The following is a 56,649-nucleotide window of genomic DNA, read 5'->3' as shown; positions in this document are numbered from 1 at the left end:
TCCGGGTCGGGGCCGAACTCGGTGCTCGCTCAGCGAGCGGAGGTCACGGCAGGGTGAGGATCTCGGCGCCGATGTCGGTGACGACGATGGTGTGCTCGAACTGCGCGGTCCACTTGCGGTCCTTGGTGACGACCGTCCAGCCGTCGTCCCAGATCTCGTAGTCGGGCGTACCGAGGTTGATCATCGGTTCGATGGTGAACACCATGCCGGGCTCGATGATCGTGTCGATGTCGGGCCGGTCGTAGTGCAGGATCACCAGGCCGTTGTGGAAGGTCTCGCCGATGCCGTGGCCGGTGAAGTCGCGGACGACGCCGTAGCCGAAACGGTTGGCGTAGGACTCGATGACCCGCCCGATGACGTTGAGGGCCCGGCCCGGCTTGACCGCCTTGATGCCGCGCATCGTCGCCTCGCGGGTGCGATCGACGAGCAGGCGGACGTCCTCGGAGACGTCGCCGGCCAGGAAGGTGGCGTTGGTGTCGCCGTGGACGCCGTCGATGTAGGCGGTGACGTCGATGTTGACGATGTCACCGTCCTCGACGACGGTCGAGTCGGGGATGCCGTGGCAGACGACCTCGTTGAGCGAGGTGCAGCACGACTTGGTGAAGCCGCGGTAGCCGAGGGTCGACGGGTAGGCGCCGTGGTCGCACATGTACTCGTGCGCGACGCGGTCGATCTCGTCGGTGGTCACGCCCGGCGCGACAGCCTTACCGGCCTCGACGAGGGCCTGTGCGGCGATCTTCGACGCGAGTCGCATCTTCTCGATCGTCTCGGGTGTCTGCACCCACGGCTCGTTGCCTTCCTTCGCCGTGGGCTTCCACACGTACTCCGGCCGTTCGATCGATGCGGGCACCTCCCGGATGGGAGTCGGAGTGCCGGGGACGAGCGGAGCGCGGGTAGCCATGACTTCCAGATTAGCTGCCGCGCCCCGCTCCCCCGTCATCCACCGATCGAGCGGTCGTGCACCGATCAGCCCACAGCGCCCGCCTGGCGCAGCTTGAAACGCTGGACCTTGCCGCTCGGCGTCTTGGGCAGGTGCGGCACGAAGTGCACCGCGCGCGGGTAGGCGTGGGCGGCGTACTTCTGCTTCACGAGTTTCTGGAGCTCCGCCTCGAGCGCGTCGTCGCCCTCGACACCCTCCCGCAGCACCACGAACGCCTCGAGGACCTCGCCCCGCAGTTCGTCCGGCAGACCCACCACGGCGGCCTCGATCACGTCGGGGTGCATCACGAGCACCGACTCGACGTCGAACGGGCCGATGCGGTAACCGGCCATGATGATCACGTCGTCGTCGCGGGACGAGAAGAAGAAGAATCCGCTCTCGTCGACCTTGCCGGCGTCGCCGGTCAGGTACCAGCGGCCGTCCTCGCTGAACCGGTCGGCGGTCTTCTCGGGTGCGTCGACGTAGCCGGTGAACCACACGAGCGGGCTCGCATGCACGTCGATCGCGACGCGCCCGACCTCACCGGGCTCGGCGATCTCGTCGCTGTCCTCGCGCAGCACTGCGCAGCTCCAGCCCGGCAGGGGCTTGCCCATCGAACGCGCCGGGGTGTCCTCGCGCAGTTCGTCCGCCCACGCGTCGACGACGAACATGCCGTGTTCGGTCTGCCCGTACTGGTCGCGCACCACGACACCGAGGGTCTCCTGCGACCACTCGAGGACGTCCGGGGTGAGCGGCTCACCGGCCGAGGACGCACGACGCAGCCGGACCGGCGGGTGCTCGGCGGTGTCGGCCTTGAGGCTGCGGTAGACCGTCGGGGCCGCCGCGAAGTTGGTGACCCCGAAGGTGTCGAGGATCTGCCAGGTGAGCGCGGGCGAGAAGCCGGCGTGCAGCAGGAGGCTGCGCCGACCGGCCGCGAGCGGCCCGAGCAGCGCGTAGTAGAGCCCGTACGCCCATCCCGGATCGGCCGCGTTCCAGAAGACGTCGTCCTCGCGCACGTCGAGGCCGAACTCCAGGTAGGCGTGGAAGGACGCCAGCGCCTTCACCGGGACGGGGACACCCTTGGGAGTGCCGGTCGTGCCGGAGGTGAACAGCTGGACCAGACGCCCCTCGGCGCCGACGGCGACGGCCTCGCCACGCGGGTCGTCGGCCGACTGCGCGGCGACCAGTTCGCCGAAGTCGCGGCCCTCACGACCGGACGCGTCTGCGTCGCCCTCACCGGCCACGACGACCTGCCACGGCACCTCGGCGGGAAGATCCGATCCGGCGGCGAGCTTGCCGGCCTGATCCCGATCGGCCACGACCACCTTGGTGCCGCTCGCGTCGAGCCGGAAGGCGATCGCCGGCGGGGCGAAGGCGGTGAAGAGCGGCACGTGCACGGCGCCGCGACGCCAGATACCGAGAACCGCGACCACCAGGTCTGCCGACTTGCCCATGAGCGTCGCGACGTGGTCGCCGGGTTCGACACCGAGATCCGCCAGCGCCGCGGCGAAGCGGGCCGACCGTTCGCGGAGCTCACCGTAGGTGAGATCCGTCGAGCTCAGGTCGGCGTCGACGACGGTGAACGCCACCGCGTCGGCGGGATGGTCGTCGCACAGCAGTCGGGCTGCGCAGGCGTCTGCCGTGTCGTACCGCTCGAGCAGTGTCCGCACGCGGCTCGCTGTGTCGCCCATTGTGGTCCTTTCGTCCGTACCGGCCAGGGTGTTCCCGATCTGGGGAGCACACCCGTTCGACGTCTATGATTCGAGTCACACCATGTTCCCCGATACCCCCGGAAAGGGGTGGCGTTCGTGTCGTCCTCCTCGTCGGCGCTGCTGCGTCCCCGCGACGGTGATGCCCTGCGCGGTGAACTCCGCCGCACCGCGGCGCAGGCCCAGCTGCCGGTGGTCTTCGCCGGCGAGGTCCAGCAGGGATCGCTGCAACTCAGCGAATTCTTCGGCACCCGCACCAACAGCCTGGCCGGGGTCGTAGTGCCTCCGCGGGCGGGTCTCGGCGGTCGCGTCCTCGCGGAGTCGCGAGTGGTGACGGTGTCGGACTACGGTCGCTCCGCATCCATCACGCACCACTTCGACCGTCCCGTTCTGTACGAGGGATTGCGGTCCATCCTCGCCGTGCCGGTACTCGTCGAGGGCAAGGCCCGCGCGGTGTTGTACGGCGCCGCGCGCGAGTGCGCGCCCGTCGGCGATCGGGCTGTGACGGCGTTCGCGCAGGCGGCGGCTCGTCTCGCGCACGAGATCGAGGTGCGCGACGAGGTCGATCGGCGACTCGCGATGCTCGAGCGGTCGTCCGGCGACCGCGATCCCGTCGCGACTGCGCAGGTCCGCGAGGTCCACGCCGAGCTGCGGGTGCTCGCGCAGGGCACGACCGATCCGGCGCTGCAGGAGAAGCTCCGCTCGTTGTCCGACCGTCTCGCCGGGGTGCTCGACGGAACGGAACCGGAACCGACGGACGTCGTGCTGTCCCCCCGCGAGACCGACGTGCTGTCCCATGTGGCGCTGGGGTGCAGCAACGCCGAGATCGCCCAGCGCCTGTCGGTCGGCGCCGAGACGGTCAAGAGCTACCTGCGCAGCGCCATGAGCAAGCTCGACGTCCATTCCCGCCACGAGGCCGTCGTCGCCGCGCGAAAATCGGGTCTGCTGCCCTGAATCCGGTCGGCCCCCGCCGGCGGTGGACAGGGTGCGCGGAAGGGGGCCTGCGGTGGCCGAGACGACCGACTCACCCCAGCTCGTCCGCGTTCTCGGGCCGGGTCTGCTCCTGCTGTTCGTCATCGGCGACATCCTGGGCACCGGCATCTACGCCCTCACCGGGGAGGTCGCGAACGAGGTTGGTGGCGTGGTGTGGCTGCCGTTCCTCGTCGCGTTCGCCGTCGCGACGGTGACGGCGTTCAGCTATCTGGAGCTGGTCACGAAGTATCCGCGGGCGGCCGGAGCGGCGCTCTACACGCACAAGGCGTTCGGCGTGCACTTCCTGACCTTCCTGGTGGCCTTCGCCGTGATGTCCTCGGGCATCACCTCTGCAGCCACGGCTGCGCGGGCGTTCGCCGCGAACTTCGCCGAGGCCTTCGGACTCGACCTGGCCGGCACGGCCGGGATCACCGTGATCGCGCTGGTCTTCGTCCTCGTCCTGGCGGTGATCAACTTCCGCGGGGTCGCCGAGAGCGTGAAGACCAACGTGGTGCTCACGATGATCGAGTTGGGCGGCCTGCTCATCATCGTCGCGATCGGCATGTGGGCGTTGGGTTTCGGCGGCGGCGACTTCTCGCGTGTGGTCGAGATCGATCCCGGCGACCGGTCCGTCTTCTCCGCGGTGGTCGCGGGGACGGCCCTGGCTTTTTTCGCGATGGTGGGATTCGAGGACTCGGTGAACATGGCCGAGGAGTGCAAGGAGCCCACCCGGATCTTCCCCCGGATGCTGCTGCTCGGCCTGGGTCTCGCTGCGCTGGTGTACGTGCTCGTGTCGATCACCGCGATCGCGCTCGTCCCGCCCGACGAACTCGGGGCGGGCGAGACGCCCTTGCTGCGGGTGGTCGAGGTCGGCGCCCCGGCGTTCCCGGTCGGGATCTTCGCCTTCGTCACGATGTTCGCGGTGGCCAACACCGCGCTGATCAACATGCTGATGGCGAGCCGGCTGATCTACGGCATCGCCCGCGAGGACGTCCTGCCCGCCGTCCTGGGGCGGGTGCACCCGACCCGCCGCACGCCCTATGTCGCGATCGTGTTCACGACGCTGCTCGCGGTCGGTCTCGTCGTCTTCGTCGGCGGGGTGCCCGAACTCGGGGGTACGACGGCGCTGCTCCTGCTGGGGGTGTTCGCGATCGTCAACGTCGCGGCCCTGGTCCTGCGCCGGGACCACGTGGAGCACCGGCACTTCCGCGTGCCGACGATCCTTCCGGTGCTCGGGGCGACCAGTTGCCTGTTCCTCGTCCTACCGTGGGTCGACCGGCCTGCGACCCAGTACCGGACGGCCGGGGTGCTGCTCGGGATCGGCGTGGTGCTGTGGCTGGTGACGCGACTCGCGGGCCGGCGCGACGGCCGGCCCACGAGTACGACGGATCGTGAGGAGAGCTGAGGGTCCGTCAGCGGTTGCGGACCAGCGCCATCGAGCCGAGACCAAGGACGGCGGTGACGAGCATGGCGAGGGACATGGGGACCGCGGTGTCCTCACCCCAGGCGCCGACGATCGGAGCGACTACGGCCGCCAGCAGGAACTGGAGGGCGCCGAGGAGCGCCGAGCCGGTGCCGGCAGCGTGCCGGACCTGACCGAGGGCGAGGGTCGCAGCGTTGGCGAGCACCAGCCCGAGGCTCGCGACGCCGAACCACAACGCCACTATGGTCACTCCGAGGACGGGTCCCGCGAGGGCGTTGACGGTGAGCACGGCGGACCAGAAGACGAGCAGCGCCGACCCGATGCCGAGCAGCCGGTGCGGGGTCGTGCGCTGGAGCAGCTTCTGGTTCACCACATTGCCGAGGCTGATGCCCACGGCGTTGAACGCGAACAGCAGGGTGAACCAGCCGGTCGACAGGCCGTGGATCTTCTGCATGACGAACGGCGACGCGGAGATGTACGCGAAGAGCACACCGAACGCGAAGGTGTGGGCCAGCAGGTAGCCGAGATAGGTGCGGTCGCGGACGACGACGGCGATCCCGCTCGCCAGGCCGCCGAGGCCACCTGCCGAGCGACGGTCGGCCGGGAGGCTCTCGGGCAGGAAGAAGACGATCGCCGCGAGCATCACGAGGCTCAGCGCGGCCAGGAACCAGAAGACGGCGCGCCAGCCGACGGACAGGATGATGCCGCCGCCGACGAGCGGCGCCGCGATGGGCGCCACTGCGCTGACGAGCACGAGCAGGCCGAACAGCTTCGCCGCGGCCATGCCCTCGGCACGGTCGGAGACGACGGCTCGACCCACGACGATGCCGGCGGCGCCGGCGAAGCCCTGGACGAAGCGGGAGACCGCGAGCAGTTCCACGGTAGGCGCCAGGGCGCACGCGACGCTCGCGAGGGCGCACACGGCCGTGCCGATGAGCATGGACGAGCGGCGACCGAACCGGTCGGACAACGGTCCGATGATCAGGTTGCCGAGGGCCATGCCGATGAGGAAGGCCGTCAGCGTGAACTGCACCGCGGACGCGGTACTGCCGAATTCCTCGGCGATGTCGGGGAAGCCGGGCAGGTACATGTCCACGGCGAGCGGGGCCAGGGCGGCCAGCAGACCGAGCGACGCCACGGACATGCCGGACAGCGAACGGCCGCCGGATCCGTACTCGTCGGTCTTCACTCCGGTTGCGGCCTCGGAGGGTCGGTTCATCACACCTCGATCGATAAGTTCGAATTCATATATAAATTTATATATAGATTCTAGCCTACGATCGAGGCATGCCTGACGACCCGAGGATCAGCGACGCCGACGTCGACCGGCTGGCCGACAGCGTGCGCACGCTCGTGTGGAAGTTGCAGCGCGTCGGCGAACGCGAATCGGGCCTGGTCGGGATCCCCCAGTCCGAGATCGAGGTCCTGCGGGTGCTCTCCGACCATCCCGGCATCACCGTGTCCGATCTCGCGCGCATGCTCGGACTGCAGAGCAGCAACGTCAGTGCCACGGTGCGCAGCCTCGTCGCCCGCGGCCTCGTCTCCCGCACGACCAACCCGAACGACGGGCGGTCGCACCATCTGCACCGCACTCCCCTGGCCGAGCACAACGGGAATCTCATTCGGCGTATGTGGATCTCACGGATGCAGGAGGTGCTCGCAGCGATGGATCCGGTCGATGCCGCCGAACTCGTCGCGGCGGCACCGTTGCTCGAACAGCTCGCCGCCCTCGCCGAGGATCCGGCCCTGGCCTGAGCTCAGGCTCCCTCGTCGTACTCCGGCGGCAGGGCGGCGAACATGTCGCGGGTGACCGCGACCGCGTTGTCGGAGCTGCCGCCGCGCACGACGAGCGTCGCGAACGCCAGATCGCCGCGGTAGCCGACGAACCACGAGTGCGACCCGCCCTCGACCTCGGCCTCGCCGGTCTTGCCGTAGACGTCGCCCTGGTCCCGGATACGGTCGGCGGTACCGCTCGTGATCACCAAGCGCATCATCTCGCGCAGACCCTCCACCATCTCCGGCGTCACCGGCGGCGGCGAACCGTTCACAACCGTCTCGCGACCCGCGATGAGATAGGGCACCGGAGTACGGCCGGCGGCGACCGTCGCCGCGGTGAGCGCCATCCCGAACGGGCTCACGACCACCTTGCCCTGACCGAAACCGTCCTCGGTCCGTTCGACGAGATCCTCCGCGGGCGGAACCGATCCGGTGAAGGTCGGCATCCCGACCACCTCGTAGTCCACACCGATACCGAACTGCGAGGCGGCGACGGTCAGCGCGTCCGGGGCCATCTCGGAGGCGAGCTTGGCGAAGGAGGTGTTGCAGGATCGGGCGAAAGCGGTGGCGAGAGAGACCGTCCCGAGCTCGAACTCGTTGTAGTTCGGCACGCTCCGCTCGCCGATCGTGATGCGACCGGGGCACGGCACCATCGTGTTCGGGGTCGCGCGACCCTCGGCGATCGCCGCACCCGAGGTGACGATCTTGAACGTCGAGCCCGGGGGGTACTGGCCGGCCAGCGCGACCGGCCCGTCCCTGTCCGCGGCCTTGTTCTGGGCCACCGCCAGCACCGCACCCGTGGACGCCTCGATCACGACCGTCATCGCCTGCTCGGTGCGGGCATCGACGGCCGCCTGAGCCGCGAGCTGGAGGGGACGGTCGAGGCTGACCGAGAACGACGGCACCGGCTGCGGCGGCGTCTCGGTGAGCACCCCGGTGTCCACGCCGTACTGGTTCACCACGACGACGCTCCACCCGGCCGTGCCGTCGACCTCGTCGATGACGGTCTTCTTGATCTGGCCCACGAGATCAGGCGCGAAGTTGCGATCGGTCGCGACGAGGTCGGCCTGCTCGGTCACCACGACACCGTCGATCCCGGCGAGGCGTGGGGCGACGCGCTCGTAGTCGTCCTCGCGCAGTCGCATCACCGACCGCGGCCCGGACGAGGCCGTCACCGATTCCGCGATCGCCTGCGCCGTGAGCGAGGAATCGAACTCCGACAACGTCGACGCGAGCTGTCGTGCCGCACCGGCGACGTCGGTGGTCTGCGAGGCGTCGAAGGCGATGCCGTAGACCGTGCCGGGGACGAGGATGTCGCTGCCCGCGTGCTCGTTGACCCGGGCGCGCGGCGCCGGACTGCTGCGGAGCTGCATGATCTGCCGTTCGCCGAGCTGCGGGTGCAGCGCGGATTTCGCCCACCGCACGATCCAGTCGTTCCCGCTGCGCCCCATGTTGAGCTCACCGGTGTACTGCCACACCCGTTCCTTCGGCAGGTGCCACTCGTAGTTGTAGCCCACGGTCGCGGAGTCGCCGCTGATCCGGGTGGATGTCGTGGTGGCGGTGAGGGATTCGGCCTGAAGCCCGTCCAGGACTTCCTGCATCGCGACGGCCGCGTCGTCGGGGCGGTCGGTGCGGTCCGCCGCCGACGCGACGTCCTGAGCGGCGAACGAGTCGAGAAACGCCTGGGCGGCGGCCTCCGGCCCGGCCGGGCGCGGCGTGCACGCGACGGCCAGGCCGAGGAGCACGACGGCCACCGACAGCACAGCGCCGATCCGGAGTGCGCGTGCGTACGGGGATGCCGGGGTGGAACTTCGAGGTCTCATCGCCCGTCATCGTAGGCAGAGCCGACGGGAAATCAGTCGAGCAGCACCGTGGAGAACGTCGCGACCTGGCGGAAACCCGCGCGGGCGTAGGCTCCGCGGGCCGGGGCGTTGAAACTGTTGACGTAGAGGCTGGGCAGGCGACCGCTGCGAGCGACCGCGCAGGCCACGGCGGCGGTGCCGATCGTGCCGAGGCCCGAACCTCGATGCGCGGGATCGACCCAGACGCCCTGGATCTGGCCCACCGTGGACGACTGGGAGCCCACCTCCGCCTTGAACACCACCTGTCCGTCCTCGAATCGCGCCCAGGCGCGTCCCGCCGCGATGAGGCTCGCGACGCGGCGCCGGTAACCCGCACCGCCGTCGCCGGTGCGCGGGTCGATACCGACCTCCTCGATGAACATCGAGATCGCGGCCGGCAGATAGACATCGAGTTCGTCGGGCCGCACGGGACGGACCTGCGGGTCGGGTTCGACGAGCGGCTCGCGGTCGAGAACGAGGAGGGGTTGTTCGGCCCTCACCTCGCGGGGAGCGCCCCACGCCGATTCGAGCCGCTCCCACATCGGCAGCGCGTACTCGGCGCGACCGACGATGGACGAACACAGTCGCGGCCCGCGACTCGCGCGCTCGGCGAACGCCTGGATGTCGTCCGGACTGCCCAGCAGCGGAATGAGGTTCGCGCCGGAGAAGCACAGCGAGGTCTCGGGGCCGCCGCGGCTCCACATCTCGCCGCCGACGGCACGCCCGTCGAGTCCGTACTCCTCGACGCGGCCGGCCACCATGCACGCGGCCACGGGGTCGCGGGAGAGCACCCGGAGCACCGCGGCGGTGTCACGTCCGCCCAACGACCGGACACCCAGAAGCTTGAGCACTCGCTCACCACCCGTCGACAAGCCGATACGAAATCAGAGTGCCATGCCGGACGGCGGCGTGGAAACCTGAGTCCTCGAAAGTGAGAGAACGCCGTCCCGTGCGCCCCACTCGTATCAGCCGACCGACACCACGGGGCCGCCGCCCGAGGCGTTGCCTTCCATCTCGTCGGCGATGCGCATCGCTTCCTCGATGAGGGTCTCGACGATCTGCGCCTCGGGTACGGTCTTGATGACCTTGCCCTTGACGAAGATCTGGCCCTTGCCGTTTCCGGAGGCCACACCGAGGTCCGCCTCACGAGCCTCACCGGGTCCGTTGACGACGCAACCCATCACCGCGACCCGCAGCGGCACCTCCATCCCCTCGAGTCCGGCGGTGACCTCGTTGGCGAGGGAGTAGACGTCCACCTGGGCGCGCCCGCAGGACGGACAGGAGACGATCTCGAGCTTGCGGGGACGCAGGTTCAGCGACTGCAGGATCTGCGTGCCGACCTTGATCTCCTCGGCGGGCGGCGCCGACAGCGACACGCGGATGGTGTCGCCGATGCCCTCGCTGAGCAGCGCGCCGAAGGCGACGGCCGACTTGATGGTGCCCTGGAAGGCGGGGCCGGCCTCGGTCACGCCGAGATGCAGCGGGTAGTCGCACTGCGCGGCGAGCTGCCGGTAGGCCTCGACCATCACGACGGGGTCGTTGTGCTTGACGGAGATCTTGATGTCGCCGAAGCCGTGTTCCTCGAACAGGCTCGCCTCCCACAGGGCGGACTCGACGAGCGCCTCCGGCGTGGCCTTGCCGTACTTGGCGAGCAACCGGGGGTCGAGGGAGCCGGCGTTGACACCGATGCGGATGGGGATCCCGGCATCGCCGGCCGCCTTGGCGACCTCCTTGACGCGACCGTCGAATTCCTTGATGTTGCCGGGATTGACGCGCACGGCCGCGCAGCCGGCGTCGATCGCGGCGAAGATGTACCGCGGCTGGAAGTGGATGTCGGCGATCACCGGGATCTTGCTCTTCTTCGCGATGATCGGGAGCGCGTCGGCGTCCTCCTGACGCGGGCACGCCACACGCACGATGTCGCAGCCGGACGCCGTGAGCTCCGCGATCTGCTGGAGGGTGGCGTTCACGTCGTGCGTCTTCGTGGTGGTCATCGACTGCACGGACACCGGATGATCGCTGCCGACGCCGACATTTCCGACCATGAGCTGCCGGGTCTTGCGTCGGGGTGCGAGGACCGCAGGAATTTCGGGCATGCCCAATCCGACGGGGCTGGTCACAGTTCGCCTTCTTTCGTCGCTACTCGGCAAGTCTACCGGCGCAGATCAGAACAGCTTGATGGGGTTGACGATGTCTGCTGTGAGGGTGAGCACCATGTAGGCGCCACCGATGACCACCGCCACATAGGTCAGCGGCAGCAGTTTCATGTAGTCCACGGGCGGGCCGACCGGCAGTCCGCGCAGGCCGCGCAGCCAGTTGCGGGCCTTCTCGTAGATCGCGACGGCCATGTGCCCGCCGTCGAGCGGCAGCAGCGGGAGGAGGTTGAACGCACCGAGGAAGAAGTTCAGCTGTGCGAGCAACAACACGAACGACTCCCAGATACCGCGCTCGGCGAACTGGCCGCCGATGACGCTGGCGCCGACGACGCTGACCGGGGTGTCGACCGCGCGCTCTCCCCCGGTGACGGCCGTCCACAGGTCGGCGACCTTGCTCGGCAGGCTCACGAGCGCCTCGGCCGTGCGGACCGCGAGGTAACCGGTGAAGTCGAAGGTCGCGGGGATCGCCGAGAGCGGCGTGTACTCGATGATTCCCGGCTCTCCCCCGACACCGATCGCACCGACGGTGCGGGAGACGGGTTCGGCGTCGGGCGACTCGCTCTCGTAGACCCAGCGCTGGACCTGCTGGACCGTGACCGGCACGGTGAGGGTCTCCTCGCCGCGTTCGACGGTGAACGGCACGGTGCCCGACAGGGGCTGCGTGGCCCGGACGAGGTCGCCGAAGGTCTCGACGGACTGCCCGTCCACGGCGACGATCACGTCGCCCGGTTCGATGCCGGCCTGCTCGGCCGGACCGGGACCCGAGCAGTCGGCCGGGGTGTAATCGGGCGGGCCGTCCTGGGTCGGCGCGGCACAGCCGACGGTGCCGACCACCGCGCGGTTGTCGGTGTTGGGCAGCCCCGCACTGGCGGCGAGGCCGTAGATGAGCACGATGCCGAGCAGGAAGTTCATCGCGATGCCACCCGACATCACGACGAGGCGCTTCCACGTCTTCTGCTTGTACATCGCGCGCTCGACCTCGTCGGGCGCGAGTTCGTCCAGGGCCGTCATGCCGGCGATGTCGCAGAACCCGCCGGCCGGAACCGCCTTGAGACCGTATTCGGTCTCACCGCGGCGGAAGGCGAACACGCGGGGGCCGAACCCGATGTAGTAGCGCCGGACCTTCATGCCCAGCTTCTGCGCGGTCCACATGTGGCCGGCCTCGTGCAGGGCGATGGAGATGGCGATGCCGAGGGCGAACAGCACCACGCCCAGTACGAACATCATGAGTGGCCGATCCTCCTATACGAGTGTGCGCGCCCGGTCGCGGGCCCAGCCGTCGGCGGCGAGCACGTCGTCCACGGTACTGGGTTCGGCGGACCACTCGTGTGCGTCGTTCAGCACGGCCTCGACGGTCTGCACGATCCGCGGGAACGACAGCGTCCCCGCGAGGAATGCCTCGGCGGCGACCTCGTTGGCCGCGTTGTAGACGGCGGTGAGGCATCCGCCGCCCACGCCCGCCTGGCGCGCGAGCCGCACGGCCGGGAAGACGTCGTCGTCGAGGGGTTCGAACTCCCAGGTGGACGCGGTCGAGAAGTCGAGTGCCGGGGCGGCGTGCGGAACGCGGTGCGGCCAGCCGAGGGCCAGCGCGATCGGCAGCTTCATCGACGGCGGCGACGCCTGGGCCAGAGTCGACCCGTCGACGAAGGTGACCATCGAGTGCACAATCGACTGCGGGTGCACCGTCACGTCGATCCGGTCGTAGTCCACGCCGAAGAGCAGGTGGGTCTCGATGAGTTCGAGTCCCTTGTTGACGAGGGTCGCCGAGTTGAGGGTGTTCATCGGTCCCATCGACCAGGTGGGGTGGGCGCCGGCCTGTTCGGGCGTCACCGATTCGAGGCGGTCGGCGGTCCAGCCGCGGAACGGACCGCCCGAGGCGGTGAGCACGAGACGCGCCACCTCGTCGCCGGTACCGCCGCGCAGGCACTGCGCCAGCGCGGAGTGCTCCGAGTCGACCGGCACGATCTGGCCGGGCGCCGCCGCCTTCGTGACGAGCGAGCCGCCCGCGACCAGCGACTCCTTGTTCGCCAACGCGAGTCGCGCACCGGTACCGAGCGCCGCGAGCGTCGGTTCGAGGCCGAGGGAGCCGACGAGGGCGTTGAGCACGACGTCGGCCTCGACCTCGCGCACGAGCTCGGTGACAGCGGTCCGGCCGCTCCGGACCGGCAGGTCGAGACGTGCGGCGGCGGCGGGGTCGGCCACGGCGACCTCGCGGACACCCGTTGCGCGGATCTGCTCGGCGAGCAGGTCCGTCTTGCCTCCGCCCGCGGCGAGACCGACGACTTCGAAGTCGTCGGGGTTGGCGGCGATCACGTCGAGTGCCTGGGTACCGATGGAACCGGTACTGCCCAGCAGGAGCACCCGGGTGCGGGAAGAAGATCGAGTGTCGGCCACGCGAGCATTGTTCCCCACGCACCTGAACGGTTCCTGAACCGCCCGGTCTCCACCTCGCGACAGGCGCCACACGCATGCCCCGCTTCGTACGACGCGGGGTCGTATGTCACGATAAGCAGCAACAGCAGCATCTGGTGAGCAGGAGGAAACCGTGGCCGGTACCGAGTTGCAGTCCACTCGTGGTGATGTGGCGGCGGAAGTGCCGTCCGCCGAGTGGGGTTGGAGCGGGGAAGCCCCCAAGTTCTTCCGCGTGATGGCTTTGATCGTGGCGGCGTTCCTGCTGCTGATGCTGATCGGCAATCACGAAGGCCATGTCGAGAGCCTGTACCTCATCGGTTCGGCGGCTCTGCTGGTGTTCATCGTCGCGCGCGATGCGGTGCGTCGCCGCCGGTTGCGCTAGTCCATCGACGAAAGGGCCCGTCCGGAATTCTCCGGACGGGCCCTTTCGTGTCTGTCGGCTCAGCCTTCCGCGGCGAGCTGACCGCACGCTGCGGCAATCTCCTGGCCGCGGGTGTCGCGGACGGTGCACGACACGCCCTGGGCCTGCACGCGCCGCACGAACTCGCGTTCGACGTCCTTCGGGCTGGCATCCCACTCGCTGCCCGGGGTGGGGTTGAGCGGGATGAGGTTCACGTGCACGAGCGACCCGAGAGCCTTGTGAAGCTTCTTACCGAGCATGTCGGCGCGCCACGGCTGGTCGTTGACGTCGCGGATGAGGGCGTACTCGATCGAGACGCGCCGGCCGGTCTTGTCGGCGTAGTACCGCGCCGCCTCGAGGACCTCGGCGACCGACCACCGGTTGTTGACCGGGACGAGGGTGTCGCGCAGTTCGTCGTCCGGGGTGTGCAGCGACACCGCGAGGGTGACGCTGAGCCCTTCGTCGGCGAAGCGGCGGATGGCCGGTGCGAGTCCCACCGTGGAGACGGTGACCGAACGCTGCGACAGACCGAGGCCTTCGGGCGCAGGTGAGGTGATGCGCCGCACCGCCGCGACCACGCGCTTGTAGTTCGCGAGCGGCTCGCCCATGCCCATGAACACGACGTTCGACAACCGTCCCGGTCCGCCGGCGACGTCGCCGTCGCGCAGGGCAGCGGCGGCCGCGCGCACCTGGTCGACGATCTCGGCCGTGGACAGGTTGCGGTCGAGACCGCCCTGGCCGGTCGCGCAGAACGGGCATGCCATGCCGCATCCGGCCTGGCTGGAGATGCACAGCGTGGCGCGGTCGGGATAGCGCATGAGGACGCTCTCGAGCAGGGTGCCGTCGTGGGCGCGCCACAGGGTCTTGCGGGTCTCGCCTCCGTCGCACGCGATGTGCCGAACCGCGCTGAGCAGAGGCGGGAACAACGCTTCCCCCACCTTGTCGCGGACGGCGGCGGGCAGATCGGTCATCTTCGCCGGATCCGCCTCGAGCCGCCCGTAGTACTGGCGGGCGAGCTGGTCGGCGCGGAAGGCCGGAAGCCCCAGTTCGCGCACCGCATCACGACGCTGATCTGCGTCGAGGTCGGCGAGATGGCGCGGCGGAAGACCACGCTTGGGTGCATCGAAGACCAGGGGCAGGGAAGAAGCCATAATCACCTATTGTCCCATGATCCGGGACGGATGGGTCCGGGCGTTGCTGTGATACTCGCCCCCATTCCCGGGCCGGTGTCACCGGTCGGTCTCCCTCACGCCGAGTCGCCCGGGCGCGGAGGGGGAATACGGGAGCATGGACATCATGACCGGTCTCGTCGCTCCCGAAGTCGCACGCTCGTGGTTGCTCGTTCCGGGCCGCTCCCCCGATCTCTTCGACGCCGCCGTCGACTCGCCGGCGGATGCGGTGGTGCTCGACCTCGAGGACGCCGTACCCGCCGCGGCCAAACCCGCTGCTCGCGAGGGCACCGAGGCGTGGCTGCGCGAGGGTGGGAAGGCCTGGGTGCGGGTCAACGACGCCACCACGTCGTTCTGGGCCGACGATCTCGCCGCGCTCGCCGGGCTCCCGGGCCTGCAGGGCGTCATGCTCGCGAAGGCGGAGAGTGGTCACCAGGTCGAGGCCACCGCAGATCTGCTGCCGGAGGGCACGCGCATCCTCGTGTTGATCGAGTCGGCGATGGGTCTCGAGGCGGCTCCCGAGATCGCCCGTGCGGAGGGCACCTTCCGCCTGGTCTTCGGCAGCGGCGACTTCCGGCGCGACACCGGCATGAGCGACAGCCCGATGGCGATGGCGTACGCGCGGTCGAGGTTGGTCATCACGAGCCGCGCCGCGCGCCTTCCGGGACCCATCGACGGACCCACACTCAGCGACGACCCCGAGGTCCTCGAACGTGAGGCCGAGCTGACCCGCTCGATGGGGATGACCGGCAAATTGTGCATGACCGGCGAACGCGCGTCGTACGCGAACGTGGCTCTGAGCCCGAACAGCACGGACGTGGACTGGGCGGAAGGCATCATCGACAAGCTCGGTGAGGACGGGCGCAACGTCCGCGACGGCAGCGACCTGCCGAACCTCGCGAAGGCGAAGAAGATCAGCGAGCTGGCGCGGATGTTCGGTATCGGCCGGTCGCGCTGACCGCTCTCAGTTCAGTTCCAGGCCGAGGGGTCTGCGGCGCACGTGCAGCCGGTAGCGGACGGTGAGCGTCGTGCCGGGTGTCTCCCGGATCGCCCGGGTCGCGACGCGTGGTGCGAATTCGATGCCGAGCACCCGCTCGAGGGTCGCGCGGTCCGGAAACTTCCACAGCGTGTCGATGCGGCGCAGATCGAATCCTTGCGCCGCGAAGAACGCCTCGACCGCGGCCGGGTCGTAGTGCGGCAGGTCGTCGCGCATCCAGTCGCCGTAGGGATGGGCGGTGGCGTCGAGATCGACGACGGCGAGCGCGCCGCCCGGACGCAGCACACGCATCGCCTCGAGGATTCCGGCGCCGCACCCCGGGCCGAAGAAGTAGGCGGTGCGGGCGTGGACGAGATCGACCGAAGCGTCGGGAAGCGGCATGTGAGCCGCGGAGCCTTCCGTCACGGTGACCGACGGAAGACCGTCCACGCGGATGCGGGCCGCGGCGACCAGCGGCGGGTGCGGTTCGATCCCGGTCACCGTGCGTGCGTCGGCCGCGAACATCGGAAGGTGGAAACCCGAACCGCACCCGATGTCGACGACGTCGCGGCCGGTCCAGTCCGCGGCCTCCCGCAGCGCCGCGTACACGGCGCCGCGGGGATCCTGCGCGCGGTTCTCCTCCTCGTACACCTCGGGCCAGTGCCAGATGTTGGGGCTGGCGATCACACCACTCCCCGACTTCGGCGCACGAAGCTTCGACGAACGCACCATCGGGCGACTACACGAAGGCCGTGAGGATCAGCCAGGTGACGAAGGCCGATGGCAGGATCGAGTCGAGCCGGTCCATGATGCCGCCGTGGCCGGGCAGCAGGGTGCCCATGTCCTTGATGCCGAGATCCCGCTTGACCTGCGACTCGATGAGATCGCCGGCCGTCGCCGTCACCACGAGCACGGCGCCGAGCAGCAGACCGGCCCACCACGGGCCGTCGAGCAGGAAGACGACGGTGAGGACACCGACCGCGATGCAGGCCACCAACGACCCGGCGAAACCTTCCCACGACTTCTTCGGGCTGATCGCCGGGACCATCGGGTGCTTGCCGAACAGGACACCCGAGGCGTAGCCGCCGATGTCCGACGCGACACACACGAGCATCAGGCAGAACACGCGCTGGGCGCCTTGATCCTCGAGGACCATGAGGGTCGCGAACGACGCCAGCAACGGCAACCAGGCCGCGACGAAGACCGCGACCGCGGTGTCGCGCAGGTAGTTGCGCGGTTGCGCGACGAGACCGTGGTCGAACAGGCGCCACAACATCGTCACGACGACCGTGCCTGCGAACGCACCGAGCACACCCGTCGTGCCGTACGGCCACCCGAGCCAGATCATCGCCTGACCACCTGCCAGCAACGGCAGTCTGGGGACGAGCACGTCCGCCTCGCGCAGACGCTTGGTGACCTCCCAGGTCGCGATGCCGATGGCGATCGCGACGACGGCGAGCCACGCCTTCGGGGCGAACAGCAGGATCCCGATGACGAGCGCGCCCAGACCACCGCCGACCGCGAAAGCGGCCGGCAGGTCGCGTCCCGCCCGTGAGGGTTTCTTCACCGGCTCCGACGCGGGGTCGGGGGCCGGTGCCGGGTCTGCAGGGGTGGCACCGGAGTCGGCTCCGGCACCGAGTGGAAGCTGCGGGTCGGAGGACCCGTCGGCTCGACCCACTGTCAGACCTCCATCAGTTCGGCTTCCTTGTGCTTGATCAACTCGTCGATCTGACCGACGTACTTGGCGGTCGTCTTGTCGAGTTCCTTCTCGGCGCGGTTCACGTCGTCCTCGCCGGCCTCGCCGTCCTTCTGGATACGTCCGAGTTCCTCCATCGCCTTGCGGCGGACGTTGCGCACGGCGACCTTGGCGTCCTCACCCTTGGCCTTGGCCTGCTTGACGAGTTCGCGACGACGCTCCTCGGTGAGCTGCGGGACCGAGATGCGGATGATGTTGCCGTCATTGGTGGGGTTGACACCGAGATCGGAGTTGCGGATCGCGGTCTCGATCGCGTTCAGCTGCGAGGCCTCGTACGGCTTGACGATGACCATGCGCGCCTCGGGAACATTGATGCTGGCGATCTGCGTGATCGGCGTGGGAGCCCCGTAGTAGTCGACGACGATGCGGTTGAACATGCCCGGGTTCGCGCGACCGGTCCGGATGCCACCCAGATCGTCCCGGGCCACCGTGACGGCCTTCTCCATCTTCTCTTCTGCTTCGAAGAGGGCTTCATCGATCACGGCAGTTCCTCCATGTTCCGTTGTCCGTTCATGACCGTACGAGTGTTCCGATCTTCTCACCGGCGATGGCTCGGGCGATATTGCCCTTGGTCAGCAGATTGAAGACCATGATCGGCATGGCGTTGTCCATGCACAGGCTGAAGGCGGTCGCGTCGGCGACCTTGAGGCCCTGCTCGATGACCTCGCGATGGGTGATCTCCTCGAACAGCACCGCATCCGGGTTCGTGCGGGGGTCGTCGGAGTAGACGCCGTCCACGGCCTTCGCCATGAGGACGACCTCGGCGCCGATCTCGAGGGCGCGCTGCGCGGCGGTGGTGTCGGTGGAGAAGTACGGCATGCCCATGCCGGCACCGAAGATGACCACACGCCCCTTCTCGAGGTGGCGGCGCGCACGCAGCGGCAGGTAGGGCTCGGCGACCTGCCCCATCGTGATGGCGGTCTGCACGCGGGTGTCGATGCCTTCCTTCTCCAGGAAGTCCTGCAGCGCAAGGGAGTTCATGACCGTGCCGAGCATGCCCATGTAATCGGACCGCGCGCGTTCGAGACCGCGCTGCTGGAGTTCGGCGCCGCGGAAGAAGTTGCCGCCACCGATCACGACGGCGACCTCGGCGCCACCGCGCACGACCTCCGCGATCTGCTGGGCCACCGTCGTCACCACGTCCGGATCGAGTCCGACCTTGCCGCCGCCGAACATCTCGCCGCCGAGCTTGAGCAGTACCCGGCGGAATCCGGGCCGATCGTGGGCGTGGTCGGACATGACTCTCCTCTGGTTGCGCATGAATCGGCCCTTATCATCCTGCCTCATCCGCTCGAGGGAACCGAGATCGGGCGGATAGACACGCCACACCTGTCACCGCGCAGCACGCGCGAGCGCCTCCGTGCCCCGAGGCGGCGTGGCCCGACACACCTCGACCCCGCCGGTAGCAGCACCGACGGGGTCGTGGAGTGGAAGAACTAGCTGGCGCCGACCTCGAAACGCACGAAGCGGACGACGTTCGCGCCGGCCTCGTCGAGGATCGCCTTGACGGTCTTCTTCGAGTCCGTCACGGACGCCTGCTCGAGCAGGACGACGTCCTTGAAGTAGCCGTTGACGCGGCCTTCGACGATCTTCGGCAGAGCCTGCTCCGGCTTGCCCTCGGCCTTGGCGGTCTCCTCGGCGATACGACGCTCGTTGGCGACGATGTCTTCGGGAACCTCGTCACGGGTGACGTACTTGGCCTTCAGAGCGGCGATCTGCATCGCGGCAGCGCGAGCAGCCTCGGCAGCAGCGTCGCCCTCACCGGTGTACTCGACGAGCACGCCGACGGACGGCGGCAGGTCGGAAGCACGCTTGTGCAGGTAGACGGCGGTCTGACCGTCGAATGCGGCAACGCGACGCAGCTCGAGCTTCTCGCCGATCTTCGCGGACAGCTCCTGGACGAGGGCGTCGACGGTCTTGCCGTCGGCCTCGACGGCCTTGAGCGCCTCGACGTCGTTCGCGCGGGCCTGTGCGGCAGCGGTGACGACCTTGTCGGCGAGAGCCTGGAACTCGTCGTTCTTGGCGACGAAGTCGGTCTCGGAGTTCAGCTCGACGAGCACGCCGTCCTTGGCGACGACGAGGCCCTCGGCCGTGGAGCGCTCGGCGCGCTTGCCCACGTCCTTGGCACCCTTGATGCGCAGCTGCTCGACGGCCTTGTCGAAGTCGCCGTCGTTGTCGGCGAGAGCGTTCTTGCAGTCCAGCATTCCGGAGCCGGTGAGCTCACGGAGACGCTTGACGTCGGCGGCGGTGTAGTTCGCCATGGAAGCGAGCCTCCTGTGTCTGTGGTGGAAAAGTCTCTGGGGGCGGCCCTATCGCGCGGATGAGCTCGGGCCGCGATGCGACGGCCCCGACCAGGATCTCTCGATCGGAAGGTCGGGGCCGGGCAACGAATCAGGCCTCGGGGGCCGCGTCTGCTGCGGGGGCTGCGTCCGCTGCGGGCGCCTCGGCGTCGGCGGCGGGGGTGGCCTGCGCGAGCAGCTCCTGCTCCCACTCGGCGAGAGGCTCGGCGCCGGCCTCGGGCTTGGCCTCGGCGTCGCTGCTCTTGCCGGCGCGGGCCTGCAGGCCCTCGGCGACGGCGGAAGCGACGACCTTGGTCAGCAGCGCCGCGGAACGGATCGCGTCGTCGTTACCCGGGATCGGGTAGTCGACGAGGTCCGGATCGCAGTTGGTGTCGAGGATCGCGATGACCGGGATGTTCAGCTTGCGGGCCTCACCGACGGCGATGTGCTCCTTGTTGGTGTCGACGACCCAGATCGCCGACGGAACCTTCGCCATGTCGCGGATGCCGCCGAGGGTGCGCTCCAGCTTGTTCTTCTCACGCGTGAGCATGAGGATTTCCTTCTTGGTGCGTCCCTCGAAGCCACCGGTCTGCTCCATCGACTCGAGCTCCTTCAGGCGCTGCAGGCGCTTGTGGACGGTCGAGAAGTTGGTGAGCATGCCGCCGAGCCAGCGCTGGTTCACGTAGGGCATGCCCACGCGGGTGGCCTCTTCGGCGATGGATTCCTGCGCCTGCTTCTTGGTGCCGACGAACAGCACGGTTCCACCGTGAGCGACGGTCTCCTTGACGAACTCGTACGCCTTGTCGATGTACGTCAGGGTCTGCTGCAGGTCGATGATGTAGATGCCGTTGCGGTCGGTGAAGATGAACCGCTTCATCTTCGGGTTCCAGCGACGGGTCTGGTGTCCGAAGTGGGCGCCGCTGTCGAGCAGCTGCCGCATAGTCACAACAGGCATGCCTGTTTCTCTCTTTCGTGTCGGTTTCCGCGGTGGATCTTCCGATCCCCGCCCTGGCGTCCACATGCCCGTCGAACCCTTGCGGGACCGGCCGACGGCCATTTCCGATGCGGCCCGGAGAAACGGGTCGGCATCGATGCGCGGACGCGCGAAGTCGATCTGCGTATACAGACCGCCCGACAAGTGTACGCGGAGCAGGCGCGGATCCCTAACCGGGAGTCACCGGACCTGTGGACGGATCCGGGGCTGTCCACAGATCGCGTCGCCCCCTGGTGCGCAGGGACTCCGATTCACGAGGCTGAAGAGCATGGTCCTCGCCGCGCCCCTCCGGACGTTCGCCGTCGTGATCGCCGCGCTCGTCGTGCTCGCCGCCGTCCCGGGAACCGGATCGGCGGACGCCGGACGGTTCGTGTGGCCGCTCGATCCCCGGCCGTCCGTGAGCCGGCAGTTCGACCCGCCCGAGCAGAACTGGCTCCCCGGTCACCGCGGTGTCGACCTCGACGCGCGTGTGGGGCAGACCGTCGTGGCTGCCGGTGACGGCGTCGTTGCGTTCGCCGGTGTCGTGGCCGGAAAACCCGTGGTCTCCATCGATCACGAGGGCGGGCTGCGCACCACCTACGAGCCGGTCGAGGCATCGGTCGCCGCGGGTCGCCGGGTGACGAGGGGCGATCCGATCGGCACCGTCGTCGCCGGTCACGAGGGCTGCGTCTCCCCCGCGTGCCTGCACTGGGGACTGCGTCGCGGCCGCGACGACTATCTCGACCCGCTGCCCCTCGTCGAGCGCCCGGTGATCCGCCTGTTGCCGGTATGACGCCCGGCTAACGCCCCGCGTGTCGACCCGACAGTGCGGGGAAGTCGTCGGCGACCATCGCGGCGAGTTCGACGAACGCCGTGCGGGTCGCGGGGCGGAGTCGTTCGAGATCGATCTCGGCTCCCTCGGCGAGATGCTCGTCGAAGGGCAGCACCTTCACCGCCCGGCACCGCGCGAGGAAATGTGCGGTCAGCGCGTCCATGTCGATGCTCGCCGCACCCGGCCGCGGCGAACTGATCACCACGACCGTGCGTTCGACCAGGTCGGAGTAACCGTGCGCCTGCAGCCAGTCGAGCGTCGCAGCCGCACTCCGCGCCGCATCGACAGCAGGCGAGGCGACGAGAACGAGGGTGTTCGCCAGGTCCAGCACGCCGCGCATGACCGAGTGCATGATCCCGGTCCCGCAGTCGGTGAGGATCACGTTGTAGTAGACCTGCAGGATGTCGACGACGCGCCGGTAGTCCTCCTCGCTGAACGCTTCCGAGGCAGCGGGATCGCGTTCGCTCGCGAGCACTTCGAGCCGGCTCGGCGCCTGCGATGTGTGGGCCCGCACGTCCGAGTACCGGCGGATGTTCGACGCGTTCGCGAGCAGGTCCCGCACCGTCGAGGTGGTCTGCTGCGGAATCCGCTGCCCGAGGGTGCCGAAGTCCGGATTCGCGTCGACGGCGATGACGCAGTCGCCGCGCAGCGACGCGAACGTCGACCCGAGCCCGACGGTCGTGGTGGTCTTCCCCACCCCACCCTTCAGGGACAGCACCGCGATCCGGTAGTCGCCCGGGATCGGCTGGCGGATCCGGGCGACGAGCTCCTCGCGGCGCTCACTGCCTCCTCCGTCGAGCCTGCCGCCGGTCAGCCGGTCGACCCGCTCCCGCCACCGCCGCGTGGAACGCCGTGACCTGCGGACGAGCACGCCCGAGGCGAGGTCGACGTTCGACGGCTGATGGTCGAACCGATGGGCCTCGTGTCGCAGGGCGTCGACCGTAGCGTCTGCTCTTGCCGGTAGCGGGGCGGGGACCGATGCGTGCCCGGGGTCGAGCGGACCGGATACGACCTCCGTCGCCTCCGGGCTCGCCACCTCCGACTCCGGCGCAGGTGCAGGTGCAGGTGCAGGTGCAGGTGCAGGTGCCCCAGTCTCGGGCTGTGTCTCCACGACTTCGGGTGCCGGCTCTGAGAAGACAGGCTCGGGCTCGGGTTCGGTCACGGCCTCCGGAACCGCCGCATCAGGCTCCGCCGAAACCGCCGCCTCGGGCTCCGACGGTGGGAGCACCGGATTCTCGGGTCGCGCCGGTTCGTGCGCGACGAGCGGTCCGGACGACTCCGGCTCCGGGTCGTCTGCGCTGATCCGGGGCCGCAACGCCATACCGAGAGGCACCGAAGCCGTCATCTCGAGCGGAGCGGAGGGAGTGGGCGGAGTCGCACCGTCGCCGGACGGAGTGGAGGGACCGGGCGTCTCGGCGCCTCTGGCCGCGCGGCGGAGGCCGCGTCGCGCATGGTCGCTTCCGGATTCCGGTGGGTCCTGCAGCCAGGCGGGCACGGCAGGACCCGGTTCGTTGCGTCTCATCGGTTCCCCCGATTCGATGGTGCCGGCGCACGCTACCAAACCGGGACGGCTTCTCGGGCAGGCCGATCAGGCGCGGGGATGGGCCTGATCGTGCGCGGCGCGCAGGCGCGCCACCGACACGTGTGTGTAGAGCTGCGTGGTGGCCAGACTCGAATGGCCCAGCACCTCCTGGACCACGCGCAGGTCCGCTCCCCCTTCGAGCAGGTGCGTCGCAGCGCTGTGCCGCAGGCCGTGCGGCGCGAGGTCGGGTGCGCCCGGCACCGACGAGACGGCGTCGTGCACCACCGACCGCACCTGCCGCTGATCGATCCGGCCGCCGCGCTTGCCCAGCAGCAGCGCCGCACCCGACGACGGTCGTGCGAGATGCGGGCGTCCGTGACGCAGCCACGCGTCGAGCGCCTCGGCCGCGGGACCGCCGTAAGGGACGATCCGTTCCTTGTCGCCCTTGCCGAGAACCCGGACGACCCGCCGCTCGGCGTCGACGTCGTCGATATCGACGGCGCACAGCTCACCGACCCTGATTCCGGTGGCATAGAGCAACTCGACGATCGCCCGGTCACGCAGTGCGACGGGATCGCGTTCACGCGCACCGGATTTCGCGGCCTCCATGATCTCCAGTGCCTGGTCGTCGCGGAGCACGGCGGGCAGTGACCGATGCGGACGTGGCGAGACGAGACGCGTCGCCGGGTCGGCGTCGAGCCGCCGGGTGCGCACGAGCCATGCCGTGAAGACGCGTGCCGACGAGGTGCGCCGCGCGAGCGTGGTGCGGGCCGCTCCCGCCGCCACCATCCCGGCGAGCCAGGACCGCATCAGATCGAGATCGAGGTCGGTGATGCGCGCGTCGGGATCCCGGTCCGCAAGATGCTGCAACAGCGAGCGGATGTCGGTGCGATAGGCGCGGATCGTGTGTTCCGAACGGTTGCCTTCGAGGCGGAGGTGGTCGACGAAGTCCCCGAGGTGCACGTCCAGCGTCGCCGGGAGCATGTCGGATTCGTTGCCTCGCATGGGTCTACCGTGCGGCACGACCGGCTCGGGTGCAACGACCCGCGCCGACTAAGGTGCTTTCGTGAACAAAACGATCCCGGTACCGATGTTGTGCGCCCTGGCGTTGCTGTCGGCGATCGCGCCGCTCGCCACGGACATGTACCTCCCGGGACTTCCCGTCATGGCGGAGAGCCTGGGCAGTTCGACCGTGGGCGTCCAGCTCACACTCACGACGTTCATGGCGGGTCTCGGGCTCGGCCAGCTGCTCGTGGGTCCCCTCTCGGACGGCTGGGGCCGGCGACGACTGATCCTCGCCGGCACGATCGTCCTGGCGGTGAGCAGCGCGATCTGCGCGATGGCACCCACCGTCGAGATCCTGATCGCGGCGCGTCTGGTCCAGGGATTCAGCGGCGGAACAGGCATCGTCCTCGCGCGTGCGGTCATCGCCGACCGGGCGCGAGGCAATCAGGCCGCCAAGCTGTTCAGCCTGATGATGATCATCGGCGGCATCGCGCCCGTCGCCGCTCCCCTACTCGGTGGCGTGCTGCTGGGGCCGATCGGGTGGCGCGGCATCTTCTGGGTGCTCACCGGCCTGGCCGTTCTGATGGCCGTCGGCGCCTTCGCGTTCGTCCCGGAGACCCTGCCGCCGGAGAAGCGGCACGGCGGCGGTCTGAAGACGATGGCCGGCAACTTCGGGTACGTCCTCCGGCAGCGACGCTTCGTCGGTTACGCCGCCGCCATGGCCCTGGGATTCGGCGCGATGTTCTCGTACATCTCTGCCTCGCCGTTCGTCACCCAGAACATCCTCGGTCTGAGCCCGGGCCAGTTCTCGATGGTGTTCGCCGTGAACTCGGCCGGTCTCGTGCTGGCCAACGCCGTCAACACCCGCCTCATCGGCCGGTTCGAGGTGCGGACGCTGCTGCTCTTCGGTGTGACCACCATGTTCACGGCAGGGGCGCTGCTGTTGCTGACGATGGTCGTCGTCGGCTACGTCGCAGTGCTGATCCTGCCGCTGCTGTTCGTCGCGATCAGCATGATGGGCCTGACGCTGGGCAACGCCACCGCGCTGGCCCAGTCACAGGTCCCGAAGGCGGCCGGTACGGGCTCCGCCGTGATCGGTGCCTCTCAGTTCGGTCTCGCTGCCGTGGTCTCCCCGCTCGTCGGGCTCGGCGGCGAAGGCACCGGTATCCCGATGGCCGTCGCCATCGTGGTCTGCTCGGGACTCGCGCTCACCTCCGCGGCGGTGCTGGCGCGCGACTCGGCCTCGGTGCCGGCGCGCGAGTCCGCGAGCTGACCCGAACCGCCGGCCGTCAGTTGCTCTCGACGGCCGCCAGTTCGCTCTTCCACACGCGGAAACCCTCCTCGGTGCGTCCGCGACGCCAGTAACCCGAGATCGACGCGCGTGCCGGCGGTACGGCCCGTTCCTTCCGCAGGTACGGACGGATGTGCTTCATGACGGCCTCGGCTTCACCGTGCACGAAGACCTGCACGTCGCCTCCCGGCCAGGGCAGGGCCCTCACCGCGGCGACGAGGGGCGAGTTGCCGTCGATCAGGTCGGCACCGGCGTCACCGGCCGCGACACCGCGATGGAGCCACGTGATGTCCATTCCCGCCGGGGCGTCGAGTTTCAGTTCGTCGCCGGGACCGATGACCTCCAGGAAGACCGCCCCACGCGCGTCGGCGGGCAGGTCCTCGAGCGCAGCCGCGATCGCGGGGATCGCGGTCTCGTCGCCGGCGAGCAGATGGAAGTCGGCGGAGCGATCGGGCCGGTATCCCGCGCCGGGTCCCCGCACCACGACCTGCGCGCCCGGTTGCACCGAGCGAGCCCACGGGCCCGCGACACCCTCGTCGCCGTGCACGACGAAGTCGATCCAGATCTCCCGGGCGTCCGAGTCCACGCGCCGGACGGTGTAGGTGCGGACGACCGTCTCCTCCCCCGCGGGCAGCTCGATCTTCACGTAGCTGTCGGTCTCCGCGCGGGCCTGGAACTCGCCGAAGCCGTCTCCGCCGAGCACGACGCGGACGAAGTGCTCGCCGATCGCCTCGGTCCGCAGGACCGTGAGTGTTGTCCCCATGGGCGCTTTCCGTGCCACCGAACCTCCTATTAGGGTTACCTATTCTCGCGTCACCGTACTCTGTCGCGGGGTGCGGCGGGAAAGTCACGATCGGGGAGGCTCTAGGCTCGAGAACATGAGCACCACCGCGGCCGACATCGCCACCTGGATGACCGACATCATCACCACCGAACGCAGGGTCACCCAGACCGACATGGTCGACGCGATCGAGGCCAAGTTCGGCTCCGAGTGGATCTATGTGAACGACAACGGCCACCCCTCGATCGACCGCGCCGTCCTCAAGGAGTTCCGCAAGGCCCACCGCGGTGCCGTGAAGTGGGACCGCGACGACCGCGCCTGGTACGTCGAGGACGAGCCCACGACCGAGACCGCCGCCGAGTAAGCGGCCTTCCTCCGAATTCACCCTCGCACGTCCCGGCGGAACGTCCCGGAGTCTGTGAACATACGGTCACGACTCCTTCGCGCGACCGTCTCCGGCACCGCCGAGCGGATCGGCGCGTCGGCGGCAGGTCGGAGGACACCGGGTGGATACCGAGGACGTGCGGGAGCCTTCCGTTCCCCCTCGCGAACTGGCAACGATCTGTGTGCTGGCGATCGTGGCCGGCGCCGTCATCGGCATCGTCGGCGGAGCCTTCCGCTGGTGTCTGGAACGGCTCGAGCGATGGCGGATCCACACCGCGGAGTGGGCGCACGACCTCCCCGGTCCGGGATGGCTCGTGCCGGTGGGAATCACGATCCTCGGCGCTCTGCTCGCGGCGTTGATCGTCCGGATGGTGCCCCTCGCCTCGGGTAGCGGAATCCAGCACGTCGAGGCCGTCGACCGCGGGCAGGCAGAGCCACCACCTTTGTCGGTGCTGCCCTCCAGATTCGTCGGGGCACTCCTGTCGATCGGGTCGGGTCTCGTCCTGGGGCGGGAAGGCCCGATCGTGCACATGGGTGCCGCGGTAGGCGCCGAGACCGCGCGTCGCGCCCGGTGTCCCGAGCACGAACGTCTACTGCAGACCTCGGTGTCCGGTGCCGGACTCGCGGTCGCGTTCAATGCCCCGATCGGCGGTGCGCTGTTCGTCTTCGAGGAGGTCACCGGTAGCTTCCGTGTCCGCACCGTCGTACCCGTCGTCCTGTCGGTGGCCGCCGCGGTGGCGTGCTCGCGGACGATCGTCGGCGATACCCCCGACTTCGCCGTGGACCCCATCGTTCCCCCGTCCATCGTCCTGCTGCCCGTGTTCGTGGTGTTCGGCCTGCTCACCGGACTGCTCGGCGCGGCCTACAACCGGATGGTCCTGGGATCTCTGAGCGTGGTGGAGTCGGTCCGGTCGCTCTCCCCGGTGACGAAGGCCGCGATCATCGGCGGGCTCGTCGGGTTGTTGTCGGTGGTCGCACCGTGGGCCGGCGGTGGCGGCGACTCCCTCGTCCAGCACGTGGTGGGCGGTGGTGCGCTCGCACTGCCGGTCGTCGCCTGGTACGTCCTGCTGCGGTTCGTCGCCGGCCCGCTGTCGTACGCGGCCGGGACACCGGGCGGACTGTTCGCGCCGCTCCTCGCACTGGGCGCTCTCTGGGGTCTGTTGTGCGCCGGGATCTCCGCCGCGATCGTCCCCGGGCTCGGGTCGTCCCTGGCCGTGCCGATGGCGCTCGCGGGGATGGCCGCACTCTTCGGCGCGTCGGTGCGGGCCCCGATCACCGGAGTCGTCCTCGTCGTGGAGATGACCGCGGCGACGGGAGTGACGGTTCCGATGCTCGCCGCGACGATCTGTGCGGTCGTCGTGGCGTATTCCACGCGGGTCCCGCCCATCTACGACAGCCTGCGCGACCGCATGTTCGGCGCCCCTCCCGCCCGGGGGTAGACCGCCCCGGCGTCGATCCGCTGTCACATCCGCCGCCACCCTCCGTCCGTCGCCACCACCAGGCCGTCGAGTTCGAGCAGGGGCAGCGCCGCCCGCACCCGCTCGATCGGCAGTCCCGCCGACTCGGCCAGCATCGCCGGATCGCAGACGTCCGACGACGGAAGCGCCTCGTAGACCAGTGCCATGTCGCCCGACAGTCCGTCCAGGTCGCGGCGGAACAGGCCGTCTCGGTCGTCGTCCCCGCCCGCCAGGAGCGGACCGCACTCCTCGACGACGTCGCGCGCCGCGCCCACCAGACGCGCCTCGCCCTCCTTGATCATGCGGTGACAGCCTTGCGAGGCCGCCGAGGTCACCGGTCCGGGCACCGCCATGACAGGCCGTCCGAGTCGTCGCGCCCACGCCGCGGTGTTGCGCGCCCCGCTGCGCCAGCCCGCCTCGACGACGACCGTGCCGGCGGACAACGCCGCGATCAGCCGGTTGCGGGCGAGGAACCGGTACCGCGCCGGAGTCGTACCCGGCGGATACTCGCTGACCACGAGGCCGGATTCGGAGATCCGCCGCAACATCGTCGTGTGTGCCGCCGGATACGCTCGATCGACCCCGCAGGCGAGAATCGCAACGGTGGTGCCACCCACCCCGAGCGCCGCCCGGTGTGCGGCAGCGTCGACGCCGAAGGCCGCACCGGACACGACCGTCCACCCGTCGGCGGCGAGATCCCCGGCGATCTCGGCGGTGACGTGCTCCCCGTAACCGCTCGCGGCGCGGGTCCCGACGATGCCGATTGCACGTTCGGCCAGTTCGTCGATCCGCCGGCTCCCCCACACCCACAGGGCGAGGGGTGGCCCCTCGGCGTCGGTGGCGGTGTCGAGGGTGCCGAAGCCGAGCATCTGCCAGGCGGGCCATTCGTCGTCGTCGGGCGTCACCAGTCGCCCACCGGCCCGCCCCAGACGGTCGAGATCCCGCGCCGCGGTGTCGAGGTGCGCCCGCATCGAGTACCGCGCCGAGAGTTCACCGAGGCCCGCACCCGACCGGATGGCCGCCGCCACCTCGAGCACACCCCCGGCTTCCACGGCCGCCGACAACGATCGTGACGCACCCTGCGTGACGGTCGACAGATAGGCCCAGGCCAGGCGCCGTTCGTCGTCGTGCCTGCTCATGCGACACCACGATCCCGGAAGTCCAGTGCGGCAGCGACGTGCGTCGCCGACGGCGAATCGGAGCCGTCGAGGTCGCTCAGCGTCCACGCGACCCGCAGTGCCCGATCCGCTCCTCGCGCGGTGATGGCGCCCTTGCGCAGCGCCCATTCGACGGGTTCGAGCGCAGCACGCGGAAGGCGGAACTTCTGTCGGAGGGCCGGTCCGGGCACCTCGGCGTTGGTGGCCCAGCCGTGCTCGGCCCACCGTTCGCGTGCCGCCGCTCTCGCCCGGGCGACCCGCGCCCGTACGTCGTCGGTACTCTCGCCCGTCTCCCCCATCAACGCGCTCGTCGCGACGGCCTGCATCCGGACCCGCAGGTCGACGCGGTCGAGGAGCGGACCCGACAGACGCCCCAGATAGCGGCGACGTGCCGTCGGCGCACACACGCAGTCGGCGTCACGCGGAGGTGCGCACGGGCACGGGTTGGCGGCGAGGATCAACTGGAAACGGGCCGGATATCGTGCGACACCGTCCCGCCGGGCGATGCGCACCTCCCCGTCCTCGAGCGGTGTCCGTAGTGCTTCGAGCGTCTTCGTCCCCATCTCGGCGACCTCGTCGAGGAACAGCACGCCGCGGTGCGCCCGGCTCACCGCGCCGGGTTTCGCCATACCGGTGCCGCCTCCGATCAGCGAACTCACCGACGCCGTGTGATGGGGCGCGATGAAGGGCGGTTCCGTCACGAGCGGACGGTCGCTGGTGAGGGTGCCCGCCACCGAGTGGATGGCCGTCACCTCGAGGGCGTGACTTTCGTCCAGGTCCGGCAGGATCCCCGGAAGTCGCTGCGCGAGCATCGTTTTCCCGATTCCCGGCGGACCGGTCAACATCAGGTGGTGCGCACCGGCCGCAGCGACCTCGATCGCGCGACGCGCTTCGTGCTGGCCGACCACTTCGCTGAGATCGCCACGCACCGCCCGTGGTGGCAGCGCACGCGGATCGGGCCGTTCGAGCGGACCGTCGCCCTGGAGCCAGAGCACCAACTCGCGCAGCGTCTCGGCGCCGTAGACGTCGATGCCGTCGACGAGCGCCGCCTCGGTCATCGTCGCGGTCGGCACCACCACGCGCGACCAGCCGTGCTTCTTGGCCGTGAGCACGGCGGGCAACACCCCACGTACCGGCCTGACGCGTCCGTCGAGCGCGAGCTCACCGAGCAGCACCGTCCGGGAGACGGCCTCGGTCGGCACGATATCCGCCGCGTCGAGCACCGCGCACGCCAGTCCGAGGTCGTAGACACTGCCGACCTTCGGTAGCGTGGCCGGAGACAGTGCGAGCACGACCTTCGAATCCGGCCACTTGGCACCGGAATTCGACACGGCGGCGCGCACCCGGTCGCGCGACTCCTGGAGCGCGGTGTCGGGCAGTCCGACCATCGTCACCCCTGGCAGACCTCGTCCGATGTCGGCTTCGATCTCGACGACCTGCCCGTCGATCCCGGAGACGGCGACCGACCAGGCGCGTCCGAGTGCCATCAGAGGACCTGCTTGCGGTGGGTGATCTCCGGGGCGTGTCCCCGCGCGAGCAGAACGGTGACCACATCGACGCGGATGTGCGACCAGCGGCGCGTCTGCTCGGACAACCACTGCCCGGCGAGGCGACGGATACGTTCGGCCTTCGCGTGCGTCACCGCTTCGGCGGGGGTGCCGTATCCGGTGCCGGTGCGGGTCTTGACCTCGACGAAGACGACGGACGCGCCGTCCTGTGCGATGAGATCGAGTTCGCCGTATCGGCTGCGCCAGTTCCGTTCGAGCACGACCATGCCGGTCGACTCGAGGTATTCCGCGGCGAGGTCCTCGCCTCGCGCGCCCAGATCCCGGTTGTGTGATGTCCGATTCGTCCCCTGCATGCCCCCACTGTGGAGGACCGGGGCACGCGAAATCGGGTCCGAGCACGGAGATCGGGGAATCTGTGGATGAGTACGGTGCCTGTGCACAACCGCGCGCGTCGAGCCTCGGCGGACGGCTCGGTGTCGGCGCCCCGGTTAGGATGCGGCCACTCCGCGCAGGATCGTCCCCGCCGACGTCAGCCCAGCTTGTCGGGCAGTCTCAGTTCGGGCTTGTCGAGCTCTTCGATGTTGACGTCCTTGAACGTGATGACACGGACGTGCTTGACGAAGCGTGCGGGACGGTACATGTCCCACACCCAGGCGTCGGACATACGCACCTCGAAGTACACCTCGCCGTTGGCGTTGTGCGGCAGCAATTCGACGGCGTTCGCCAGGTAGAACCGGCGCTCGGTCTCCACGACGTACGCGAACTGACCGACGATGTCCCGGTACTCCCTGTACAGCGAGAGTTCCATCTCGGTTTCGTACTTCTCGAGATCCTCGGCACTCATCGGTCTCGGTGTCCTCCCAGTCTGGTGTGTCCTGCAATCATCCCGCATCCGCCTCGTCGGTGAACAATCGACGCCCCAGGTCGTCTGCGTACGATCGACGAACCAGGTCGTCGGCGAACAGCCGACGTCGCACTGCGGGCACTCCACACACCGAGCGCACATTGGCCCACGACCGCCGGTGCTGCGGTGACGGGCCGTGCTCGGCCAACGCCGCCATGTGCGTCGGAGTGCTGTAGCCCTTGTGTACTGCGAAACCGTACTCCGGTAGCTCGCCGTCGAGGTCGACCATCATGCGATCGCGTGTGACCTTCGCGAGCACACTGGCCGCCGCGATGCACGCGGCCGCCGCGTCGCCGCCGATCACGGGCAGGGACGGTGCAGGCAGTCCGGGCACCCGGAAGCCGTCGGTGAGCACGTAGCCGGGCGGAGTCGACAGACCTGCCACCGCGCGTCGCATGCCCTCGATGTTGGCGACGTGGATGCCGATCGCGTCGACCTCCTCCGCGGGGATCACCACCACGCTCCACGCCCGGGCGCGTCGCACGATCACCGAGTACAGCTCCTCACGGGTGCGTTCGGTGAGCTTCTTCGAATCGTCGAGCCGGTCGAGCGACGCGTGCGGCCGGTCGCCGAGCACGCAGGCGGCGACGACCAGCGGTCCGGCGCAGGCACCGCGGCCGGCTTCGTCGACCCCGGCGACCGGACCGAGACCGCACCGCGCGAGCGCGGACTCCATGGTGCGCAGTCCCGAGGAGCGACGGATCACGGGTCGAGGTGGCCAAGCAGTCACGAGGGAAGGATCTCCGGTGAGTCGATCAGGCCCCATCGGCCGGGAGGCAGCACGATGAAGCGGGCTTTTCCGATGACATTGTCCAGCGGGATCGAGCCCTGATGCTCGTCCCCGACGTGGTAGCGCGAGTCGGCCGAGTTGCTGCGGTTGTCGCCCATCACCCAGACGTGGCCCTCGGGCACGGTGACGGGCCCGAAGCAGCGCCCGGAGGGCACCTCGGTCTCGCACGTGACGACACCCGGGGTGAACGGGAAGTCCATCGTCACGTACGGCTCGTCGAGCGGGACACCGTCGACGAGCACACGGCCCTGGTCGTCGCAGCATTCCACCGTCTGCCCGCCTGTCGCGATCACGCGCTTGACGAGGTCGTTCTCGTCGGGCGGCACGACGCCGACGAGCGAACCGATCTCCTGCAGTCCCCGCACGACGACGTTGTCGGAACGGGTCGAGACGTAGCCGGCCGACCACGAGTCGGGGCCTTCGAAGACGATGACGTCGCCGGGACGGGGATCGGTGAAGCGGTATCCCACCTTCTCGACGACGATGCGGTCGCCGGTGCAGCCCGGGCAGCCGTGCAGTGTCGGCTCCATCGACTCCGAGGGGATGAGATAGACCCGCGCCACGAAGGTCTGCAGCAGGAAGCTCAGGGCCAGTGCGACGACGACCAGGATCGGCAGTTCACGCCAGAACGACTTCTGCTTCTTCGCCTTGGGGGCGGTGTCGTTCGCTACGGGGTCCTCGCGCCGGTGGTGTGCACCGTCGGCTCGATCGCTCCGAGCCGAACCTCGAACATCGTTGCGGTTCACATCCGGTCGAGCCGGATCGTGCGGGGAATCTGCCACCTCGACAGACTAGCGTCTGCGGCACGGCGGCCCGCCGAGGACGACCGTCGGCCGGACGGGTGAGCGACAGACCACTGCCCACAACGACGACGACCCGGCCGGGACGGAAGTCCGGGCCGGGTCGTCGGATGCTGTATCGGGTGGCTCGGGAGCCGTGCCGAGCAGCCCAGGGGGCCGATCAGCAGCCGAAGATCAGCGCTTCTCCTTGATCTTGGCAGCCTTGCCGCGCAGCTCACGCAGGTAGTAGAGCTTCGCGCGACGGACGTCGCCACGGGTCAGCACGTCGATCTTGGCGAGGTTGGGGCTGTGCACCGGGAAGGTGCGCTCCACGCCGACGCCGAAGGAAACCTTGCGGACGGTGAAGGTCTCGCGGATGCCGCCGCCCTGACGCCGGATCACGACGCCCTTGAAGACCTGCACACGCTCCTTGCTGCCCTCGATGACCTTGACGTGCACATCGAGAGTGTCGCCGGGACGGAAGTCCGGGATGTCGTCGCGCAGCGACTTGGCGTCCAGAAAGTCCAGGGTGTTCATCGGTTTTCATCCTCTTGTTCGCTCGAGCAGAGGAACCTGGCGGCGACCGCCGTGTGGCGGGCTCGACCGGTTCGTGCCCAGGTCAGGTAGGCGTGCCCGAACGGGGCAACCCGTCCATTGTGCCAGACGGAACATCGATCGATGAAATCGGCGGTGGCGCCGGTTTGACGCGACGGTCCAGTTCCGCCTCGGTCGCGGTGCGCGAGTGCTCGACACTGCCCCGCACGGTCTCGAGCGTCGGTGCGCCCGCGACGAGATCCTGCACGAAGATCTTGGCGCGGATCACCGGGCGCCGAAGCCGACGTTCGCGTTCGAGCGCCCGTGCCATGCGACGGGGCCGCTTGCCGTACCGCCAGCGAGCCCAGGGCGCCCCGGGCCGGGAGAGCCGGATCGCGCCGACCCACAGCAGCGGAACGACGAACAACCCGACCAGGCCTGTCCAGATCTTGCCCTTCGCCAGGACGATCGCGGCGAGCAGGAGGTTCACGAGCACGGCCACCACCAGCGCGGCCCGTCCGGCCCAGTCACCGCTGTCCTCGAAGTTCGTGGTGTCCCCGAGTTCGAACGGTCGCAGGCCGAGCAACCACATCCCGGTCACGGCGATCGCCACGAAGACGGCGTCGACGGACACCCGTCCCTGTTCTTCCCAGTACACGTCGTTCAGGTAGAAGATCAGGGCGAACTCGTCGAGGGTCAGCGCGGCGCCGACTCCGAAGAGCGCCGCGAGGATGCACGCGGCGACGCGGTTGGCATCCTCGGAGATCGCGATCAGTCCCCCACCGGCGATCACCATGGTGACGACACCGAACACCACGTGGTGCACGTGCTGACCGCCCGGGGTGATGTTTCCGGGCCACCAGCGCACCTGCGCGCGGATCAACCGCACGCTGATCCGGATGAAGACGAACGCGGCCACGAAACCGAGGAGGAAGAACAGCAGCGGCAGGCGCCCCTGATCGACGATCTCGCGCTGCATCCAGTCGAGCATCACCGGATCACCCCGGCCACCGTGGATCTCATGTCCACAGCATCGCAGGAGTGACCCGGTGATTCGCGTCAGTTGTTGCCGAAACCGGCGCGTCGCAGGGCGTCGGCCATCGATCCGGAGGCGGCCGGTGCCGAACGGCGGTCGCCGCCACGGCCCTGCTGCCCACGATTGCCCTGCTGTCCGCGATTACCCCGGCCGCCCTGGTTGCCGCCGCCCTGGCCTCCGGGACGTCGGCCACCTCCACGCGGCTGACCTCCCGACTTCTCGGCGCCCGGGGTGGGGACCTCGTCGTCGAGTCGCAGCGTCAGACCGATGCGCTGGCGCGCGACGTCGACCTCGAGGACCTTCACCTTGACGACCTCACCGGACCGGACGACGTCGTGCGGATCCTTCACGAAGCTGCGCGACATCGCGGAGACGTGCACGAGACCGTCCTGGTGCACACCGACGTCGACGAAGGCACCGAAGGCCGCGACGTTGGTGACCACTCCCTCGAGGACCATGCCGGGCTTCAGGTCGGCGACCTTCTCGACACCGGCGGCGAACGTCGCGGTCCTGAACTCCGGACGCGGGTCGCGGCCGGGCTTCTCGAGCTCGGAGATGATGTCGGTGACGGTCGGGACACCGAAGCGATCGTCGGCGAACTCGTCCGCGCGCAGCTGCCGCAGGGTCGCGGTGTTGCCGAGCAGTTCGCGGACGCTGCTGCCGGTCCGGTCGACGATCCGCCGCACCACCGGATACGCCTCGGGGTGCACCGCGGACGCGTCGAGCGGGTCGTCGCCGTTGGGGATCCGCAGGAAGCCCGCGCACTGTTCGAAGGCCTTCGGGCCGAGTCGCGGGACGTCCTTGAGCGCTCTCCGTGCCCGGAACGGACCGTTCTGGTCGCGGTGGGCGACGATGCTCTCCGCGAGCGACCCGGTGATACCCGAGACCCGCGACAGCAGCGGGACCGACGCCGTGTTGACGTCGACACCGACGGCGTTCACCGCGTCCTCGACGACCGCGCCCAGCGACCGCGCGAGCATCGTCTCGGACACGTCGTGCTGGTACTGGCCGACACCGATCGACTTCGGGTCGATCTTGACCAGTTCGGCGAGCGGATCCTGCAGGCGGCGTGCGATGGAGACCGCACCGCGGATGGACACGTCGAGATCCGGGAGTTCCTTGGTGGCGTACTCGGAGGCCGAGTAGACGGACGCGCCCGCCTCCGACACCACGATCTTCGTCAACCCGGGCACCTTCGCCAGCGACACGAGATCGGCTGCGAGAGCGTCCGTCTCACGAGACGCCGTGCCGTTGCCGATGGCGATCAGTTCGACACCGTGCCGCGCGACCAGCGCGGCGAGCACCGCGAGGGCCTCGTCACGCTTGTTGTGCGGCTGATGCGGATAGATGGTGGTGTGGTCGACGACCTTGCCGGTCGCGTCGACGACGGCGACCTTCGTGCCGGTGCGGTAGCCGGGGTCGAGACCCATCGTCGGTCGCGTGCCGGCCGGTGCGGCGAGCAACAGGTCCTTGAGGTTGGCGGCGAAGACGTCGACCGCGTCCTTCTCGGCGGACTGCCGCAGCCGCATCCTGATGTCCAGCGACAGCGACATCTGCAGCTTGGTGCGCCATGCCCACCGCACGGTGTCGAGCAACCACTTGTCGGCGGCGCGTCCCTCGTCTGCGATGCCGAAGCGCGTCGCGATCCGTCCCTCGTAGTAGCTGCGCTCACCGGGCACCGGCTCGTCGATCTCGGGATCGAACGACAGCGACAGCACCTCCTCCTTCTCGCCGCGCAGGAGGGCGAGGATGCGGTGCGAGGGCAGCTGGGTGAACGGTTCCGAGAACTCGAAGTAGTCGGAGAACTTCGCGCCGTCGTTCTCCTTGCCGGACCGCACGGTGGAGCTCACCTTGCCGCGCGTCCACATCGCCTCGCGGAGCTCGCCGACGAGGTCCGCGTCCTCGGCGAAGCGTTCGACGAGGATGGCGCGCGCACCGTCGAGCTGCTCGGAGGTGTATCCGGCGGGATCGGTGGTGGGGTCGCCGATGAGCGCGTCGGCGACGGGTTCATGACCGGCCTCGCGGGCGATCTGCGCCTTGGTGCGCCGCTTCGGCTTGAACGGCAGGTAGATGTCCTCGAGCCGCGCCTTGGTGTCGGCGAGCATGATCTGTCCGCGCAGCGTGTCGTCGAGCTTGCCCTGCGCCTCGATCGATTCGAGGATCGCGACACGGCGCTCGTCGAGTTCCCGCAGATAGCGGAGGCGTTCCTCGAGGGTGCGCAGCTGGGCATCGTCGAGCCCGCCGGTCGCCTCCTTGCGGTAGCGCGCGACGAACGGCACGGTCGCGCCGCCGTCGAGCAGTCCCACGGCCGCAGCGACCTGGTCTTCGCGGACGTCGAGTTCCTGGGCGATCCGCCGGTTCACGGTGTCGAGTTCGGTCGTCACGTCGAACGACCCTACAGTCGCCGTCCCCCGCCCGCGCCTGTGGCAGCGTGGGGCGCCCGCGCGCGTGACGGCACTCGCGCTCGCGCGCGGGGTCCGTGCAGGCTGTCGGGTGGACCGGCGCTATCGTCCACTGCACAATGGAATGCAGGAGCCGGACATGAAGCACGGGCGCGGACGCGCACGATCGGGCGCGATGATGCTCTGCGTGGCCACCGCACTGGCCGTATCCGGCTGCGAATCGATCGATTCCCATCCGCTCCCGCACGAGGCGCTCGGTCTCGCCTCCGTGACGGACACCGATTCCGACGAGTCGACCGTGACGCTGTCGACGGCCGAACTGCCCCGGCAGATCGACGCGGCCGTCGCGCTCGCGGACAGCCGCGGAGCGCGCCTGACCGTCGCCGTGCTCGACCGTGAATCCGGGACCCGCGTGCTCGGCGGTTCGGACGAACCCTTCGAGACCGCCTCGACGGTGAAACTGTTCATCGCCGAGGAGGTCCTGTACCGCGAGGTGACAGGCGAGGCGACGCTCGCCGACGAGGACCACGAGTTGATCCGGTCGATGCTGCGCTCCTCGGACGACAACGCGGCAACGCTGCTGTGGGAGACCTACGGTGGTCCCGAGATCGTCGAGCACGTCGTGGAACGGCACAACCTGACCGGCACGACTCCCCCGGATCCGGGGTCCTGGTGGTGGAACACAACTACGACGGCGTCGGACCTGCTGACCTGGTACGACGATCTGCTCGGCGACAGCGCCTCCGGTGACGAGAGCGCGGCCCGGATCGTCGGCCATCTGGTGGAGTTCACCGACGAGGGCGTCGACGGATACGACCAGCGTTTCGGGCTTCCCGAGGGTCTCGGCGATTCCACGGAGCTGGGTGTGAAGCAGGGGTGGATGTGCTGCCTGGCCGGTGAATGGCTGCACCTGTCCACCGGATTCTTCGGCGACGATCACCGTTACGTGGTCGTGGTCGCGGCACGGGAGACCGTCACCTACGACGAGTCGGATCCCTTCTACGACACCGGTTTCCTGCCCGACACGGCGATGTACGACGCGACGGACGACGGGAGCGCGCAGCATGCGCGCGAGACCGTCACGCTGGCGGTCGAGACGACGCTCGGAAGCGCACACCGCCCCTGAGGGCCGTCCGGCGCGGCGTCAGTCGTCGGACGGGAGCAGGTCGGGTCGTCGTTCGCGGGTGCGTTCGAGCGACTGCTCGTGGCGCCAGCGGGCGACCTTGCCGTGGTCGCCGGACAGCAGCACCGGCGGCACCTCGAGGTCGCGCCACACCGCCGGCCGGGTGTAGCTCGGTCCTTCGAGCAGTCCGTCGGAGAACGAATCCTCCTGGTGCGACTGCTGATTGCCGAGCACCCCGGGCAGCAGCCGGACGACGGCCTCGACCATGACGAGAACGGCGACCTCCCCACCGATGAGGACGTAGTCGCCGATGCTCACCTCTTCGACGCGCACGCGCCGCGCGGCATCGTCGAAGACGCGCTGGTCGATTCCCTCGTAGCGGCCGCAGGCGAAGACGATCCGCTTCTCCTTCGACCACCGTTGTGCGGTGGCCTGATCGAAGCGGCGGCCGGCGGGAGTCGGGACGACGAGCAGGACGTCGGGATCGGTTTCACCGTCGGGTCCGGCGAGCACGTCGTCGAGCGCCGGTCCCCACACGGTGGGTTTCATGACCATGCCCGGTCCGCCGCCGTAGGGCGCGTCGTCGACGGCCTTGTGCACGTCGTGCGTCCAGTCGCGCAGGTTGTGCACGCCGACGGAGATGAGCCCCTTGTCGATCGCCTTGCCGAGCAGGGCGACGCGCAGGGGTTCGAGATATTCGGGGAAGATGGTGACGACGTCGAGCCGCACGGACTACTGCTTCCCCTCGGTCGACTTCTTCTTCTTGGACGGCGGTTCCCCGAAGTCGGGGTCGAGGAGTCCTTCGGGCGGATCGATCTCGATCACGCCGTCCCGGACCGATACCGTCGGGACGATCTCGGTGACGAACGGGACGAGCAACTCTCCGCGCTCCTGGCCGGCAGGCCGGATCGACAGCAGTTCGCCGGCGGCCGTGTGCAGGACCTCGCGGACGGTGCCGACCTCGGTTCCGCCGTCGGGGCGACCGGCGACGATCCGCACCGTCAACCCTTCGAGTTCGTGATCGTAGAACTCGTCCGGGTCGTCGGACGGCGGAAGGTCGGCGCTGTCGACGACGAACAGCACGCCGCGCAGTGCGTCGGCGGCGTCGCGACCGTCGATGCCCTGCAGGCGCAGCAGAAGCCGCCCGGAGTGTTCCCGGGCGGCTTCCACTGTGTACTCGTGCAGGTGCTTGTCGCGAGGCTTACGGCCACGCAGGACCGCGCCGACGGCGAAGCGCTCCTCGGGTTCGTCGGTGCGAACCTCGACGACGACTTCGCCTCGGATGCCGTGCGACTTGGCCACACGGCCCACGACGAGCTCCATCGACGCTCGCCTAGCGGTCGGTGTCGACGACGTCGACACGGATACCCCGGCCACCGATGCCGGTGACGAGGGTCCGCAGCGCGGTCGCGGTACGACCGCCGCGGCCGATGACCTTGCCGAGGTCGTCGGGATTGACGTGCACCTCGACGGTGCGGCCCCGACGGCCCGCGATCAGGTCGACGCGGACGTCGTCGGGATGGGCGACGATTCCACGAACGAGATGCTCGACGGCATCGGCGACCACGGCGCTCATTACTCGGCGGCCTCGGTGGACTCGGCCTCGGTGGACGCCTCGGCGGACTCTTCCTTGGCAGCCTTCTTCTTCTTGGGCGTGACGGCCTCGGCAGCCGGCTCGTTCTCGGCCTGCGCGAGGGCGGCCTGGAACAGCTCGAGCTTGGACGGCTTCGGCTCCGCCTTCTTCAGCGTGCCCTCGGCACCCGGCAGGCCCTTGAACTTCTGCCAGTCACCGGTGATCTTGAAGAGGTTGAGGACCGGCTCGGTCGGCTGCGCGCCGACGTTCAGCCAGTACTGCGCACGCTCCGAGTCGATCTCGATCAGCGAAGGCTCTTCCTTCGGGTGGTACTTGCCGATGGTCTCGATGGCCCGGCCGTTGCGGCGGGTGCGCGAGTCCGCGACGACGATGCGGTACTGCGGGTTGCGGATCTTGCCGAGACGGGTGAGCTTGATCTTGACAGCCACTGCTGTGTTCTCCTTCGGGGTGCGCCGAGGCGCGTGTCACGTGCAATTCGGACGACGCGCCCTTCTGGCACGCCCGGTTTTGCCTCTAGCCTGTGACCGCCGCGCGGTACGTAACCGGATGCGACGACAGCGAACCATTCTGCCAGACGCGTGAGCCAGGACGAAACCGGCACCCGGTGACCCCGCGCACCCCCTACAAGCGCGCAGGGCTCCCCGAGACCACTCGGCCGCGGAGAACCACGAGATCGGGACGCGCGGCCGCGGGGTCGCTGCGCGGATCCTCCCGGTACACGACGAAATCCGCCGACGTCCCCGGCTCGAGACTCGGATGCCCGAGCCACGCGCGGGCCTTCCAGCTCGCCGCGGCGTACGCCTCGGTGGGGTCGAGACCCACGCGCACGAGCGATGCGATCTCGTCGGCGATGCGCCCGTGCTGCACCTGGCCACCGGCATCGGTGCCCGCGTAGATCGGGATGCCGGCCTCGTGGGCGGAGCCGATGGTCTCGTCGAGGCGCGCGTACAGTGCGCGCATGTGCGCCGCGTACACCGGGAATCGCGTCGCCGAATCGGCGATGTCCGGGAAGTTCTCGATATTGACCAGTGTGGGCACGAGCGCGGTGCCGTGCGCGGCCATCGTCGCGATGGTCTCGTCGGTCAGGCCCGTGCCGTGCTCGATGCAGTCGATCCCCGCCGCGAGCAGTCCGGGCAGGGCGTCCTCACCGAAGACGTGCGCCGTCACCCGCGCGCCTTCGCGGTGGGCCGCGGCGATCGCCTCGACGAGGATCTCGTCGCTCCACAGCGGAGCGAGGTCGCCGACCTCCCGGTCGATCCAGTCGCCGATGAGTTTGACCCAGCCGTCGCCGGCCCGGGCCTGACGGGCCACTTCGTCGGGCAGCTGCGACTCGTCCTCGAGGTCGACGGGCAGCCCGCGGATGTAGCGCTTGGGCAGAGCGATGTGCCGACCCGCCCGGATGACCCGGGGCAGGTCCGCCCGCTGATCGAGGGCCCGGGTGTCGACAGGTGAACCGGCGTCACGGAGCAGCAGGACACCCGCGTCGCGTTCGGTGACGGCCTGCGCGAGCAGACCCTCCTCGTCCTCCGCTCCCCCGCCGAACCTGATGCCGACGTGGCAGTGCGCGTCGACGAGGCCCGGCAGGATCCAGCCGTCGGCACAGAGCACCTCGGCGTCGCGGCCGGGCTCGGCCGTAAACGATCCGTCGGCCCCGACGAACAGCTCGACGGTTTCGTCGTCGGCCAACGACCGGCCCCGCACCACGAAGGAACGCGCATCACCCTCGGTCACGGTCATCCCCGGCCCGGCTCAGTTCTTGGGGAACTTCAGCTTCGACAGGTCGAAGTTCTCGAGTCCCGGAGGAAGCTCGTCGAGGCCCTTCGGCATCTTCGACAGGTCGGGCATCCCGGCGGGCATGCCACCCGGGAGACCGGGGAAGCCGCCGGGCATACCGCCCCGCACCTTCGGCGGCGTCGGTCCGCGACCGCCCTTCTTCCCCTTCTTGCCCTTCTTGCGCTGGTTCTTGCGTGCGCCCGGCATGCCCATCTGGCCGGCCATGGCCGTCATCATCTTCCGGGCCTCGAAGAACCGGTCGACGAGCTGGTTGACGTCGGAGACCTTCACACCGGAACCATTAGCGATACGCAGTCGCCGCGAGCCGTTGATGATCTTCGGGTTGGCGCGCTCCTCCGGCGTCATGCCGCGGATGATCGCCTGGATGCGGTCGAGCTGCTTCTCGTCGACGTTGGCCAGGGCGTCCTTCATCTGCCCGGCTCCGGGCAGCATGCCCAGGAGATTGGCGATGGGGCCCATCTTCCGCACGGCCATCATCTGCTCGAGGAAGTCCTCGAGGGTGAGCTCGCCCGAACCGATCTTGTTGGCGGTGGCCTCGGCCTGCTCGGCGTCGAAGACCTGCTCGGCCTGCTCGATCAGGGTGAGCACGTCGCCCATGCCGAGGATGCGGCTGGCCATGCGCTCGGGGTGGAAGACGTCGAAGTCCTCGAGCTTCTCACCGGTGGAGGCGAACATGATCGGCTGGCCGGTGAGCTCGCGGACGCTGAGCGCGGCACCACCACGGGCGTCGCCGTCGAGCTTGGTGAGCACCACGCCGGTGAAGCCGACGCCCTCGCGGAACGCCTCGGCGGTACTCACGGCGTCCTGACCGATCATCGCGTCGAGGACGAACAGCACCTCGTCGGGCTGCACGGCGTCGCGGATGCCCGCGGCCTGCGCCATGAGTTCCTGGTCGATACCGAGGCGACCGGCGGTGTCGACGATAACCACGTCGTACTGCTTGTTGCGCGCCTCGGCGATGCCCTGCTCGGCCACGGCGATCGGGTCGGCAGCGGTGACTCCGAGTTCGTTCTCGCCTCCGCCGATGGAGGTGCCGGGATGGGGAGCGAAGACCGACACGCCGGCACGCTCACCGACCACCTGCAGCTGGGTGACAGCGCCGGGACGCTGGAGGTCGCAGGCGACCAGCATCGGGGTGTGTCCCTGCGCCTTGAGCCACTTCGCGAGCTTGCCCGCGAGGGTGGTCTTACCGGCACCCTGCAGACCGGCGAGCATGATGACCGTCGGCGGGGTCTTCGCGAACTGCAGACGACGGGTCTCGCCGCCGAGGATCCCGACGAGTTCCTCGTTGACGATCTTGACGACCTGCTGGGCCGGGTTCAGCGCGCCGTGCACCTCGGCGCCCTTGGCGCGCACCTTGATCTTCTTGATGAACTCGCGCACGACGGGCAGCGCGACGTCGGCCTCGAGCAGGGCGAGGCGGATCTCACGGCAGGTCGCGTCGATGTCCGCGTCGGACAGCCGCCCCTTGCCGCGCAGGTCCTTCAGGACCCCTGTCAACCTGTCGGAAAGGGATTCGAACACCGAATGCGCTCCTGAGCTCTGACGAAGATGCGGACATTGCTGCGAACCAGGGTAACCGCTCCCGATCCGTCGCGACCGCGGGTGGCCACGCCACAGGGCGGGCCGCCCGCGCGGTCACGATCTGTCGGTCACGGTCTGTCGGCGGGCGCAGGCGGCTCGGGGGCAGGCAGGACCGACAGCAGTTCCTTCTCGAGATGCTCCCGGGAGACACGGGTGTGGGCACCGGCGAGATCGACGCAGAACGAGTCGATCACCGTCGAACCCAGCGTGCTCACCCGTGCCCACCGCACGTCGGCTCCGACATGCTCGAAGACGTCCGCGAGGCGGCACAGCAGACCGATCCGGTCCTCCGACCGGATCTCGAGCACGACCTGGTCCGCTTCGGATCCTTCGAACCAGATGATCCGCGGCGGCGCGAGAGCGGCGCTGACGGGAACCGCCCGGGCCGTTCGCTCGGGAAGCCTGCTCTCACGTTCGGCGCGGTCCTTGGTCTCGAGGGCACCGAGGAGGTCGAGGTCGCCGGAGCGTGCCCGCACGAGTTCCTGCCGGAGCAGCGCCGCTTCGGGCGGTGAACCGAATCTCGGGGCCACGACGAAGCTGTTGACCGTGCTGCCGGCGTGACTGCCGATCGAGGCCGACAGCACCCGTAGACCGTGCAGCGAGAGCACGCCGGCCTCGTCGGAGAGCACACCCCGCTCGTCGGGCGCGACGAAGGTCGCGGTGAAGCTGCGACCGTCCTCGCGTGGTTCGAGCGCGACGTGCAAGGCGCCGTCCTCGGCGAGGTTCGCGAGGGCGGGATCGATCGGATCCGGTGCCGGCAACTCGTCCCCCGCCATCATCATGCGGCAGCGGCGCACGAGTTCCCTGATCAGCGACGCCTTCCAGTCCCCCCAGACTCCCGGGCCGGTGGCCTGCGAATCCGCCTCGGCCAAGGCGTGGAGCAGGTCGAGCAGCACCGGATCGCCGTCGAGGGCGTCGACGACCGCGGCCACGGTCTCCGGATCGTCGAGATCGCGCCGGGTCGCGGTGTGCGGCAGGAGCAGGTGGTGTCGCACCATCGAGGTGAGCAACGCCAGGTCCGAGGGCCACAGGCCCATCCGCCGTCCGATCTGCAGGGCCAGTTCGGCACCGACCACGCTGTGGTCGCCGCCGCGTCCCTTGCCGATGTCGTGCAGCAACGCGCCGAGGACGAGCAGGTCCGGCCGGGCGACCCGCGTCGTCAGTTCGCTCGCGTAGACGGCGGTTTCGACGAGGTGCCTGTCCACGGTCCACGTGTGGACGGCGTCGCGCGGCGGCAGGTCGCGCACCGCACCCCATTCGGGGAGCAACCGCCCCCACAGTCCTGTGCGGTCCAGCGACTCGATGACGTCGACGGCGCGACGTCCCGAACCGAGCAGCACCAGGAAGTCGTCGAGGGCTTCGCGGGGCCAGGGTTCGCGTAGTTCCGGGGCGTGATCGGCGAGCCGGGTGAGCGTGGCCGCCGAGACGGGCAGTCCGGCCTGCGCGGCGGCCGCCGCGACCCGCGTGATCAGGCCCGGGTCGCGACGCGGATGCGCGTCGCGCGCGAGGGCCACCTCTCCCCCGTGCTCGACGACCCCTTCGTCGAGGGGTCGCCGCACCGGTCCGCGACGCAGTCGCGACAGGCCCTTGCGCGGCAGCGAATTGGCCGCCGTGCGCAGGCCGACGTCGACGGAGTAGCTGATCGTGCGGGCCGATTCGGTGAGCACCCGCGCGAGATCGAAACGGTCGCCGATCCGCAGCGCCGCGGCGATCTCGTCGGCGTCCTGCGCGCGCAGCTGATCGCGGGAGCGGCCGGCGACGCGGTGCAGCTCGGTGCGTACGTCGAGCAGTCGCCGGTGGGCGGCCGCGAGACCACCCCCCGGGACGTCGGGTCCGAGTCCCGGCATGCCGTCGGTGAGCTGCGCAACGGACAGGGCATTGAGCAACTGCACGTCCCGCAACCCGCCGCGACCGCTCTTGAGGTCGGGTTCGGCCCGGTGGGCGATCTGCCCGCTGCGCTGCCACCGCACCTCGGTCATCTCGATGAGTTCGTCGAAGCGGGACCGGATGCCGGTGCGCCACTGACGTCGCACACCGCCGATGAGCAGATTGCTCAGCTGGGCGTCGCCCGCGATGTGCCGCGCCTCGAGCATTCCCAGTGCGGCCGTCAGATCGGACGAGAACACCTGGAGGGCCTGGGGCACCGTCCGGACACTGTGGTCGAGTTTGATGTGCGCGTCCCACAGCGGGTACCAGAGCTCGTCGGCGACCTTCGACACGACGGACGGCGCCATGTCGTCGTGGAGGAGGATGAGATCGAGATCGGAGTACGGGAGCATCTCGCGGCGTCCGAGACCCCCGACGGCGACGATGGCGAAGCCTCCCTCGCGCTTGATGCCGAGTTCGGAGCCCTTCGTCGTCAACCAGAATTCATGCAGGTCCACGAGGGCGTGACGCAGGGCCACGGTGTCGAGGCGGCGGCTGCGGGGGCCGCCGGAGAGCAGGGTGTCGCGGGCGGCCGCGAGATCGGCGGCGCCCGCCGGTGCGGTTTTGCGGGCCGAGGACACCGAAGGCCCCGACCCCGCTGCCGAAGCAACGGGATCAGGGCCTCGAGTGCCGGACCCCTGGGGGTCAGAGCGCATCCGAACCTCGTTCTCCGGTGCGGACCCGGACCACGGCTTCCACGGGCGTGACCCACACCTTGCCGTCGCCGATCTTGCCGGTACGGGAGGCCTCGACGATGGTCTCGACGACCTTGTCTACAGCGGAGTCGTCGACGACGACCTCGACGCGGACCTTCGGCACGAAGTCGACGGAGTACTCGGCTCCGCGGTAGACCTCGGTGTGGCCCTTCTGGCGGCCGTACCCCTGCACCTCGCTGACTGTCATTCCGAGCACACCGGCCTGCTCCAGGCCTGCCTTGACGTCCTCGAGCGTGAACGGCTTGATGATCGCCGTGATCAGCTTCATATCCTCATCCTTCCCAGAGCCCGCTGGCCGCTGTCATCCCTGCTCGCTGTCGTGGTCTTCTTATCACTTGAGAGCCGGCGCGAAGTCGTATGCGGATTCCGCATGTTCGGCTTCGTCGATACCGCGGGCCTCTTCCTCGTCGCTCACACGCCAGCCCATGGGCTTGAGTGCGAGGGCGATCACTGCGGTGACGACGGCGGTGAACACCAGGGCGACGACTGCGATGACGATCTGGATGACGAGCTGCTTGTAATCGCCACCGTAGAACAATCCGGTCTCGGTGCCGAGGAAGCCGATGGCGACCGTGCCCCACAGGCCGGACACGAGGTGGACACCCACGACGTCGAGCGAGTCGTCGTAACCGAACTTGTACTTCAGACCCACGGCGAGGGCGGACAGGACACCGGCGATGACGCCGAGGGCGATCGATCCGACCGGGCTCAGCGAGCCGGCAGCGGGGGTGATGGCGACCAGGCCGGCGACGGCACCGGACGCGGCACCGAGGCTGGTGGCCTTGCCGTCACGGATGCGCTCGGTGAGGAGCCAGCCGAGGATGGCGGCAGCGGTGGCGGTGGTGGTGTTGACCCAGGCCAGGCCGGCGGTACCGTCGGCGGCGAAGGCGGAGCCGGCGTTGAAGCCGAACCATCCGAACCACAGCAGCGCGGCACCGAGCATGACGAACGGCAGGTTGTGCGGACGGAAGGCGGTGCGTCCGAAGCCGGCGCGCTTGCCGATGACGATCGCCAGGACGAGAGCGGCGATACCGGCGTTGATGTGCACGACCGTGCCACCGGCGAAGTCGATCGGGTGGACCGCGGCAGTCAGGCCACCTTCACCGTCGTCGACCGTTCCGAACAGTGCGGCCGCGATGCTGTCCTCGGAGCCCGAGAGCAGACCGCCGCCCCACACCATGTGGGCGAGCGGGAAGTAGGCGCAGGTCACCCAGATCGCGACGAACGCCATCCACGTACCGAACTTCACGCGCTCGGCCAGCGCACCGCTGATCAGGGCGGTGGTGATGATCGCGAAGGTCACCTGGAAACCGATGTCGATGATCTGCGGGTAGTTGCCGATGCCGGCGAGGAATTCCCCGTCTTCGCCGTAGATGGCGCCCTGCAGACCGAACTGCTCGAACGGGTTCGCGAAGATGCCGAGCACGCTCTCGGTGCCGTAGGACATCGACCAGCCCCACAGGACGTAGATGACGCCGATCAGTGCCATCGCCCCGAACGACATCATCATCATGTTGAGCACGGACTTGGAGCGGGACATCCCGCCGTAGAAGAACGCCAGGCCCGGGGTCATCAGAAGCACGAGCGACGCTGCTATCAGCATCCACGCTGCGTCGCCGGTGTTCACCACTTCCTCCACTTGCAACCTCCCTGTAGGCCGCGCCGATCGGCGCGTTGTCGAGGGAAAGCTTGCTGCCCGGATGTTTCCGTGGAGGCGCCGCGCTGTTTCGTGGGCGTGAACGCAGGAACCGACCTTGTTTCATCCTTGTTTCACACTTTTCGGACACCGCATCCCCACCGACGGAACCGGNCTGCCCGCGTGAGCGGACAGCGGCCGGAACGACGGACGCGGTGCGGATCAGCCCAGCAGAGCAGCGTCGATCAGCCCAATAGGGCGTCCACGAAGGCTTCCGGTTCGAAGGGTGCGAGATCGTCGGCGCCCTCACCGAGGCCCACCAGCTTCACCGGGACGCCGAGTTCGTGCTGCACCTGGAAGACGATGCCGCCCTTGGCGGTTCCATCGAGCTTGGTGAGCACCACACCGGTGATGTCGACGACCTCGGCGAACACGCGGGCCTGCATCAGACCGTTCTGGCCGATCGTCGCGTCGAGGACGAGCAGCACCTCGTCGACGGCGGCCTTCTTCTCCACGACGCGCTTGACCTTGCCGAGCTCGTCCATCAGGCCGGTCTTGGTGTGCAGGCGGCCGGCGGTGTCGACGAGGACCGCGTCGACACCGTTGTCGATGCCCCTCGCGACGGCATCGAACGCCACCGCGGCCGGATCGGCGGCCTCCTTGCCGCGGACGACCTCGGCACCGACGCGTTCGGCCCAGGTCTGCAACTGGTCGGCGGCCGCGGCGCGGAAGGTGTCGGCGGCACCGAGCAGCACCCGGCGTCCGTCCGCGACGAGCACGCGGGCGAGCTTGCCGGTCGTCGTGGTCTTGCCGGTGCCGTTGACGCCGACGACGAGCAGCACGGCGGGATGGTCCTCGTGTGGGAGGGCCCGGATGGAACGGTCGAGCTCGGGACGGAGCTCGTCGACGAGCACGCTGCGCAGCACGGCGCGGGCGTCGGCCTCGCTGCGCACGTTGTTCACGACCATCTCCTCACGCAGACGGTCGACGATCTTGGTGGTCGTCGCGGCGCCGAGGTCGGCGACGAGCAGCGTGTCCTCGATCTCCTCCCAGGAGTCCTCGTCGAGGTCGCCGCCACCGAGCAGACCGAGCAGGCTCTTGCCGACCGCCGACTGCGAGCGGGCCAGACGGCCACGCAAGCGGACGAGGCGACCCGCGGTGGGTTCGATCTCTTCGATCGGGGCTGCCGGCGGAACAGCGGCCGGTCCGGCCGGTTCGACAATTTCCGGTTCGGTGACCTCGGGTTCGGTGACCTCGGGTTCGGTGACCTCGGGTTCGACGACGGTCTCCGTCGCCGGGGCGGGCTCGACCTCGGGTTCCGGTGTCGGTGCGACTTCCGGTTCGGGGGCGACCTCGGGCTCGACGGGCTCGGGAGCGGGACGCTCCGGCTCCGGAGCGACCTCGGGTTCGACCGGCTCCGGTTCGGCCGGTTTCGGTTCTGCGGGCTTCGGTTCTGCGGGCTTCGGCTCGGGCTTGGGCTCGACCTTCGGCGCAGGCGCAGGCTCCGCCTTCGGTTCTGTGGGTGCGGGTGTGCTCGGCGGAGCTTCGGTGATCTCCTCCGGCAACGGCACCGTGCGGGGCGCGGGCTCCGGCTTCGCCGCAGGCTTCGGTGCCGGTTTCGGCGCAGGCCGGGGGGCCGGCGCCGGCGGCGCGGCCGTGCCCTGCGAGAAACTGAATCCGCTCTGCGCCTTGTAACCGCCCGAGCGGTCCTTGGTCTCGGCGGAATCGAGCTGCGGGGTCTCGGGCGCCTTCAGCGACACCTGCCGCCGCCGGTAGAGGGTCAGACCGACGACGAGCGCGACGAGAACGACCGCCAGCGCGGCGGCGATGACTATCCAGGCTCCGGTACTCACGCACCCATACTGTCAGGCTTGGAGCTCTTCCTCCGGTTCGGGGACCGGTGTCGCGATCTCGCGTCCGCGCAGACGCTGCGAGATGACCCGGGTGATGCCGTCGCCCCGCATGCTCACGCCGTACAGCGCGTCGGCGACCTCCATCGTCGGCTTCTGATGCGTGATGACGATGAGTTGGGACTTCTCGCGCAGCTGCTCGAACAGCCCGATCAATCGTCGCAGGTTGGTGTCGTCGAGCGCGGCTTCGACCTCGTCCATCACGTAGAAGGGTGACGGGCGGGCCCGGAAGATCGCAACCAGCATCGCCACCGCGGTCAGGGACTTCTCGCCGCCCGACAGCAGCGACAGGCGCTTGACCTTCTTGCCCGGCGGGCGGGCCTCGACCTCGATGCCGGTGGTGAGCATGTCGCTGGGGTCGGTGAGCACGAGCCGTCCCTCCCCACCGGGGAACAACTTCGCGAAGACCTGTTCGAACTCACGCTCGACGTCGGCGTAGGCCTCGGTGAACACCTGCAGAATTCGCGCGTCGACCTCCTCGACGACAGCGAGCAGGTCCTTGCGGGCGCTCTTGACGTCCTCGAGCTGGGTCGACAGGAAGTTGTAGCGCTCCTCGAGCGCCGCGAACTCCTCCAACGCGAGGGGGTTGACGCGCCCGAGCGTCGCGAGATCCTTCTCGGCGCGCTTGGCCCGCCGCTCCTCGGTGGCCCGGTCGTAGGGCATCGGTTGCGGAGCGACGACCTGTTCGCCGCGTTCGCGGGCCTGTTCGTACTCGGCCATCTCCAGCGGCGTCGGCGGCAACGGCACGTCGGGGCCGTACTCGGCCACGAGGTCGTCGAGGGCGATGCCATGCTGTTCGAGAATGGTCTGCTCGAGCTGCTCGATCCGGAGCGAGGCCTGCGCCCGGGCCACTTCGTCGCGATGCACCGCGTCGGTGAGCTGGTCGCGCTGCGCCGACAGTTCGCGGACGAGTTCGCGGGCGCGTTCGAGTTGCTCGGCGCATTCGGCGCGGCGCCGGTTCAGGTCGTCACGCTGTGCGAGTGCCGTCGCCACGGCCACCTCGAGTTGTTCGGCGAGTCGCTGCCCTGATTCGGCCACCGCAGCGGCGACGGCCGCCGCCTGACGACGCGCGATGCGGGCACGTTCGGCACGAGCACGGGCCTCGCGCTCGGCCTGCGCGGCACGACGAAGCGAATCCGCCTTGCCCCGAAGCGCTTCGGCGCGTTCCTCGGCCGTGCGCGCCGCGAGTCGCGCCTCGACCTCGACGGCCCGGACCTCGGCGAGGGCGGCCGCGGCCATCTCCCGTTCGGCGGCGGTGTGTTCGGTGCCGGCACCGTCGCTACTGCCGGCCGAGTCGTCCTCGGCCAGACGCAGTCGCTCCTCGAGTTCGACCAGCTTCTCTCGTGCCGCGTCGCGTTCCTTCTCCGCTTCGGTGCGCTGGGCCGCGAGCCGTCCGGATTCGGCGTGGGCGGTGCGCGCTGCCTGGCCGAGCCGGCCGAGTTGTTCGTAGACGGCCGACATCGCCGCGTCGGACTCGTTGAGCGCGGCGAGGGTCTGTTCGACGTGTTCGGCGCGTTCGGCCTGCTCCGCGAGTGCGCCCGCGAGGGCTGCGGCCAGTTCCTCGGAGCGGCGTTCGGCCTGTTCGAGACCGGCACGGGAAGTGTCGATCGCCGCCTGGATCTCGAGGGTGCTCGGGGCGCGATGCGAGCCGCCGACCACCCAGCCCGCACCGGCGAGGTCTCCCCCACGCGTCACGGCGCGCAGGTCGGGCCGGGCGGCGCAGACCCCGAGGGCGGTGGGCAGGTCGTCGACCACGACGGTGCGGGCCAGCAGGCCGTCGACGCCTCCGCGCAGGTCGGCGGGGCACTCGACGACCTCGCGGAGCCATCGGGCACCGGTCGGCAGGTCGCCGGCGTCGGTGGGGCCGGCTGCGCCGGGCAGGACGAACGCCACCCGGCCCTGGTCGGCGTCGGCGAGCGCTGCGACCGCCGAGATCGCGGCGTCGGCCGACTCCACCTCGAGGGCATCGGCCGCGGCGCCGAAGGCTGCTGCGACGGCCGCCTCGTATCCCGGGGACACCCGGAGCCGGTCGGCGAGGCGCCCCACGAGTCCGTCGCCGGACCGCGTGTCGATCAGCCAGGCGGCGCCGTCGGTGCGTTCGAGGCCCATCGACAGGGCCTCGATGCGGGCACCGAGGGAGGCGACCTCCTTGCCCGCAGCGCGTTCTGCTTCGTGGAGTTCGGTGACCCGCTCGTCGGCGAGCCGCTGCGCTTCCAGGGCTCGTTCGTGCTGCGCGTCGGCGTCGATCTCACCGGCATCGAGATCGTCGATGCGTGCCTGAGCGGTCTCGAACTCGGCCTGCGCGGCGACGCCGCGGAGCCGCGCCTCCTCGATGGCGACGGTCAGGCGCGCGATCTCCGCGTCGATCGACTCGGCGCGGGTGCGCATCGTCTCGACCTGACCGGCGAGACGCGCGAGGCCCTCGCGCCGGTCGGCGACGGCACGCACCGCGGCCAGATGTGCGCGTTCGGCGGCCGCTGCGGCCTCCTCCTGCTCGGCGAGCTGCTCGCGAGCCGCCTCGAGGGCTCCGTGCGCGATCTCGACGGCCTCGACCAGTTCCGCTTCCTCGGCGGCGATCCGGTCGGCGCGGGCTTCCATCTCGTCGGGATCCTGACCGGAGCGATCCTCGGGTTCGGCGTGCAGGTGCCGGGCGCGTTCCTGCGCGACCCGCACGGTCGCCGACACACGCTCGGCGAGGGCGGACAGGCGGAACCAGGTCTGCGACGCCGCTTCGGCGCCCGGCGTGAGCTGCGCGAGGGCTTGTTCGTGACGGGCGAGTTCGGCGTTCGCGTCGTCGAACGCCGCGAGCACGGTGTCGAGCCGCTCCCGGACCATCTTTTCCTGCTCGTCGTGCCCGGCGAGTTCGGCACGACGCGTGACGAGGTCGTCGGCGGCCAGTCGTAACCGCGCGTCGCGCAGGTCGGCCTGGATGGTCTGGGCGCGACGTGCGACCTCGGCCTGCCGGCCGAGCGGTTTGAGCTGACGGCGCAGTTCGGCGGTGAGGTCGGTGAGACGGGCAAGATTGGCCTGCATCGAGTCGAGCTTGCGCAGCGCCTTTTCCTTGCGCTTGCGGTGCTTGAGGACGCCGGCGGCCTCCTCGATGAACGCGCGTCGGTCCTCCGGGCGGGATTCGAGGATCGCGGCGAGGCGGCCCTGGCCGACGATGACGTGCATCTCGCGGCCGATACCGGAGTCGGACAGCAGTTCCTGCACGTCCATGAGACGGCAGGAACTGCCGTTGATCTCGTATTCGCCCGCACCGTCGCGGAACATGCGGCGGGTGACGGAGACCTCGGAGTACTCGATGGGCAACGCGCCGTCGGAGTTGTCGATGGTGAGCGTGACCTCGGCGCGTCCGAGCGGCGGGCGGCCGGCGGTTCCGGCGAAGATGACGTCCTGCATCTTGCCGCCGCGCAGGGCCTTGGCGCCCTGCTCCCCCATCACCCAGGTGAGCGCGTCGACGACGTTCGACTTGCCGGACCCGTTGGGTCCGACCACACAGGTGATGCCCGGTTCGAAACGCAGAGTCGTCGACGAGGCGAAGGACTTGAAGCCCTTCAACGTCAGACTCTTGAGGTACATGGGTGAGAACTCTACCGGCGGGTTGTGACCGCTTTCCTAGGCCGGGTGCACCCCCGAGACGGTCGTGTTGCCCACGTTCAGGTACACGGTGGGACCCTCGACGACGATGCCACCCGGACCGGTCACCTCGGGTAGCACGGTGGTCACGCTGCCGTCGGGAGTGATCCGGCGCAGCTCTCCGGGGCCGACGAAGGAGGTGTCCGAGACGAACGGACAAACAGGACGGATGTCAGCGTTCGACGAAGCCGGTGAGGTCGCCGCGCGCGGGATCCCAGGATTCGACGACGAGCCGCACCTCACCGGGGGTGTCGCCGGATCGCAACCACGCGAGGAGCTGTTCGAGCGCGGACCGGGGGCCTTCGGCGACGACCATCACGCGACCGTCGGGATGATTCGTCGCGTGCCCGACGAGCCCGAGTTCGAGTGCGCGGGCACGCGTGAACCAGCGGAAACCGACCCCCTGGACGCGGCCGTGCACCCACGCCGTGAGCCGTTCGACATCTGCGAGGGCGCTCATCGATCAGTCCTCGGGGGTGATCGTCAGCGAGACCTCGGTGCCCGCCTTGAGGGTGCGGCCCACCGTGCACACCTTGTCGACGGACCGTTCGACGAGGGCGATGAGACGGTCCCGTGCGTCGGCGTCGAGCTCCGACAGGTCGAGGACCATCTCCTCCTCGAGGTGCGGGTAGACCTCGTTCTCGCGGTCGGCGGCACCGGAAACGCGGATCGTCGCGTCGTAGTCGTCGCCGAGCCGGCGGGACAGCGGGAAGTCCGAAGCCATGCCGGAGCACGCGGCGAGCGCGATCTTGAGCAGCTCGCCCGGAGTGAAGACGCCCTCGACGCTCTCCGAGCCGATGAGCACCTCGGCGCCGCGGGAGCTGCGGCCGGTGTAGCGGCGCGTGCCGGTGCGCTCGACCCACAGCTCGGTGGCGGGAAGGTCGGAAGTCTGGTCAGCCATGGGGGAAATCCTGCCATGTCCCGTCGACCGGGATGTCGCGCAGGATGGTCACGAAGTCCTCGACCACGGCGGACGACGCGTCGGCACTGCGTCGCAGCACTCCGACCGGTTCGACGGTGCCCGCGGTGGGCACGTCCAGGCGCCGGACCACGCCGTCGGCGAGGTCGTCCCGGGCCGCGCGTTCGGTGGTGATCCACACGGCGTCGCTGCGCCGGACCACCCCGCGTGCCACGGCGAGGTCGAGCGTCTCGATCAGCCCGACCGGCAGTCGCAGGCCGTGACGTTCGAACAACGCCTCGGTCGCGTGGCGCGGCACGGTTCCGCCGGTCGCGACCACCAGGGGGTGTTCGAGCGTGTCGGCGACGGAGACGGAACGCTCGGCGAGGGGGTGGCCGGGTCGGACGACGAGGATCAGCGTCTCGGCGTACAGGAGCTCGAACGACAGCCCGACCATCCGGGACGGTTCGGCCATGCGCCCGAGGACGACGTCGAGGGCGCCGGCGGCGAGCGCCGACAGCAGGACGGCATTGGGGTCGGTGCGGATCCGGATGTCCAGATCCGCGCGCATGCGGCGCAGCTCCGCCAGAGCTTCGGGGAGTACGGACCCGGCCACGGTGGGCAGGGCCCCGATCCGCAGCGGTTCGCGGGCGGGTTCGGCCGCTCCTGCCAGTGCGGCCACCGCTGCGTCCAGTGAGGTGGTGACGTCCTGCGCGTATCGCAGGAAGCGGTGACCCACCGCGGTGAGGCGCGCACCGTGTCGGCCGCGGTCGAGAAGTTTCGCTCCGGCGAGCACCTCGAGCTCGTTGAGGGTCTTCGTGACGGCCGGCTGACTCAGCTGCAACAGTTCGGCGGCCCGCCCGACCTGACCTTCGCGCGCGACGGTGACGAAACATCTCAGGTGCCGGAGGCGGATGCGTCGCGCCTGCTCCGGGACGGACGAGGACGGACCGAACTCGGATTGCATCACTGGAAGTTATGAATCAACTGCTGTTTTGTCAATTTACATGAGTTTTTCTTCATCTTATGGTGGTGTCCACAGCTCAGAGATCGGAGATCGCATGTCCACCGGCGAATACGTCGAGCGCGACCACACACTGCACCCACCCGCGCTCACCCCCGGCTACCGCACATCGGTGCTGCGCGCACCGCGCAACGCGCTCATCACGCCGAAGCCGACCCTGTCGGAGATCACCGGACCCGTCTTCCGCAGCGACGAGCTCGGCGCCCTCGACAACGACCTGATCCTGAACTTCTCGAAGGACGGCCTGCCGATCGGTGAGCGCATCATCGTCCACGGCTTCGTCAAGGACGAGTTCGGCAATCCGGTCGAGGGCGCACTCGTCGAGGTGTGGCAGGCCAACGCCGGTGGCCGGTACCGCCACAAGAAGGACACCTATCTCGCTCCCATCGATCCGAACTTCGGCGGTTGCGGGCGGATGCTCACGGACGCGAACGGCTACTACCAGTTCCGGACGATCAAACCCGGCGCATATCCGTGGGGCAACAGCCGCAACGCCTGGCGCCCGGCGCACATCCACGTGTCGATCCTCGGCCGCGGGTGGGCGCAGCGCCTGATCACCCAGCTGTACTTCGAGGGCGATCCGCTCATCGAGAAGTGCCCGATCGCGCGGACGATCCCGACCGTGGACCAGCTCCGCAGCCTGATCGCCCAGGAGGATCCCGCCTCCAACGCGCCGTTCGACGCCCGCGCCTACCGCTGGGACATCACCCTGCGCGGTCGCCGGGCCACCTTTTTCGAGAACACCGACCTCCCGGGAGCCCCGCGATGAGCCTGCCCACCGACCCCTACCGGCCCGCGCCCCCGCTGCTCCCCCGCGCGATGGTCACACGTTTCCCGGAGACGCCCTCGCAGACCGGCGGCCCGTACGTCCACATCGGGCTCGCGCCGCAGCAGGCCGGCTTCGACATCTTCGACAACAACTTCGGCAACGTCCTCGTCACCGACGAGACCGAGGGCGAGCGAATCGTGTTGGAGGGCCGTGTCATCGACGGCACCGGCACCCCGGTGCGCGACGCCCTGCTCGAGAGCTGGCAGGCGAACGCCCACGGCCGGTACGCACATCCCGACGACGCACAGGACAAGGACCTCGATCCGAACTTCCGCGGCTGGGGACGCACCGGCGGCGACTTCGAGACCGGCGTGTTCACGATCGAGACGATCAAGCCCGGCGCCGTCACCAACCCCGACGGCTCCGTCTCGGCACCCCACATCCTGCTCGTGATCTTCGCGCGCGGCATCAACCTCGGCCTGCACACGCGGGTCTACTTCGAGGACGAGGCCGAGCTCAACGCCGACGATCCCGTCCTGAAGGGCATCGAATGGGAGGTGCGGCGCAACACCCTGATCGCGTCGCGTTCCGAGCGCGACGGACGCACCGTCTACACGATCGACATCCGGCTGCAGGACACCCCGGACGGTGGCGCCGAGACGGTCTTCTTCGACATCTGAACCACCACGTTCCGAACGGCCCGGTATGCGCGTGCGCTACCGGGTCGTTCGCGGTCGTGGCTGACACTTCGGGCAGCTGTACGACGAGCGGTTCATGAACTTCTCGCGGCGGATCGGCGCGCCGCAGCGTCGGCACGGCTCGTTCTCGCGCCCGTAGACGTTCAGGGAACGCTCGAAGTAACCGGACTCCCCGTTGACGTTGACGTACAGGGC

54 protein-coding genes (1 of these 54 only partly in view) are annotated in these 56,649 nt (G+C 69.4%); 12 read left to right on the top strand and 42 right to left on the bottom strand.

Features of this window, described 5'->3' with window-relative positions; translation table 11 throughout:
• Positions 1–43: 43 nt before the first annotated feature.
• Positions 44–901: a type I methionyl aminopeptidase gene (gene map, locus ACNJ7K_RS21440; protein WP_487042156.1), complete on the bottom strand. Its 858-nt coding sequence runs from the start codon at positions 899–901 to the stop codon at positions 44–46.
• A 65-nt stretch (positions 902–966) separates the two neighbouring features.
• Positions 967–2,610: an AMP-binding protein gene (locus ACNJ7K_RS21435; RefSeq protein ID WP_487042155.1), complete on the bottom strand. Its 1,644-nt coding sequence runs from the start codon at positions 2,608–2,610 to the stop codon at positions 967–969.
• Positions 2,611–2,718: 108 nt separating this feature from the next.
• On the opposite strand from ACNJ7K_RS21435, the gene ACNJ7K_RS21430 reads away from it, so the two are divergent.
• Positions 2,719–3,582: a LuxR C-terminal-related transcriptional regulator gene (locus ACNJ7K_RS21430; protein WP_006554249.1), complete on the top strand. Its 864-nt coding sequence runs from the start codon at positions 2,719–2,721 to the stop codon at positions 3,580–3,582.
• A 52-nt stretch (positions 3,583–3,634) separates the two neighbouring features.
• Positions 3,635–5,005 carry an APC family permease gene (locus tag ACNJ7K_RS21425; RefSeq protein WP_268655568.1) on the top strand — a complete coding sequence of 457 codons (1,371 nt, stop codon included), beginning with the start codon at positions 3,635–3,637 and terminating at the stop codon, positions 5,003–5,005.
• 7 nt (positions 5,006–5,012) lie between these two features.
• Here the strand turns inward: ACNJ7K_RS21425 and ACNJ7K_RS21420 are convergent, their stop codons facing one another.
• On the bottom strand, positions 5,013–6,242 hold the full coding sequence (locus ACNJ7K_RS21420) for a multidrug effflux MFS transporter (protein WP_268655567.1): 1,230 nt from the start codon (positions 6,240–6,242) through the stop codon (positions 5,013–5,015).
• Between the two features lie 68 nt (positions 6,243–6,310).
• On the opposite strand from ACNJ7K_RS21420, the gene ACNJ7K_RS21415 reads away from it, so the two are divergent.
• A complete protein-coding gene (locus ACNJ7K_RS21415; protein ID WP_120282269.1) occupies positions 6,311–6,778 on the top strand; it encodes a MarR family winged helix-turn-helix transcriptional regulator in 468 nt (155 codons plus the stop codon).
• A 2-nt stretch (positions 6,779–6,780) separates the two neighbouring features.
• On the opposite strand, the gene ACNJ7K_RS21410 is transcribed toward ACNJ7K_RS21415, so the two are convergent.
• The 5 genes from ACNJ7K_RS21410 to dxr form a co-directional block, all read right to left on the bottom strand.
• Complete coding sequence (locus ACNJ7K_RS21410) at positions 6,781–8,622, bottom strand: penicillin-binding transpeptidase domain-containing protein (protein WP_268655566.1); 1,842 nt, start codon at positions 8,620–8,622, stop codon at positions 6,781–6,783.
• Positions 8,623–8,654: 32 nt separating this feature from the next.
• Complete coding sequence (locus ACNJ7K_RS21405; RefSeq protein ID WP_120282268.1) at positions 8,655–9,491, bottom strand: GNAT family N-acetyltransferase; 837 nt, start codon at positions 9,489–9,491, stop codon at positions 8,655–8,657.
• Between the two features lie 114 nt (positions 9,492–9,605).
• Complete coding sequence (gene ispG, locus ACNJ7K_RS21400) at positions 9,606–10,760, bottom strand: flavodoxin-dependent (E)-4-hydroxy-3-methylbut-2-enyl-diphosphate synthase (protein WP_016691224.1); 1,155 nt, start codon at positions 10,758–10,760, stop codon at positions 9,606–9,608.
• Positions 10,761–10,805: 45 nt separating this feature from the next.
• A complete protein-coding gene (locus ACNJ7K_RS21395) occupies positions 10,806–12,023 on the bottom strand; it encodes a M50 family metallopeptidase (RefSeq protein WP_160876484.1) in 1,218 nt (405 codons plus the stop codon).
• 15 nt (positions 12,024–12,038) lie between these two features.
• Positions 12,039–13,208, bottom strand: coding sequence for a 1-deoxy-D-xylulose-5-phosphate reductoisomerase (dxr, locus tag ACNJ7K_RS21390; RefSeq protein WP_455408902.1), 1,170 nt, complete (start codon positions 13,206–13,208; stop codon positions 12,039–12,041).
• A gap of 133 nt (positions 13,209–13,341) precedes the next feature.
• Here dxr and ACNJ7K_RS21385 point away from each other — a divergent pair, with 133 nt between their 5' ends.
• Positions 13,342–13,590: a DUF2631 domain-containing protein gene (locus ACNJ7K_RS21385; protein WP_120282265.1), complete on the top strand. Its 249-nt coding sequence runs from the start codon at positions 13,342–13,344 to the stop codon at positions 13,588–13,590.
• A gap of 59 nt (positions 13,591–13,649) precedes the next feature.
• Here the strand turns inward: ACNJ7K_RS21385 and rlmN are convergent, their stop codons facing one another.
• The gene (gene rlmN / locus ACNJ7K_RS21380) at positions 13,650–14,759 is read right to left on the bottom strand and encodes a dual-specificity RNA methyltransferase RlmN (RefSeq protein WP_160876488.1); all 1,110 of its coding nucleotides are present in this window, start codon (positions 14,757–14,759) and stop codon (positions 13,650–13,652) included.
• A gap of 136 nt (positions 14,760–14,895) precedes the next feature.
• On the opposite strand from rlmN, the gene ACNJ7K_RS21375 reads away from it, so the two are divergent.
• Entirely contained in the window at positions 14,896–15,735 is an 840-nt protein-coding gene (locus ACNJ7K_RS21375; protein ID WP_159418582.1) for an HpcH/HpaI aldolase/citrate lyase family protein, read from the top strand.
• 6 nt (positions 15,736–15,741) lie between these two features.
• On the opposite strand, the gene ACNJ7K_RS21370 is transcribed toward ACNJ7K_RS21375, so the two are convergent.
• The 6 genes from ACNJ7K_RS21370 to rpsB all read right to left on the bottom strand — a co-directional run bounded on the left by ACNJ7K_RS21370 (position 15,742) and on the right by rpsB (position 20,743).
• Entirely contained in the window at positions 15,742–16,485 is a 744-nt protein-coding gene (locus ACNJ7K_RS21370; RefSeq protein ID WP_268655563.1) for a class I SAM-dependent methyltransferase, read from the bottom strand.
• 7 nt (positions 16,486–16,492) lie between these two features.
• Positions 16,493–17,431 carry a phosphatidate cytidylyltransferase gene (locus ACNJ7K_RS21365; RefSeq protein WP_071934800.1) on the bottom strand — a complete coding sequence of 313 codons (939 nt, stop codon included), beginning with the start codon at positions 17,429–17,431 and terminating at the stop codon, positions 16,493–16,495.
• Positions 17,432–17,433: 2 nt separating this feature from the next.
• Positions 17,434–17,991 (bottom strand): ribosome recycling factor, encoded by a 558-nt coding sequence (gene frr, locus ACNJ7K_RS21360; protein ID WP_024100638.1) that lies wholly within the window; start codon positions 17,989–17,991, stop codon positions 17,434–17,436.
• Between the two features lie 28 nt (positions 17,992–18,019).
• Complete coding sequence (pyrH, locus tag ACNJ7K_RS21355) at positions 18,020–18,748, bottom strand: UMP kinase (RefSeq protein WP_006550976.1); 729 nt, start codon at positions 18,746–18,748, stop codon at positions 18,020–18,022.
• A 197-nt stretch (positions 18,749–18,945) separates the two neighbouring features.
• The gene (tsf, locus tag ACNJ7K_RS21350) at positions 18,946–19,770 is read right to left on the bottom strand and encodes a translation elongation factor Ts (protein ID WP_006550975.1); all 825 of its coding nucleotides are present in this window, start codon (positions 19,768–19,770) and stop codon (positions 18,946–18,948) included.
• Positions 19,771–19,900: 130 nt separating this feature from the next.
• Positions 19,901–20,743, bottom strand: a complete 843-nt coding sequence (rpsB, locus tag ACNJ7K_RS21345) for a 30S ribosomal protein S2 (protein ID WP_060650992.1) — start codon at positions 20,741–20,743, stop codon at positions 19,901–19,903.
• A 307-nt stretch (positions 20,744–21,050) separates the two neighbouring features.
• On the opposite strand from rpsB, the gene ACNJ7K_RS21340 reads away from it, so the two are divergent.
• On the top strand, positions 21,051–21,554 hold the full coding sequence (locus tag ACNJ7K_RS21340) for a M23 family metallopeptidase (protein WP_071934799.1): 504 nt from the start codon (positions 21,051–21,053) through the stop codon (positions 21,552–21,554).
• 7 nt (positions 21,555–21,561) lie between these two features.
• On the opposite strand, the gene ACNJ7K_RS21335 is transcribed toward ACNJ7K_RS21340, so the two are convergent.
• Together ACNJ7K_RS21335 and ACNJ7K_RS21330 are read right to left on the bottom strand one after the other, a co-directional pair.
• Positions 21,562–23,115 (bottom strand): MinD/ParA family ATP-binding protein, encoded by a 1,554-nt coding sequence (locus ACNJ7K_RS21335; protein ID WP_230787530.1) that lies wholly within the window; start codon positions 23,113–23,115, stop codon positions 21,562–21,564.
• Positions 23,116–23,181: 66 nt separating this feature from the next.
• Positions 23,182–24,120 carry a tyrosine recombinase XerC gene (locus ACNJ7K_RS21330; protein ID WP_071934797.1) on the bottom strand — a complete coding sequence of 313 codons (939 nt, stop codon included), beginning with the start codon at positions 24,118–24,120 and terminating at the stop codon, positions 23,182–23,184.
• Positions 24,121–24,205: 85 nt separating this feature from the next.
• On the opposite strand from ACNJ7K_RS21330, the gene ACNJ7K_RS21325 reads away from it, so the two are divergent.
• Positions 24,206–25,393 (top strand): multidrug effflux MFS transporter, encoded by a 1,188-nt coding sequence (locus tag ACNJ7K_RS21325; protein ID WP_071934796.1) that lies wholly within the window; start codon positions 24,206–24,208, stop codon positions 25,391–25,393.
• Between the two features lie 16 nt (positions 25,394–25,409).
• Here ACNJ7K_RS21325 and ACNJ7K_RS21320 read toward each other — a convergent pair whose 3' ends face one another.
• The gene (locus tag ACNJ7K_RS21320; protein ID WP_120282259.1) at positions 25,410–26,174 is read right to left on the bottom strand and encodes a siderophore-interacting protein; all 765 of its coding nucleotides are present in this window, start codon (positions 26,172–26,174) and stop codon (positions 25,410–25,412) included.
• Positions 26,175–26,289: 115 nt separating this feature from the next.
• On the opposite strand from ACNJ7K_RS21320, the gene ACNJ7K_RS21315 reads away from it, so the two are divergent.
• Together ACNJ7K_RS21315 and ACNJ7K_RS21310 are read left to right on the top strand one after the other, a co-directional pair.
• Positions 26,290–26,556, top strand: coding sequence for a DUF6953 family protein (locus ACNJ7K_RS21315; protein ID WP_159418586.1), 267 nt, complete (start codon positions 26,290–26,292; stop codon positions 26,554–26,556).
• A gap of 142 nt (positions 26,557–26,698) precedes the next feature.
• Positions 26,699–28,015, top strand: a complete 1,317-nt coding sequence (locus tag ACNJ7K_RS21310) for a ClC family H(+)/Cl(-) exchange transporter (protein WP_159418587.1) — start codon at positions 26,699–26,701, stop codon at positions 28,013–28,015.
• Positions 28,016–28,038: 23 nt separating this feature from the next.
• Here the strand turns inward: ACNJ7K_RS21310 and dprA are convergent, their stop codons facing one another.
• From dprA to ACNJ7K_RS21265, 9 genes are all read right to left on the bottom strand, one after another.
• Positions 28,039–29,172: a DNA-processing protein DprA gene (gene dprA, locus ACNJ7K_RS21305; RefSeq protein ID WP_159418588.1), complete on the bottom strand. Its 1,134-nt coding sequence runs from the start codon at positions 29,170–29,172 to the stop codon at positions 28,039–28,041.
• The gene (locus ACNJ7K_RS21300; protein ID WP_120282255.1) at positions 29,169–30,677 is read right to left on the bottom strand and encodes a YifB family Mg chelatase-like AAA ATPase; all 1,509 of its coding nucleotides are present in this window, start codon (positions 30,675–30,677) and stop codon (positions 29,169–29,171) included. Before ACNJ7K_RS21300 ends, dprA begins: the two co-directional genes overlap by 4 nt.
• Positions 30,677–31,051 carry a YraN family protein gene (locus ACNJ7K_RS21295; RefSeq protein WP_120282254.1) on the bottom strand — a complete coding sequence of 125 codons (375 nt, stop codon included), beginning with the start codon at positions 31,049–31,051 and terminating at the stop codon, positions 30,677–30,679. Before ACNJ7K_RS21295 ends, ACNJ7K_RS21300 begins: the two co-directional genes overlap by 1 nt.
• A 176-nt stretch (positions 31,052–31,227) precedes the next feature.
• The gene (locus ACNJ7K_RS21290; RefSeq protein WP_006550963.1) at positions 31,228–31,542 is read right to left on the bottom strand and encodes a DUF2469 domain-containing protein; all 315 of its coding nucleotides are present in this window, start codon (positions 31,540–31,542) and stop codon (positions 31,228–31,230) included.
• A 37-nt stretch (positions 31,543–31,579) separates the two neighbouring features.
• On the bottom strand, positions 31,580–32,332 hold the full coding sequence (locus ACNJ7K_RS21285) for a ribonuclease HII (protein WP_072740502.1): 753 nt from the start codon (positions 32,330–32,332) through the stop codon (positions 31,580–31,582).
• Positions 32,329–33,138 carry a signal peptidase I gene (gene lepB / locus ACNJ7K_RS21280; RefSeq protein ID WP_120282252.1) on the bottom strand — a complete coding sequence of 270 codons (810 nt, stop codon included), beginning with the start codon at positions 33,136–33,138 and terminating at the stop codon, positions 32,329–32,331. Before lepB ends, ACNJ7K_RS21285 begins: the two co-directional genes overlap by 4 nt.
• A 228-nt stretch (positions 33,139–33,366) precedes the next feature.
• Positions 33,367–33,708, bottom strand: a complete 342-nt coding sequence (gene rplS, locus ACNJ7K_RS21275) for a 50S ribosomal protein L19 (RefSeq protein ID WP_006550960.1) — start codon at positions 33,706–33,708, stop codon at positions 33,367–33,369.
• An 82-nt stretch (positions 33,709–33,790) separates the two neighbouring features.
• The gene (locus ACNJ7K_RS21270) at positions 33,791–34,696 is read right to left on the bottom strand and encodes a hypothetical protein (protein WP_060651065.1); all 906 of its coding nucleotides are present in this window, start codon (positions 34,694–34,696) and stop codon (positions 33,791–33,793) included.
• A 68-nt stretch (positions 34,697–34,764) separates the two neighbouring features.
• Positions 34,765–37,125, bottom strand: coding sequence for a Tex family protein (locus ACNJ7K_RS21265; RefSeq protein ID WP_120282251.1), 2,361 nt, complete (start codon positions 37,123–37,125; stop codon positions 34,765–34,767).
• Positions 37,126–37,282: 157 nt separating this feature from the next.
• Here ACNJ7K_RS21265 and ACNJ7K_RS21260 point away from each other — a divergent pair, with 157 nt between their 5' ends.
• Entirely contained in the window at positions 37,283–38,269 is a 987-nt protein-coding gene (locus tag ACNJ7K_RS21260; protein ID WP_455409247.1) for a serine hydrolase, read from the top strand.
• Positions 38,270–38,287: 18 nt separating this feature from the next.
• Here the strand turns inward: ACNJ7K_RS21260 and trmD are convergent, their stop codons facing one another.
• From trmD to ACNJ7K_RS21190, 14 genes are all read right to left on the bottom strand, one after another.
• Positions 38,288–38,995, bottom strand: a complete 708-nt coding sequence (trmD, locus tag ACNJ7K_RS21255) for a tRNA (guanosine(37)-N1)-methyltransferase TrmD (RefSeq protein WP_120282249.1) — start codon at positions 38,993–38,995, stop codon at positions 38,288–38,290.
• Between the two features lie 3 nt (positions 38,996–38,998).
• The gene (rimM, locus tag ACNJ7K_RS21250; RefSeq protein ID WP_039586954.1) at positions 38,999–39,589 is read right to left on the bottom strand and encodes a ribosome maturation factor RimM; all 591 of its coding nucleotides are present in this window, start codon (positions 39,587–39,589) and stop codon (positions 38,999–39,001) included.
• A gap of 10 nt (positions 39,590–39,599) precedes the next feature.
• Entirely contained in the window at positions 39,600–39,842 is a 243-nt protein-coding gene (locus ACNJ7K_RS21245) for an RNA-binding protein (protein WP_006550954.1), read from the bottom strand.
• Positions 39,842–40,288 carry a 30S ribosomal protein S16 gene (gene rpsP / locus ACNJ7K_RS21240; RefSeq protein ID WP_016691249.1) on the bottom strand — a complete coding sequence of 149 codons (447 nt, stop codon included), beginning with the start codon at positions 40,286–40,288 and terminating at the stop codon, positions 39,842–39,844. Before rpsP ends, ACNJ7K_RS21245 begins: the two co-directional genes overlap by 1 nt.
• Positions 40,289–40,481: 193 nt before the next feature.
• Positions 40,482–41,597, bottom strand: a complete 1,116-nt coding sequence (locus ACNJ7K_RS21235) for an amidohydrolase family protein (protein WP_120282248.1) — start codon at positions 41,595–41,597, stop codon at positions 40,482–40,484.
• 12 nt (positions 41,598–41,609) lie between these two features.
• Entirely contained in the window at positions 41,610–43,178 is a 1,569-nt protein-coding gene (ffh, locus tag ACNJ7K_RS21230; RefSeq protein ID WP_060651070.1) for a signal recognition particle protein, read from the bottom strand.
• 128 nt (positions 43,179–43,306) lie between these two features.
• A complete protein-coding gene (locus tag ACNJ7K_RS21225; RefSeq protein ID WP_120282247.1) occupies positions 43,307–45,820 on the bottom strand; it encodes a [protein-PII] uridylyltransferase in 2,514 nt (837 codons plus the stop codon).
• The gene (locus tag ACNJ7K_RS21220; RefSeq protein ID WP_016694628.1) at positions 45,810–46,148 is read right to left on the bottom strand and encodes a P-II family nitrogen regulator; all 339 of its coding nucleotides are present in this window, start codon (positions 46,146–46,148) and stop codon (positions 45,810–45,812) included. The genes ACNJ7K_RS21225 and ACNJ7K_RS21220 overlap by 11 nt, the downstream gene beginning before the upstream one ends.
• A 63-nt stretch (positions 46,149–46,211) precedes the next feature.
• On the bottom strand, positions 46,212–47,519 hold the full coding sequence (locus ACNJ7K_RS21215) for an ammonium transporter (protein WP_120282246.1): 1,308 nt from the start codon (positions 47,517–47,519) through the stop codon (positions 46,212–46,214).
• 242 nt (positions 47,520–47,761) lie between these two features.
• Positions 47,762–49,369, bottom strand: a complete 1,608-nt coding sequence (gene ftsY, locus ACNJ7K_RS21210; RefSeq protein ID WP_487042154.1) for a signal recognition particle-docking protein FtsY — start codon at positions 49,367–49,369, stop codon at positions 47,762–47,764.
• A 12-nt stretch (positions 49,370–49,381) separates the two neighbouring features.
• Positions 49,382–53,008 (bottom strand): chromosome segregation protein SMC, encoded by a 3,627-nt coding sequence (gene smc, locus ACNJ7K_RS21205; protein ID WP_120282244.1) that lies wholly within the window; start codon positions 53,006–53,008, stop codon positions 49,382–49,384.
• A gap of 229 nt (positions 53,009–53,237) precedes the next feature.
• Positions 53,238–53,525 carry an acylphosphatase gene (locus tag ACNJ7K_RS21200; RefSeq protein ID WP_230787554.1) on the bottom strand — a complete coding sequence of 96 codons (288 nt, stop codon included), beginning with the start codon at positions 53,523–53,525 and terminating at the stop codon, positions 53,238–53,240.
• A gap of 3 nt (positions 53,526–53,528) precedes the next feature.
• The gene (locus ACNJ7K_RS21195) at positions 53,529–53,966 is read right to left on the bottom strand and encodes an OsmC family protein (RefSeq protein ID WP_120282240.1); all 438 of its coding nucleotides are present in this window, start codon (positions 53,964–53,966) and stop codon (positions 53,529–53,531) included.
• Positions 53,959–54,930, bottom strand: coding sequence for a LysR substrate-binding domain-containing protein (locus tag ACNJ7K_RS21190; RefSeq protein WP_487042153.1), 972 nt, complete (start codon positions 54,928–54,930; stop codon positions 53,959–53,961). Before ACNJ7K_RS21190 ends, ACNJ7K_RS21195 begins: the two co-directional genes overlap by 8 nt.
• Positions 54,931–55,024: 94 nt before the next feature.
• Here ACNJ7K_RS21190 and pcaH point away from each other — a divergent pair, with 94 nt between their 5' ends.
• A complete protein-coding gene (gene pcaH / locus ACNJ7K_RS21185) occupies positions 55,025–55,756 on the top strand; it encodes a protocatechuate 3,4-dioxygenase subunit beta (protein ID WP_006551212.1) in 732 nt (243 codons plus the stop codon).
• On the top strand, positions 55,753–56,436 hold the full coding sequence (pcaG, locus tag ACNJ7K_RS21180) for a protocatechuate 3,4-dioxygenase subunit alpha (protein ID WP_487042152.1): 684 nt from the start codon (positions 55,753–55,755) through the stop codon (positions 56,434–56,436). The genes pcaH and pcaG overlap by 4 nt, the downstream gene beginning before the upstream one ends.
• Before the next feature lie 36 nt (positions 56,437–56,472).
• Here pcaG and mutM read toward each other — a convergent pair whose 3' ends face one another.
• A protein-coding gene (gene mutM, locus ACNJ7K_RS21175) for a bifunctional DNA-formamidopyrimidine glycosylase/DNA-(apurinic or apyrimidinic site) lyase (RefSeq protein ID WP_230787571.1) crosses the window boundary here: on the bottom strand, positions 56,473–56,649 show its final stretch. It continues 687 nt past the right edge of the window; 177 of the gene's 864 nt are visible here — the last part of the coding sequence; its start codon lies beyond the right edge, outside the window; the stop codon is at positions 56,473–56,475.

Origin of the sequence: Rhodococcus shunpengi, assembly GCF_048381395.1 — a bacterium.
Taxonomy (GTDB): Bacteria; Actinomycetota; Actinomycetes; order Mycobacteriales; family Mycobacteriaceae; genus Rhodococcus.
Note: the sequence above shows the minus strand (reverse complement) of the source record. Positions and strands in the feature narration are given on the sequence as shown.

Excerpts from the sequence above, each read along its gene's own strand:
- map (WP_487042156.1), bottom strand. The coding sequence starts at position 901 with ATGGCTACCCGCGCTCCGCTCGTCCCCGGCACTCCGACTCCCATCCGG.
- ACNJ7K_RS21435 (WP_487042155.1), bottom strand. The coding sequence starts at position 2,610 with ATGGGCGACACAGCGAGCCGCGTGCGGACACTGCTCGAGCGGTACGAC.
- ACNJ7K_RS21420 (WP_268655567.1), bottom strand. The coding sequence starts at position 6,242 with ATGAACCGACCCTCCGAGGCCGCAACCGGAGTGAAGACCGACGAGTAC.
- ACNJ7K_RS21415 (WP_120282269.1), top strand. The coding sequence starts at position 6,311 with ATGCCTGACGACCCGAGGATCAGCGACGCCGACGTCGACCGGCTGGCC.
- ACNJ7K_RS21410 (WP_268655566.1), bottom strand. The coding sequence starts at position 8,622 with ATGAGACCTCGAAGTTCCACCCCGGCATCCCCGTACGCACGCGCACTC.
- ACNJ7K_RS21395 (WP_160876484.1), bottom strand. The coding sequence starts at position 12,023 with ATGATGTTCGTACTGGGCGTGGTGCTGTTCGCCCTCGGCATCGCCATC.
- rlmN (WP_160876488.1), bottom strand. The coding sequence starts at position 14,759 with ATGGCTTCTTCCCTGCCCCTGGTCTTCGATGCACCCAAGCGTGGTCTT.
- ACNJ7K_RS21375 (WP_159418582.1), top strand. The coding sequence starts at position 14,896 with ATGGACATCATGACCGGTCTCGTCGCTCCCGAAGTCGCACGCTCGTGG.
- ACNJ7K_RS21370 (WP_268655563.1), bottom strand. The coding sequence starts at position 16,485 with ATGGTGCGTTCGTCGAAGCTTCGTGCGCCGAAGTCGGGGAGTGGTGTG.
- pyrH (WP_006550976.1), bottom strand. The coding sequence starts at position 18,748 with ATGTCCGACCACGCCCACGATCGGCCCGGATTCCGCCGGGTACTGCTC.
- tsf (WP_006550975.1), bottom strand. The coding sequence starts at position 19,770 with ATGGCGAACTACACCGCCGCCGACGTCAAGCGTCTCCGTGAGCTCACC.
- rpsB (WP_060650992.1), bottom strand. The coding sequence starts at position 20,743 with ATGCCTGTTGTGACTATGCGGCAGCTGCTCGACAGCGGCGCCCACTTC.
- ACNJ7K_RS21340 (WP_071934799.1), top strand. The coding sequence starts at position 21,051 with ATGGTCCTCGCCGCGCCCCTCCGGACGTTCGCCGTCGTGATCGCCGCG.
- ACNJ7K_RS21335 (WP_230787530.1), bottom strand. The coding sequence starts at position 23,115 with ATGAGACGCAACGAACCGGGTCCTGCCGTGCCCGCCTGGCTGCAGGAC.
- ACNJ7K_RS21330 (WP_071934797.1), bottom strand. The coding sequence starts at position 24,120 with ATGCGAGGCAACGAATCCGACATGCTCCCGGCGACGCTGGACGTGCAC.
- ACNJ7K_RS21325 (WP_071934796.1), top strand. The coding sequence starts at position 24,206 with ATGTTGTGCGCCCTGGCGTTGCTGTCGGCGATCGCGCCGCTCGCCACG.
- ACNJ7K_RS21320 (WP_120282259.1), bottom strand. The coding sequence starts at position 26,174 with ATGGGGACAACACTCACGGTCCTGCGGACCGAGGCGATCGGCGAGCAC.
- ACNJ7K_RS21315 (WP_159418586.1), top strand. The coding sequence starts at position 26,290 with ATGAGCACCACCGCGGCCGACATCGCCACCTGGATGACCGACATCATC.
- dprA (WP_159418588.1), bottom strand. The coding sequence starts at position 29,172 with ATGAGCAGGCACGACGACGAACGGCGCCTGGCCTGGGCCTATCTGTCG.
- ACNJ7K_RS21300 (WP_120282255.1), bottom strand. The coding sequence starts at position 30,677 with ATGGCACTCGGACGCGCCTGGTCGGTCGCCGTCTCCGGGATCGACGGG.
- ACNJ7K_RS21295 (WP_120282254.1), bottom strand. The coding sequence starts at position 31,051 with ATGCAGGGGACGAATCGGACATCACACAACCGGGATCTGGGCGCGCGA.
- ACNJ7K_RS21290 (WP_006550963.1), bottom strand. The coding sequence starts at position 31,542 with ATGAGTGCCGAGGATCTCGAGAAGTACGAAACCGAGATGGAACTCTCG.
- rplS (WP_006550960.1), bottom strand. The coding sequence starts at position 33,708 with ATGAACACCCTGGACTTTCTGGACGCCAAGTCGCTGCGCGACGACATC.
- ACNJ7K_RS21270 (WP_060651065.1), bottom strand. The coding sequence starts at position 34,696 with ATGCTCGACTGGATGCAGCGCGAGATCGTCGATCAGGGGCGCCTGCCG.
- ACNJ7K_RS21260 (WP_455409247.1), top strand. The coding sequence starts at position 37,283 with ATGAAGCACGGGCGCGGACGCGCACGATCGGGCGCGATGATGCTCTGC.
- rimM (WP_039586954.1), bottom strand. The coding sequence starts at position 39,589 with ATGGAGCTCGTCGTGGGCCGTGTGGCCAAGTCGCACGGCATCCGAGGC.
- ACNJ7K_RS21245 (WP_006550954.1), bottom strand. The coding sequence starts at position 39,842 with ATGAGCGCCGTGGTCGCCGATGCCGTCGAGCATCTCGTTCGTGGAATC.
- ACNJ7K_RS21235 (WP_120282248.1), bottom strand. The coding sequence starts at position 41,597 with ATGACCGTGACCGAGGGTGATGCGCGTTCCTTCGTGGTGCGGGGCCGG.
- ACNJ7K_RS21225 (WP_120282247.1), bottom strand. The coding sequence starts at position 45,820 with ATGCGCTCTGACCCCCAGGGGTCCGGCACTCGAGGCCCTGATCCCGTT.
- ACNJ7K_RS21220 (WP_016694628.1), bottom strand. The coding sequence starts at position 46,148 with ATGAAGCTGATCACGGCGATCATCAAGCCGTTCACGCTCGAGGACGTC.
- smc (WP_120282244.1), bottom strand. The coding sequence starts at position 53,008 with ATGTACCTCAAGAGTCTGACGTTGAAGGGCTTCAAGTCCTTCGCCTCG.
- ACNJ7K_RS21200 (WP_230787554.1), bottom strand. The coding sequence starts at position 53,525 with ATGAGCGCCCTCGCAGATGTCGAACGGCTCACGGCGTGGGTGCACGGC.
- ACNJ7K_RS21195 (WP_120282240.1), bottom strand. The coding sequence starts at position 53,966 with ATGGCTGACCAGACTTCCGACCTTCCCGCCACCGAGCTGTGGGTCGAG.
- ACNJ7K_RS21190 (WP_487042153.1), bottom strand. The coding sequence starts at position 54,930 with ATGCAATCCGAGTTCGGTCCGTCCTCGTCCGTCCCGGAGCAGGCGCGA.
- pcaH (WP_006551212.1), top strand. The coding sequence starts at position 55,025 with ATGTCCACCGGCGAATACGTCGAGCGCGACCACACACTGCACCCACCC.
- pcaG (WP_487042152.1), top strand. The coding sequence starts at position 55,753 with ATGAGCCTGCCCACCGACCCCTACCGGCCCGCGCCCCCGCTGCTCCCC.